General features: G+C 45.7%; 56 protein-coding genes and 4 tRNA genes. 8 read left to right on the top strand and 52 right to left on the bottom strand.

From position 1 onward, the window contains the following. Positions 1–171 precede the first annotated feature (171 nt). Genes GWI56_RS20080 through GWI56_RS20065 form a run of 4 tightly spaced genes read right to left on the bottom strand, consistent with a single transcriptional unit; the run spans position 172 to position 3,777 of the window. Positions 172–759, bottom strand: a complete 588-nt coding sequence (locus GWI56_RS20080) for a TlpA disulfide reductase family protein (RefSeq protein WP_198573870.1) — start codon at positions 757–759, stop codon at positions 172–174. Further along, positions 756–1,235: a heme lyase NrfEFG subunit NrfF gene (nrfF, locus tag GWI56_RS20075; protein WP_198573869.1), complete on the bottom strand. Its 480-nt coding sequence runs from the start codon at positions 1,233–1,235 to the stop codon at positions 756–758. Before nrfF ends, GWI56_RS20080 begins: the two co-directional genes overlap by 4 nt. After that, positions 1,232–1,786, bottom strand: a complete 555-nt coding sequence (locus GWI56_RS20070) for a DsbE family thiol:disulfide interchange protein (protein WP_198573868.1) — start codon at positions 1,784–1,786, stop codon at positions 1,232–1,234. The genes nrfF and GWI56_RS20070 overlap by 4 nt, the downstream gene beginning before the upstream one ends. A gap of 11 nt (positions 1,787–1,797) precedes the next feature. After that, positions 1,798–3,777 (bottom strand): heme lyase CcmF/NrfE family subunit, encoded by a 1,980-nt coding sequence (locus GWI56_RS20065; RefSeq protein ID WP_113941594.1) that lies wholly within the window; start codon positions 3,775–3,777, stop codon positions 1,798–1,800. 400 nt (positions 3,778–4,177) lie between these two features. On the opposite strand from GWI56_RS20065, the gene ccmI reads away from it, so the two are divergent. Next, positions 4,178–5,428 carry a c-type cytochrome biogenesis protein CcmI gene (ccmI, locus tag GWI56_RS20060; protein ID WP_198573871.1) on the top strand — a complete coding sequence of 417 codons (1,251 nt, stop codon included), beginning with the start codon at positions 4,178–4,180 and terminating at the stop codon, positions 5,426–5,428. Between the two features lie 61 nt (positions 5,429–5,489). On the opposite strand, the gene GWI56_RS20055 is transcribed toward ccmI, so the two are convergent. After that, positions 5,490–5,789, bottom strand: a complete 300-nt coding sequence (locus GWI56_RS20055) for a c-type cytochrome (RefSeq protein ID WP_105251041.1) — start codon at positions 5,787–5,789, stop codon at positions 5,490–5,492. 318 nt (positions 5,790–6,107) lie between these two features. On the opposite strand from GWI56_RS20055, the gene ccmA reads away from it, so the two are divergent. From ccmA to GWI56_RS20025, 6 genes are all read left to right on the top strand, one after another. Beyond that, the gene (gene ccmA / locus GWI56_RS20050) at positions 6,108–6,758 is read left to right on the top strand and encodes a cytochrome c biogenesis heme-transporting ATPase CcmA (RefSeq protein ID WP_198573867.1); all 651 of its coding nucleotides are present in this window, start codon (positions 6,108–6,110) and stop codon (positions 6,756–6,758) included. Positions 6,759–6,769: 11 nt separating this feature from the next. Then, entirely contained in the window at positions 6,770–7,456 is a 687-nt protein-coding gene (gene ccmB, locus GWI56_RS20045) for a heme exporter protein CcmB (protein ID WP_006079706.1), read from the top strand. A gap of 1 nt (position 7,457) precedes the next feature. Beyond that, positions 7,458–8,204 carry a heme ABC transporter permease gene (locus GWI56_RS20040; RefSeq protein ID WP_105251039.1) on the top strand — a complete coding sequence of 249 codons (747 nt, stop codon included), beginning with the start codon at positions 7,458–7,460 and terminating at the stop codon, positions 8,202–8,204. Further along, entirely contained in the window at positions 8,204–8,404 is a 201-nt protein-coding gene (ccmD, locus tag GWI56_RS20035) for a heme exporter protein CcmD (protein ID WP_105253042.1), read from the top strand. Before GWI56_RS20040 ends, ccmD begins: the two co-directional genes overlap by 1 nt. Next, entirely contained in the window at positions 8,401–8,889 is a 489-nt protein-coding gene (gene ccmE / locus GWI56_RS20030) for a cytochrome c maturation protein CcmE (RefSeq protein ID WP_105251038.1), read from the top strand. The genes ccmD and ccmE overlap by 4 nt, the downstream gene beginning before the upstream one ends. 196 nt (positions 8,890–9,085) lie before the next feature. Beyond that, positions 9,086–10,036 carry an ABC transporter substrate binding protein gene (locus tag GWI56_RS20025; RefSeq protein WP_242068452.1) on the top strand — a complete coding sequence of 317 codons (951 nt, stop codon included), beginning with the start codon at positions 9,086–9,088 and terminating at the stop codon, positions 10,034–10,036. 57 nt (positions 10,037–10,093) lie between these two features. On the opposite strand, the gene rplQ is transcribed toward GWI56_RS20025, so the two are convergent. The 45 genes from rplQ to GWI56_RS19800 all read right to left on the bottom strand — a co-directional run bounded on the left by rplQ (position 10,094) and on the right by GWI56_RS19800 (position 42,479). After that, entirely contained in the window at positions 10,094–10,489 is a 396-nt protein-coding gene (rplQ, locus tag GWI56_RS20020; protein ID WP_006083573.1) for a 50S ribosomal protein L17, read from the bottom strand. Between the two features lie 40 nt (positions 10,490–10,529). Further along, entirely contained in the window at positions 10,530–11,519 is a 990-nt protein-coding gene (rpoA, locus tag GWI56_RS20015) for a DNA-directed RNA polymerase subunit alpha (protein ID WP_006083574.1), read from the bottom strand. A 24-nt stretch (positions 11,520–11,543) separates the two neighbouring features. Continuing rightward, positions 11,544–12,164: a 30S ribosomal protein S4 gene (rpsD, locus tag GWI56_RS20010; RefSeq protein ID WP_006083575.1), complete on the bottom strand. Its 621-nt coding sequence runs from the start codon at positions 12,162–12,164 to the stop codon at positions 11,544–11,546. A gap of 32 nt (positions 12,165–12,196) precedes the next feature. After that, complete coding sequence (gene rpsK, locus GWI56_RS20005) at positions 12,197–12,589, bottom strand: 30S ribosomal protein S11 (RefSeq protein WP_006083577.1); 393 nt, start codon at positions 12,587–12,589, stop codon at positions 12,197–12,199. A gap of 15 nt (positions 12,590–12,604) precedes the next feature. Then, a complete protein-coding gene (rpsM, locus tag GWI56_RS20000; protein ID WP_011787581.1) occupies positions 12,605–12,961 on the bottom strand; it encodes a 30S ribosomal protein S13 in 357 nt (118 codons plus the stop codon). A 117-nt stretch (positions 12,962–13,078) separates the two neighbouring features. Then, positions 13,079–13,192, bottom strand: coding sequence for a 50S ribosomal protein L36 (rpmJ, locus tag GWI56_RS19995; RefSeq protein WP_006083579.1), 114 nt, complete (start codon positions 13,190–13,192; stop codon positions 13,079–13,081). 21 nt (positions 13,193–13,213) lie between these two features. Beyond that, positions 13,214–14,554 (bottom strand): preprotein translocase subunit SecY, encoded by a 1,341-nt coding sequence (gene secY / locus GWI56_RS19990; RefSeq protein WP_007644459.1) that lies wholly within the window; start codon positions 14,552–14,554, stop codon positions 13,214–13,216. A gap of 7 nt (positions 14,555–14,561) precedes the next feature. After that, complete coding sequence (gene rplO, locus GWI56_RS19985) at positions 14,562–14,996, bottom strand: 50S ribosomal protein L15 (protein WP_006083581.1); 435 nt, start codon at positions 14,994–14,996, stop codon at positions 14,562–14,564. 3 nt (positions 14,997–14,999) lie between these two features. Then, positions 15,000–15,182, bottom strand: coding sequence for a 50S ribosomal protein L30 (gene rpmD, locus GWI56_RS19980; RefSeq protein ID WP_006083582.1), 183 nt, complete (start codon positions 15,180–15,182; stop codon positions 15,000–15,002). Positions 15,183–15,188: 6 nt separating this feature from the next. Then, positions 15,189–15,692 (bottom strand): 30S ribosomal protein S5, encoded by a 504-nt coding sequence (gene rpsE / locus GWI56_RS19975; protein WP_006083583.1) that lies wholly within the window; start codon positions 15,690–15,692, stop codon positions 15,189–15,191. 11 nt (positions 15,693–15,703) lie between these two features. Further along, on the bottom strand, positions 15,704–16,054 hold the full coding sequence (rplR, locus tag GWI56_RS19970) for a 50S ribosomal protein L18 (RefSeq protein WP_006083584.1): 351 nt from the start codon (positions 16,052–16,054) through the stop codon (positions 15,704–15,706). 10 nt (positions 16,055–16,064) lie between these two features. Beyond that, positions 16,065–16,598: a 50S ribosomal protein L6 gene (gene rplF, locus GWI56_RS19965; RefSeq protein ID WP_105251036.1), complete on the bottom strand. Its 534-nt coding sequence runs from the start codon at positions 16,596–16,598 to the stop codon at positions 16,065–16,067. A gap of 10 nt (positions 16,599–16,608) precedes the next feature. Further along, on the bottom strand, positions 16,609–17,001 hold the full coding sequence (gene rpsH / locus GWI56_RS19960) for a 30S ribosomal protein S8 (protein ID WP_006083586.1): 393 nt from the start codon (positions 16,999–17,001) through the stop codon (positions 16,609–16,611). A 24-nt stretch (positions 17,002–17,025) separates the two neighbouring features. Beyond that, the gene (gene rpsN / locus GWI56_RS19955; protein ID WP_006083587.1) at positions 17,026–17,331 is read right to left on the bottom strand and encodes a 30S ribosomal protein S14; all 306 of its coding nucleotides are present in this window, start codon (positions 17,329–17,331) and stop codon (positions 17,026–17,028) included. Between the two features lie 10 nt (positions 17,332–17,341). Then, positions 17,342–17,881: a 50S ribosomal protein L5 gene (rplE, locus tag GWI56_RS19950; protein ID WP_006083588.1), complete on the bottom strand. Its 540-nt coding sequence runs from the start codon at positions 17,879–17,881 to the stop codon at positions 17,342–17,344. Positions 17,882–17,893: 12 nt separating this feature from the next. After that, a complete protein-coding gene (gene rplX / locus GWI56_RS19945; protein WP_006083589.1) occupies positions 17,894–18,208 on the bottom strand; it encodes a 50S ribosomal protein L24 in 315 nt (104 codons plus the stop codon). An 11-nt stretch (positions 18,209–18,219) separates the two neighbouring features. After that, complete coding sequence (rplN, locus tag GWI56_RS19940; RefSeq protein WP_006083590.1) at positions 18,220–18,588, bottom strand: 50S ribosomal protein L14; 369 nt, start codon at positions 18,586–18,588, stop codon at positions 18,220–18,222. A 180-nt stretch (positions 18,589–18,768) separates the two neighbouring features. Continuing rightward, positions 18,769–19,017 (bottom strand): 30S ribosomal protein S17, encoded by a 249-nt coding sequence (rpsQ, locus tag GWI56_RS19935; RefSeq protein ID WP_006083591.1) that lies wholly within the window; start codon positions 19,015–19,017, stop codon positions 18,769–18,771. Further along, positions 19,017–19,208, bottom strand: coding sequence for a 50S ribosomal protein L29 (gene rpmC, locus GWI56_RS19930; RefSeq protein ID WP_006083592.1), 192 nt, complete (start codon positions 19,206–19,208; stop codon positions 19,017–19,019). Before rpmC ends, rpsQ begins: the two co-directional genes overlap by 1 nt. Next, the gene (rplP, locus tag GWI56_RS19925) at positions 19,208–19,618 is read right to left on the bottom strand and encodes a 50S ribosomal protein L16 (protein WP_006083593.1); all 411 of its coding nucleotides are present in this window, start codon (positions 19,616–19,618) and stop codon (positions 19,208–19,210) included. Before rplP ends, rpmC begins: the two co-directional genes overlap by 1 nt. A gap of 11 nt (positions 19,619–19,629) precedes the next feature. Then, positions 19,630–20,322 (bottom strand): 30S ribosomal protein S3, encoded by a 693-nt coding sequence (gene rpsC, locus GWI56_RS19920; RefSeq protein ID WP_006083594.1) that lies wholly within the window; start codon positions 20,320–20,322, stop codon positions 19,630–19,632. 9 nt (positions 20,323–20,331) lie between these two features. Next, on the bottom strand, positions 20,332–20,664 hold the full coding sequence (gene rplV, locus GWI56_RS19915; RefSeq protein WP_006083595.1) for a 50S ribosomal protein L22: 333 nt from the start codon (positions 20,662–20,664) through the stop codon (positions 20,332–20,334). A gap of 15 nt (positions 20,665–20,679) precedes the next feature. Beyond that, a complete protein-coding gene (rpsS, locus tag GWI56_RS19910) occupies positions 20,680–20,958 on the bottom strand; it encodes a 30S ribosomal protein S19 (protein WP_006083596.1) in 279 nt (92 codons plus the stop codon). 14 nt (positions 20,959–20,972) lie between these two features. After that, complete coding sequence (rplB, locus tag GWI56_RS19905) at positions 20,973–21,797, bottom strand: 50S ribosomal protein L2 (protein ID WP_006083597.1); 825 nt, start codon at positions 21,795–21,797, stop codon at positions 20,973–20,975. 16 nt (positions 21,798–21,813) lie between these two features. Next, positions 21,814–22,116 carry a 50S ribosomal protein L23 gene (gene rplW, locus GWI56_RS19900; RefSeq protein WP_025008843.1) on the bottom strand — a complete coding sequence of 101 codons (303 nt, stop codon included), beginning with the start codon at positions 22,114–22,116 and terminating at the stop codon, positions 21,814–21,816. Further along, positions 22,116–22,721: a 50S ribosomal protein L4 gene (rplD, locus tag GWI56_RS19895; RefSeq protein ID WP_113941598.1), complete on the bottom strand. Its 606-nt coding sequence runs from the start codon at positions 22,719–22,721 to the stop codon at positions 22,116–22,118. The genes rplW and rplD overlap by 1 nt, the downstream gene beginning before the upstream one ends. A gap of 17 nt (positions 22,722–22,738) precedes the next feature. Beyond that, a complete protein-coding gene (gene rplC / locus GWI56_RS19890; RefSeq protein ID WP_006083600.1) occupies positions 22,739–23,377 on the bottom strand; it encodes a 50S ribosomal protein L3 in 639 nt (212 codons plus the stop codon). Positions 23,378–23,407: 30 nt separating this feature from the next. Continuing rightward, on the bottom strand, positions 23,408–23,719 hold the full coding sequence (rpsJ, locus tag GWI56_RS19885) for a 30S ribosomal protein S10 (protein WP_006083601.1): 312 nt from the start codon (positions 23,717–23,719) through the stop codon (positions 23,408–23,410). Positions 23,720–24,053: 334 nt separating this feature from the next. After that, positions 24,054–25,238, bottom strand: coding sequence for an elongation factor Tu (gene tuf / locus GWI56_RS19880; RefSeq protein ID WP_105251028.1), 1,185 nt, complete (start codon positions 25,236–25,238; stop codon positions 24,054–24,056). A 72-nt stretch (positions 25,239–25,310) separates the two neighbouring features. After that, positions 25,311–27,407 (bottom strand): elongation factor G, encoded by a 2,097-nt coding sequence (fusA, locus tag GWI56_RS19875; RefSeq protein WP_006083603.1) that lies wholly within the window; start codon positions 27,405–27,407, stop codon positions 25,311–25,313. Positions 27,408–27,485: 78 nt separating this feature from the next. Beyond that, positions 27,486–27,956, bottom strand: a complete 471-nt coding sequence (gene rpsG / locus GWI56_RS19870) for a 30S ribosomal protein S7 (RefSeq protein WP_011787570.1) — start codon at positions 27,954–27,956, stop codon at positions 27,486–27,488. Between the two features lie 81 nt (positions 27,957–28,037). Further along, complete coding sequence (gene rpsL, locus GWI56_RS19865; protein WP_006083605.1) at positions 28,038–28,412, bottom strand: 30S ribosomal protein S12; 375 nt, start codon at positions 28,410–28,412, stop codon at positions 28,038–28,040. Between the two features lie 179 nt (positions 28,413–28,591). After that, entirely contained in the window at positions 28,592–32,809 is a 4,218-nt protein-coding gene (gene rpoC, locus GWI56_RS19860) for a DNA-directed RNA polymerase subunit beta' (RefSeq protein ID WP_105251033.1), read from the bottom strand. Between the two features lie 84 nt (positions 32,810–32,893). Next, positions 32,894–36,925: a DNA-directed RNA polymerase subunit beta gene (gene rpoB, locus GWI56_RS19855; RefSeq protein WP_105251032.1), complete on the bottom strand. Its 4,032-nt coding sequence runs from the start codon at positions 36,923–36,925 to the stop codon at positions 32,894–32,896. 242 nt (positions 36,926–37,167) lie between these two features. After that, positions 37,168–37,533 (bottom strand): 50S ribosomal protein L7/L12, encoded by a 366-nt coding sequence (gene rplL, locus GWI56_RS19850; RefSeq protein ID WP_105251031.1) that lies wholly within the window; start codon positions 37,531–37,533, stop codon positions 37,168–37,170. Positions 37,534–37,587: 54 nt separating this feature from the next. Further along, on the bottom strand, positions 37,588–38,088 hold the full coding sequence (gene rplJ / locus GWI56_RS19845) for a 50S ribosomal protein L10 (protein ID WP_198573866.1): 501 nt from the start codon (positions 38,086–38,088) through the stop codon (positions 37,588–37,590). A 268-nt stretch (positions 38,089–38,356) separates the two neighbouring features. After that, positions 38,357–39,058 carry a 50S ribosomal protein L1 gene (gene rplA / locus GWI56_RS19840; protein ID WP_105251030.1) on the bottom strand — a complete coding sequence of 234 codons (702 nt, stop codon included), beginning with the start codon at positions 39,056–39,058 and terminating at the stop codon, positions 38,357–38,359. 4 nt (positions 39,059–39,062) lie between these two features. Next, complete coding sequence (rplK, locus tag GWI56_RS19835) at positions 39,063–39,491, bottom strand: 50S ribosomal protein L11 (RefSeq protein ID WP_006083611.1); 429 nt, start codon at positions 39,489–39,491, stop codon at positions 39,063–39,065. 127 nt (positions 39,492–39,618) lie between these two features. Then, positions 39,619–40,170, bottom strand: a complete 552-nt coding sequence (nusG, locus tag GWI56_RS19830) for a transcription termination/antitermination protein NusG (RefSeq protein WP_105251029.1) — start codon at positions 40,168–40,170, stop codon at positions 39,619–39,621. 9 nt (positions 40,171–40,179) lie between these two features. Beyond that, positions 40,180–40,551 carry a preprotein translocase subunit SecE gene (gene secE / locus GWI56_RS19825; RefSeq protein ID WP_006083613.1) on the bottom strand — a complete coding sequence of 124 codons (372 nt, stop codon included), beginning with the start codon at positions 40,549–40,551 and terminating at the stop codon, positions 40,180–40,182. Between the two features lie 261 nt (positions 40,552–40,812). Continuing rightward, entirely contained in the window at positions 40,813–41,997 is a 1,185-nt protein-coding gene (gene tuf, locus GWI56_RS19820) for an elongation factor Tu (RefSeq protein ID WP_105251028.1), read from the bottom strand. A 117-nt stretch (positions 41,998–42,114) separates the two neighbouring features. Beyond that, positions 42,115–42,190: transfer RNA gene (locus tag GWI56_RS19815), tRNA-Thr, on the bottom strand. 8 nt (positions 42,191–42,198) lie between these two features. After that, a tRNA-Gly gene (locus GWI56_RS19810) sits at positions 42,199–42,272 on the bottom strand. A 38-nt stretch (positions 42,273–42,310) separates the two neighbouring features. Further along, a tRNA-Tyr gene (locus tag GWI56_RS19805) sits at positions 42,311–42,395 on the bottom strand. Positions 42,396–42,403: 8 nt separating this feature from the next. Next, a tRNA-Thr gene (locus GWI56_RS19800) sits at positions 42,404–42,479 on the bottom strand. 235 nt (positions 42,480–42,714) lie between these two features. On the opposite strand from GWI56_RS19800, the gene coaA reads away from it, so the two are divergent. Then, complete coding sequence (gene coaA / locus GWI56_RS19795; protein WP_105251027.1) at positions 42,715–43,665, top strand: type I pantothenate kinase; 951 nt, start codon at positions 42,715–42,717, stop codon at positions 43,663–43,665. A 27-nt stretch (positions 43,666–43,692) separates the two neighbouring features. Here coaA and birA read toward each other — a convergent pair whose 3' ends face one another. Both birA and murB read right to left on the bottom strand, forming a co-directional pair. Then, positions 43,693–44,652, bottom strand: a complete 960-nt coding sequence (gene birA / locus GWI56_RS19790; RefSeq protein WP_198573865.1) for a bifunctional biotin--[acetyl-CoA-carboxylase] ligase/biotin operon repressor BirA — start codon at positions 44,650–44,652, stop codon at positions 43,693–43,695. Then, complete coding sequence (murB, locus tag GWI56_RS19785; RefSeq protein WP_198573864.1) at positions 44,645–45,670, bottom strand: UDP-N-acetylmuramate dehydrogenase; 1,026 nt, start codon at positions 45,668–45,670, stop codon at positions 44,645–44,647. The genes birA and murB overlap by 8 nt, the downstream gene beginning before the upstream one ends. Positions 45,671–45,875 lie beyond the last annotated feature (205 nt).

Below are 45,875 nucleotides of genomic sequence, written 5' to 3'. Positions count from 1 at the left end.
ATCAGTAAACTCATCGATGAACTGTCACATCAGGCTGCTTAACGCTGTCTGCCGTGTCAGTGGATGCGCATTATAGGCAGTGAAACTTTTTGTGCAAGGGCTTTTTAAATGAAAAAAGATCGCATGGCGATCTTTTAAACGATGGCGATTATTTTACATGCAAAGTGCCCATTAATTGTGCTTTTTGCTGCCTTTATCGATAAAACCTTGGATTAGCGAGACAGCTTTTACGTCATCCCAATCAACATAGGATCGAACAAAGGCAATTAATTGACCCTGTTGATCAAGAATAAAGGTCGCAGGAATCGTGTCGAGCGGAAAAACGTTCCCAAGACTTTGTGGTTGATCGTAGTAAGAGTTGAAATTCGCCATACCCAATGAACTTAAGAACGGCTGAACCTGCTGCTTACCTTCTGCATCAATAGAGATAGGCAGCACGACAAAATCTTCAGTCTTGAACTTAGTTGCTAACCTTTCGATTGCAGGCAACTCTCTGACACATGGCGGACACCAAGTCGCCCACATGTTAACCATAATGATCTTGCCTTTAAATTGGCTGAAGTCGATAGCTTTACCATCGACATCATTAAAGGCAACAGGCTCAATAGGAAAAGTCTTTGGCAGTACATTGATCAAATCAACCGTTGATTCCATCGGTTTAGCCGTTTGCTGCATACCAGGGTACGCATGCGCGACCCCAGCAACAAATACCAAAAGAATGGATGACAACATGAATGCCGTTATGACTTTATGCTTCATTTTGTATTGCGCTTTAGCAAGGTATCTAACTCGCGCTGATCTTCTGCGCTAATTTCGTTCGGCACATTACCGCCAATACGTTGCTTACGAATGAAGATGAATCCAATCACTAGACCCAGAAGTAATAAACCAATAGGACCTAACCAGAGAATGTAGGTCTTGGTTTCCATCTTAGGTTTATAAAGAACAAACTCACCGTAACGACTGGTCATAAACTCGATGATCTCATCATCCCCTTTTCCTTCGTCAACCATCTTGAATACCTCAAGACGCAGATCTCGAGCAACGGGTGAATTGGAGTCGATCAAATTTTGGTTTTGACACTGTGGACAACGTAGTTCATGGGCCAAAGACAAACCACGCTTTTGATTTTCAGGCGACTTGAATTCGTAAGTATCAACTGGTGTTGCCATGACGGCAGTCGTCATGCTGAACATCAGCACTAGACCACCCATGATTTTAATCAGCGTTCTCATGCTGCGCCATCCTTCGCTGCTTCAGCTTGTAATTGTTGGATCATAGGGTAAAGGGTTTCACTCCATACGCGTTGGTCTATTGGACCTGCATAACGGAAACGGATAATACCGTTGTGATCAACAATAAAACTCTCTGGTGCACCATAAACGCCAAGATCTAATCCTAAACGCCCATCTTTATCATAGATATTAACGTTGTAGGGATCGCCCTGACGTTTTAACTCTTCTAACGCAGGAGCACGCTCATCACGATAGTTAATCCCGTAAATTGGCAGAAGATTTTTACGTTTTAGCATCACTAAGAAAGGATGCTCATATTTACAAGATGGACACCACGTCGCCCATACATTAAGTAATGATACCTTACCTTTTAATTGCTCATTCGTTATGATCTCAGCCGGTGTTTCTAGGCGTTCCAGTTGGAAAGCCGGAATAGGCTTCCCTTCCAGTGCTGAATCCAATTGCTGCGGATTCAGAAATAACCCTTTATATAGAAACACCCCCATGGCGAGAAATATGACCAATGGGATAAACAGAACCAACTTCTTCATACATTCCCCAATTATTGAGCCGTTGCCAATTTTGCCTTTTCGGCCAAAGGCGCGACGGCTGCAGTGACTTTCGCACGGTAACGTTTATCCGATGCAGCGAAGAATCCACCTATCATCATGAAAATTGCCCCAAACCATAACCAACGCACGAACGGCTTATAGTTTAAACGAACCGCAAATTCAGTGCTGGTAATAGGGTCACCCATAGTTACGTACAAGTCACGGAATAGACCCCAGTCAATACCGGCTTCTGTCATATCCATAGTTCGCACATTATATTGACGACGATCTGGTTTTAGTAATGTCAGTAGCTCATCGCCCTTGTAGATCTCTATCTGTCCCTGCTGTGCAGTGTAGTTAGGACCCACTACGTTTTTGGTCTCGAGATACTTAAAAGTATAACCGGCAAGTTCTTGGCTTACACCAGGTCCCATACGAACACTTTTCTCAATCGAGTAATTTGACACCATAGTGGCACCAATCACAGAAACGGCAATACCGAGATGCGCAAAGATCATACCAAGCTGACTACGGCCCATGCGGCTGATGCTGATATCACCTTCTTTCGACTTGACCATGTTATAGGCCGCTCTTGCGGTAGCCAGAATAATCCAAGCAGCGGCAGCAATACCAAAGGCAACCCAAATATTGAATGCACCATCGACGATAAAAGGAGTCACAATACCGATAGCAGCAGCAATCATTGCTGGGATCAATAGCTGACGCTTAAGCTCGCCCGCTTTCGATTTTTTCCAACGAATAATTGGACCAATACCCATAAAGCCAAATAGTACTAATACGATAGGCACGAACACCGCATTAAAGTATGGGGGTCCAACAGAGATCTTACCCATGCCAAGCGCGTCGATGAGCAATGGATATAATGTACCCAATAGTACCGTACCTGCGGCAACCGTCAGTAGCACGTTACACACTAGGAGCATAGTTTCTTTAGACTTAAGCTCGAAACGGGCAGGACTACTCATTTCACTGGCACGTAAAGCAAACAGTGTTAATGAACCGCCAACAGCTAAACCAAGTAACAACAGGATGAACATACCGCGGCTTGGATCGGCTGCGAATGAATGCACTGAGGTTAATACACCAGAGCGAACAATAAAGGTACCAAGCAAACTTAAAGAGAAAGCGAAAATAGACAGTAATACAGTCCAGTTACGGAAGGCGCCGCGTTTCTCAGTCACAATCAAAGAGTGAACAAGCGCAGTACCCACTAACCAAGGCATAAAAGAGGCGTTCTCAACAGGATCCCAGAACCACCAACCGCCCCAGCCTAATTCATAATAAGCCCACCAAGATCCTAGTGCGATACCGCCCGTAAGGAAGGTCCAAGCAGCCAATGTCCATGGACGAGTCCAACGAGCCCATGCAGAATCGAGACGGCCGCTCATCAGCGCAGCAATCGCAAATGCAAAGCTTACAGAGAAGCCCACATAACCCAAGTACAACATAGGAGGATGGAAGATTAATCCCACGTCCTGCAGCATTGGATTTAAGTCACGACCTTCGGCAGGGATCGGGAATAAACGTTCAAATGGGCTAGATGTGAGTAGCATAAACAAACTAAAGCCAATCACAATAAGAGCCAATACTGCCAGCACACGAGCAGTAAACACTTCTTCTAAACCTTTGCTAAACAAGGCAACCGCAGCCGCCCAAGTTGATAAAGCAAACACCCAAAATAACAGTGACCCTTCATGACCGCCCCATACGGCCGAGATCTTAAAGAAGATAGGTAACTGAGAATTTGAATGATGTGCCACATAGGCGACCGAGAAATCATCGACGGCAAAACTATAAGCCAGCACGACAACAGATAAGGTAATAAAAAAGAACATTCCGTACGTTAATGGCCAAGCGTACCTAACAAGGTATTGGTCTTTTCTGGCAACACCTATTAGGGGGACGCTGATTAATAAGAAGGCAAAAGCCACCCCTATTATCAACGCAAAGTGTCCAAGTTCTGGGATCATGGGTTTTCCTCAGTCTTCAATAATATGTTGATTTAGAAAGACTCTATCTCAACGCACAACATGCTATTCACGCAAATGCACGAAATTTTGCTCATTTTAGTATTTGCTATTGTTCCTGTCTGCCTCTTTCGTACAAAACTGGGTTACTTGTCTCATTCTCAATTTTAGAGGTCGATGAAAGTCACGGAAGAGGCTCAGTTCTGCATGTGACCGACAAATGACACTTAAGTTTCATACAAAATTTACAAGAAGAATCAATTTGTGAACCAGTGCCCAACTATATGCTTTCAGCACTGGGATTACCTTATATTACTGTTCAATGAACAATCTTTACGTATAATCTTGCTTCCAAGCCTAGCGGTTACTCCGCTTTCTGCAAACTAAAGTGAATATAGAAACAATGACGACATTTTGGATTTTTATTGCGCTTGTTATGTTAGTCGGCCTGATGCTGATTTGGATCCCGCACTTCAGACAGCAAAAATTGCTGAAAACGGAAGAAGCTGGAGTTCGTAAACAAACGAACCTTGAATTGTTCAATGAGCGCTTAGGCGTTCTTGAAAAAGAATTAAGTGAAGAGCTACTCGATCAAGCCGAATTTGATGCGTTGAAGAAAGAACTGGAAATCAGTCTACTCCAAGACATCAAACAAGCGAACGACGATTCACTGGTCAACCAAATAAAGCCAAAGACGATTCTGTGGCCGTCGATCATGTCAGTTTGTTTGATTGTCATCTCAGGCTATCTCTATCAACACTTAGGTGCCTTCGAGAATATTGATAGTGCTCAACAACCTGCAAATCCACATGCAGGAATGGATACGGCTCAAATCATGATGCAACGCGTGCAGATGATGGAAGCTCAAGTTAAAGCCGAGCCAGAAAACAGCCAACTGTGGTTTAGCTTAGGTCATGCTTATGTATCAGCAAACCAATACGATAAAGCTATTGCGGCTTTCGATAAAGTAATCGAATTAGTCGGAAAGCATGCAGAATTGCTCGGTCCAAAAGCAACGGCGATGTATTACAAAGCGGGTCAACAAATGACACCGCAAATCCAAGCTCTTATCGATGAGTCCTTAGCTATGGATGCCCAAGATCCTTCAACGCTACTGCTCGTGGGTATGGATGCTTTCTTTACTGCTGACTACAAGAAAGCCATCAACTCTTGGCAAACGATTTTAGATAGCGGTCGTGCCGACGTTGATCGTGCAGCTCTTATGAATGCAATCGAAACCGCTAACTTACGCATGCAGTCGGAAACCGCTGGCATGCCAAATGATGATGCACATAAGCAAGTCAAAGCGAGTGCTAAATCGGTCAATGTCACTATATCTATCTCTGCAGAACTTGCGGCTAAAGCCAGTCCAGAAGACACCATTTTCATCTTTGCCCGTGCAACTGAAGGACCTAAAGTCCCATTAGCTGCAACCAAAGTCAGTGCTAAGTCTTTCCCGATTACAGTGACATTAGATGACAGCAGCGGTATGGGTGGTGATGTGAAGTTAAGCGATGCAGCCAATGTGGAAGTGATTGCTGTGCTGTCTAAACAAGGTAATATCAAACCGCAAACGGGTGATATTCAAGGCAAGATCAGTAAAGTCGCCGTAGGCGATACAGCGAACCTAGTACTTGATACTCAAGTGCAATAAATCGCAGTTAATTGCAGATATAAAAAAACCGGCTTTCGCCGGTTTTTTTATATCTGAAAAATTACTTAGCTGTAGACATAAATTTGATAGCAGCTTTGTAATCATCATCAGTACAATCAGTACACATACCGCCTGGTGGCATAGCATTCAGACCAGTTTTCACACTCTTCACTAGAGCGTCAACACCCTTAGCTAAGCGTGGTTCCCATTCTGCAGCGTTGTGCACTTTTGGAGCACCAGCAACACCCATGCTGTGGCATACGGTACATGCCTTATTATAAATAGCCTCAGCATCTTGAGCTGAAGCGTTAACTGACATAGTCAAAGCAGCGACAGCAGTCATTGCTAACAGTTTTTTCATGTTCAATGTTCCTAATGCAAATACGTACAAAGCTCGGCGCCGCCCTTACTTAGGCAGACTCATTATAGCCGACTAAGATTACTACAAACTTCAAGAAATCTCATCTTTTTGTGATTAGAATCTCAACACAAAATGAATCAGGCGACAAGGATGACAAATTCGTTAATATATTAGCAAGTCGTAAAAAAGTTCGATAAATATTGCGGTTATTGGAACCACATCATATTGCTGACATCTAGTGCAAACCAAGAGTAAACCCCCAATAACGTTTGTGTTAGAATGACTTGTGTTTCCTTCCGGCTTGAGATAGAGGGTTCAGTGACAAATATAACTAAAGAAACCACATTAGTGTCAGCCAGCAAGCTGACCTGTATCCGCGAAGAACGCATTCTTTTTGATGAGTTAAGTTTTGATATAAATGCCGGTGACATTGTTCAGATTGAAGGCCCTAACGGCGCAGGCAAGACCAGTTTATTACGCATATTGGCGGGCCTTTCTCGCCCCTATGCCGGACAAACTTTTTACATTCATGAAGACATAAACCGTTGCCGCGATGAATACAATGAAGACCTCTTGTATTTAGGCCATTTAGCTGGCGTGAAATGCGAGCTGACTGCCGAAGAAAACCTTAATTTCAATTTAAGAATCAGTGGTTATGATGACTTTGATACGTCAGAGATTTTAGCCAAAGTCAATTTAACGGGCTTTGAAGAAGCTCTCGCGGGGCATTTATCCGCAGGCCAGCATCGCAGAACAGCGCTATCAAGATTGTGGCATAGCAACTGTAAAATTTGGATCCTTGACGAACCTTTTACTGCAATCGATAAAAAAGGCGTCGAAGAACTGGAGCAGTTATTTATTCAGCATGCGGATAATGGTGGCTGTGTGATCCTCACAACTCACCAAGATATGGGCATTATCACAGATGATAGGCTTCGTAAAATTCGTCTCGATTATCGCTTCATATAAGGTCAGGCTCAATGAAAAGAGGCATCAGTTTTACCCAAGCATTTTTCACCTTGCTGCAGCGAGATCTTAAAATTGCTATTCGCCACCGCGGCGACATTTTTAACCCACTGCTATTTTTTATTATGGTCGTTACCTTGTTTCCGCTGGGAATTGGACCAGAGCCACAAATGTTAGCACGTGTGGCACCGGGGATTATTTGGGTAGCCGCATTATTAGCATCGATGTTGTCACTTGAAAGGCTTTTCAAAGCCGACTTTAGTGATGGTAGCTTAGAACAAATGCTATTAAGTCCACAGCCATTAGCCATTCTCGTATTAGCTAAAGTGTTAGCCCACTGGATTTTAACTGGTGTGCCACTGATTATTATCGCACCACTGTTAGCGGTATTACTCAATCTAGACGGCAACAGCTACGGTGCGTTAATTTCGACGCTTGCGCTAGGCACGCCAGTATTGTCGCTGTTAGGTGCTATCGGTGTGGCATTAACCGTCGGTCTAAGAAAAGGCGGCGTGTTACTCAGCTTACTTATTTTGCCCCTATATATCCCAGTACTCATTTTTGCAACGAGTGCTATAGACGCGGCAGGAATGAATTTACCCTATGATGGTCAGCTCGCTATAATAGGCGCTATGCTGGTCGGATCGTTAACCTTAGCACCTTTTGCAATTGGTGCATCTCTGCGAGTGAGTACTAACTAAAATGTGGAAATGGTTACACCCTTACGCGGATCCTGAACGCGCATATAAATTATCAGGAACGTTATTTCCATGGTTTGCGATCTTAGCCGGTCTATTGATTGCTGTTGGCACTACATGGGGACTCGTCTTCGCGCCGACGGATTACCAGCAGGGTGATAGCTACCGTATTATCTTTATCCATGTTCCTGCCGCGTCTATGTCAATGGCGGCTTATATGGGTATGGCAACAGCGGCCTTTATCGGTCTAGTTTGGCAAATAAAACTTGCCGACTGGGCTGCAGCATCTATTGCTCCCATTGGTGCAGTAATCACCTTTATCGCACTCTTTACTGGAGCGGCATGGGGCAAACCTATGTGGGGTGCTTGGTGGGTATGGGATGCACGCTTAACTTCTGAGCTGGTATTACTATTCCTATATCTAGGTGTGATCTCGCTCTATGCCTCATTTGAGGATAAAGTGCTCGCAGCTCGTGCAGCAGGGATCTTAGCGATCGTCGGTGTGATCAATATTCCTATCATCAAATACTCAGTTGAATGGTGGAGCTCATTACATCAACCGTCGACAATACGCATTACCGAGAAATCGACAATGTCGACGGAAATGCTCTATCCACTGTTAATTAACATACTGGGCTTCGGTCTTATGATTGGCGCCATCACTATTGTTCGTTTTAGAGCAGAAATTTTAGCAAGAAATGGCATGCGCCCTTGGGTCCGTGAACTAGCTAAAGCGGAGGAGGTCAAATGATGCAATTCGATTCAATCAGTGATTTTTTTAATATGGGCGGCTATGCATTCTACGTATGGCTATCCTACGGAGTGACCTTCTTCTGCCTCTCTACGCTCATCATTACCAGCGCACGCCAAAAGCGTAAGGTGTTAATTGATATCGCGAAAAAGATGGATAGAGAAGAACGCTTAAAAGAAACCAGGAGTACTAAATCGTGAACCCAAGACGCAAAAAAAGACTGACATTAGCTGTAGCATTAATCGGTGGCGTTGCTGCGATTACTTCGCTTTTGCTCTATGCGCTGAACTCCAACTTGAACTTATTCTATACTCCGTCTGAAATTGTCCACGGCAAGACAGACACTGGTGTAAAACCTGAAATTGGCCAACGTATTCGTGTCGGCGGAATGGTGACGGTAGGTTCTATGGTGCGAGATCCCAAAAGCTTGCATGTCGAATTTGCAGTACATGACTCCCTCGGCGGTGAAGTACTGGTCACTTATGACGACCTATTGCCCGATCTTTTCCGTGAAGGACAAGGCATTGTTGCTCAGGGTGTACTGGGTGCTGATGGCAAACTAGAAGCAACTGAAGTACTGGCCAAGCATGATGAAAACTACATGCCACCAGAAGTCGCTGAAGCCATGGGCCAAAAGCACGAAAAGTTAGATTATAGCCAGCAAAAGGCACCAGATACTAAGTAGGTTATTGATGGATCAGCAATAGCGTACAAACTAAGCCTCCTAGCTTAATAACTAGTGAGGCTTTTTTATTATCTGAATATGCACAATTAAAGGTGGACTATACTCTAGGCAGCGCCAATACCGAAGACTGCATATGATTCAAATAAGACAACTAAACTCTAGTTTGCAACACATTCTAAGCTTCCTAATTATCTGCTTGGTAGGCCTCTCTCAGGAAGCCAATGCTGCTAAAGTTGTTGTTATCGAAAGCTACCATCATAGCTATCAATGGGACCAAGAATACTATCAAGCGATTTATGACACGCTCAGCCCTCACCACGATGTTAGTTATTTCGAGATGGATACCAAACGCTTACCCCAAGAGCAATTTGCTGAACGGGCTGACTTAGCATGGAAATATATTCAACAACAAGCACCTCAATTGGTTATTCTCGCCGATGATAATGCGGTTAATCTCTTACACCAGCGCCTAAATGACAGCCTAATCCCAGTAGTCTATTTAGGGGTGAATATGAATCCTAGAGAATATCATCTCAATGAACACAAACGCTTCACAGGCGTCATTGAGAGACCACTATTACGACGTTCACTACTGCTCATTCAACGTTTACTACCGCAAACTGTGCACAGAAAAATCTTAGTTCTATTCGACCAAGGAGTCACCTCTGACTCAGCGGCAGAATACATCAGTAAACAACACTCAAGCATGTTAGGCGATATCGAAGTTAATTTAGTGCAATTGTCACAGCTAACGGATTGGCAGCGGAATGTATTGACCGCGAAGGAACAAGGTTATAACGCTATAGTCGTGGCGCTATACCACACAGTTAGAGATGCAGATAATCGCTCAGTAGATGCAGATCAGCTCCTAAAATGGATATCTGAACATACTCCGGTACCGAATTTTGGGTTTTGGGGATTTAGTGTCTCTGCTGAAGGTAATATTGGTGGCTATGTTCTCGATGGCTATCATCATGGCAAGATTGCAGCGAATATGGCGACAAAAATACTCGGCGGCGAGAAACCCGAAAATATTTTCCCAGTAACAGATGATCTTGGAAAATACATGTTTAGCCAGAAAGGCTTAGCTAAATGGAATATCGTCCTCCCAAAAGAAATCGAGAAAACCACACTTTGGGTAAAATAGTAAAAAAGGCATAAAAAAGCCGGGCTAATGCCCGGCTTTTTAAAAGTGTAACCTTAATTACTCAGCAGCTTCAACATCAACAGCTTGAGCAGCTTCTGGGCGACCAACTAGCTCGATGTAAGCCATAGGGGCTTTATCACCAGCACGTAAACCGCACTTAAGGATACGGGTATAGCCACCAGGACGTTCCTGGTAACGTGGACCCAACTCAGTAAATAACTTACCAACGACTTCAGCGTCGCGAGTACGTGCAAACGCTAAACGACGGTTTGCAACGCTGTCACTCTTAGCAAGTGTTATCAGAGGCTCAACTACGCGACGCAGTTCTTTCGCTTTAGCCACAGTTGTCTTGATGATCTCATGACGAACTAGTGAACCGGCCATGTTGCGAAACATGGCTTGGCGATGACTGCTGTTACGGTTTAGTTGACGACCACTCTTACGATGGCGCATGACCTAATCCTTATAACCTAAATCTGTACAAACCTGAGACTTATAGGTCGTCTGCTAAACTAGCTGGAGGCCAGTTTTCCAAACGCATACCTAACGACAGTCCGCGAGAAGCTAAAACATCCTTAATTTCAGTAAGAGATTTCTTACCTAAGTTCGGGGTTTTCAGCAACTCAACTTCAGTGCGCTGTACCAGATCTCCGATGTAATGAATCGCTTCGGCTTTCAAGCAGTTAGCCGAACGTACAGTTAGCTCTAAATCGTCGACAGGACGCAGCAGAATCGGATCGAATTCCGGTTTCTCTTCTTTCAGCTCTGGCTCAGTCACGTCACGTAACTCTACAAACGCATCTAGCTGTTCAGCCAGAATAGTTGCAGAACGACGGATAGCTTCCTCAGGATCGATAGTACCGTTTGTGGTCATATCGATAACGAGTTTATCTAAGTCAGTACGCTGTTCTACACGTGCTGCTTCTACATTGTAGGCAATACGTGCAACTGGCGAGAAAGAAGCATCAACCAGCAAGCGGCCGATTGGGCGATCATCGTCTTCGGTCTGTGCACGAGCAGATGCTGGTACATAACCACGACCACGCTCAACGCGAATACGCATGCTGATATCATTGTTACCTGTCAGATGACAGATAATATGATCAGGATTCACGATAGTGACATCACCATCATGCGTGATATCTGCTGCGATGACAGGGCCTGCGCCGGACTTGCTCAACGTAAGCATAGCCTCGTCTTTACCCTCGATGGTCACTGCTAACCCTTTCAGGTTTAACAAGATCTCAAGGATATCTTCTTGAACGCCTTCCTTACTGCTGTATTCGTGCAGTACACCGTCAATCTCGACTTCGGTAACCGCGCAGCCGGGCATAGACGACAATAGGATGCGACGCAACGCGTTACCTAAAGTGTGGCCGAAACCACGCTCAAGTGGTTCCAATGTAACCTTGGCACGTGTTGAGTTAACCTGCTCGATATCAACGAGACGCGGTTTAAGAAATTCTGTAACAGAACCCTGCATTGTGTCCTCTCTTGTTTGTTAGCCTTACTTAGAGTAAAGCTCGACGATCAGCTGTTCGTTAATTTCCGCAGACAAATCGCTACGTTCTGGAACGCGCTTGAAAGCACCTTCCATTTTCGCGTTGTCGACTTCAACCCATGTAGGCTTCTCGCGTTGAGCTGCCACTTCTAAAGCCGCTTTAATACGAGCTTGAGTACGTGACTTCTCGCGGATGCTCACAACATCATTCGCAGACACTTTGAATGATGGAATGTTAACAACACGACCGTTAACCATAATAGATTTATGGCTTACTAGCTGACGTGATTCTGCACGAGTTGCACCGAAGCCCATACGATAAACAACGTTATCAAGACGGGTTTCTAAAAGCTGAAGCAGGTTTTCACCTGTGTTGCCTTTAGTACGTGCAGCATCTTTGTAATAGTTACGGAATTGTTTTTCTAACACACCGTAAATACGACGAACTTTTTGTTTTTCGCGTAACTGAGTACCGTACTCTGACAAACGTGGCTTACGAGCGCCATGTTGTCCAGGTGCAGTTTCCAGTTTACACTTTGAATCGATTGCTCTCACACCGCTTTTTAAGAAAAGGTCTGTACCTTCTCGGCGGCTGAGCTTGAGCTTGGGACCCAAGTATCTTGCCATGATCTTTCTCCAACTATCCTAATGAAACGGCGTTATACACGACGCTTTTTAGGAGGACGACAACCATTATGAGGGATCGGCGTCACATCGGTAATGTTGGTAATTTTATAACCAACAGCGTTCAGCGCACGAATGGCTGACTCACGACCTGGACCTGGACCCTTCACAAACACTTCAAGGTTTTTTAAACCGTAGTCTTGAGCAGCAGCACCTGCACGCTCAGCAGCCACCTGTGCAGCAAATGGAGTAGATTTACGTGAACCACGGAAACCTGAACCACCTGAAGTAGCCCATGACAACGCATTACCTTGACGATCTGTAATGGTGACAATAGTGTTGTTGAAAGAAGCATGGATATGAGCCATGCCATCTGCAACCTGTTTACGTACGCGCTTACGCGGAGAACGTGACGGAACTTTAGCCATTGCTTTACCTTCCCGTTACTTTCTAATAGGTTTACGTGGACCTTTACGCGTACGCGCATTGGTCTTAGTACGTTGCCCACGGAGAGGCAGGCTACGGCGATGGCGGAGACCACGATAACAACCAAGATCCATAAGACGCTTGATGTTCATTGAAATCTCACGACGTAAGTCACCTTCTACTAGGTATTTGGCGACTTCTTCGCGTAGTGTGTCTATTTGAGCTTCGCTCAATTCCTTGATCTTAGCAGTTTCAGCGATTGCTGTAGCCGCGCAGATTGCTCTAGCGCGAGTACGGCCGATGCCGAAAATTGCAGTCAATGCGATGACTGTATGCTTTTGATCAGGAATGTTAATGCCAGCGATACGGGCCACTATGCACTCCTTAAAGTTAAAGGCCAACTGCGAAAAGCCCGAAAGGATACTCGACAGTCGACAGATTTGCAAACAAAATTTTGTTCAGCCCAATTCATGGGCTGAACAAATTACTTTTTAGCCTTGACGCTGTTTGTGTTTTGGTTCAACACAGATAACGCGTACAACGCCACTACGCTTGACGATCTTGCAGTTACGGCAGATCTTCTTCACGGAAGCTCGAACTTTCATTTCATCACTCCGTAAAGCTACTTAGCGACCAAAGCGATCTAAATTCGCCTTGTTAACTAGGTTAGCTTTCTTCATCACAGACTCATACTGATGAGACATCATATGCGTCTGAACCTGAGCCATGAAGTCCATGATTACGACTACCATAATTAGTAGTGAAGTACCGCCGAAATAGAACTGTACTTTCCACGCAATTAACATGAACTCCGGAATTAAGCAGATAAAGGTTATGTATAACGCGCCTGCCAATGTCAAACGGGTCATAACTTTATCAATGTAACGCGAAGTCTGTTCTCCAGGACGGATCCCAGGGATGAATGCACCACTCTTCTTCAAGTTATCTGCTGTTTCACGTGGGTTAAACACCAACGCAGTATAGAAGAAACAGAAAAAGATAATCGCTGTTGCATATAATAATGAGTAAAGCGGTTGTCCAGGTGACACAGCCAGTGAAAAATCACTTAACCATGACATGGACTCATTTTGACCGAACCACTGAGCCAGTGTTCCAGGAAACAAAATGATGCTTGACGCAAAAATTGGCGGAATAACACCTGCCATGTTTATTTTCAGCGGTAGATGGGTACTTTGCGCAGCGAACACCTTACGGCCTTGCTGACGCTTAGCATAGTTAACGACGATACGACGCTGACCACGTTCCACAAACACTACAAAATAAGTCACTGCAAACACAATTACCGCGAGCAACAACAATACTAACACATTCAAGTCACCTTGACGCGCCTGCTCAGCCGTTTGGCCGATAGCGGAAGGTAATCCAGCAACAATACCTGCGAAAATCAAAATCGAGATACCATTACCTATACCACGTTCGGTAATTTGCTCACCTAGCCACATAAGGAACATAGTTCCTGTTACTAAGCTCACAACCGCAACAAAGTAGAATCCAAATCCAATGTTGACCACAAGGCCTGGCACTAAGTTTGGTAACCCGGTTGCAATACCGACCGACTGGAATGTACCCAGCACTAAGGTACCCCATCTGGTATATTGACTGATTTTCTTACGTCCTGATTCGCCTTCCTTTTTCAATTCAGCGAGTGCAGGATGTACGACAGTCAACAGTTGCATGATAATCGATGCCGAAATGTACGGCATAATACCTAATGCAAAGATAGAGGCACGCTCAAGGGCACCACCCGAGAACATGTTAAACATGCCAAGGATGGTTCCACTTTGCTGAGCAAACAGCTCTGCTAATACAGCTGCGTCAATACCAGGAATTGGCACAAACGAACCGGCTCTAAAGACGATAATCGCACCAATCACGAACAGGAGGCGAGCTTTCAATTCTGAAAGTCCACCTTTCGCGCTTTTTAAATCAAGTCCTGGTTTTGCCATCGACGTATTATTCCTCGATCTTACCGCCGGCAGCTTCAATAGCTGCACGTGCACCTTTGGTTACCTTCAGACCTTTAACAGTCACAGGGCGCTCAATGGTACCTGAAAGAACAATTTTCGCAAACTGGATGTTGCGAGTTATTACGTTCGCATCTTTCAGAGCGTTTAAGTCGATAACATCACCGTTAACTTTTGCCAGTTCGAGTACACGAACTTCAGCTGTTACCATAGCGCGACGCGAGGTAAAACCAAATTTAGGTAAACGGATTTTCAGTGGCATTTGACCACCTTCGAATCCTGGGCGTACACCGCCACCAGAGCGAGACTTTTGGCCTTTATGACCACGACCCGCTGTTTTACCTAGACCTGAGCCCATACCACGGCCTACACGCTTTGGTGCATGCTTAGAGCCTGCAGCTGGAGATAGAGTATTTAAACGCATCTATTAATCCTCCACCTTAACCATGTAGTAGACCTTGTTGATCATACCGCGAACAGAAGGAGTATCTTCTAATTCAACAGTGTGACCAATGCGACGCAAACCAAGACCCGTTAGGGTTGCACGGTGCTTCGGTAAACGACCGATACCGCTTTTAGTTTGAGTAACTTTTACAGTTTTAGTTGCCATGGTGCATTACCCCCGAATTTCGTCAACATTCAGGCCACGCTTAGCTGCGATTTGCGAAGGTGACTTCATGTGCACCAATGCATCGACAGTCGCGCGAACGATGTTGATCGGGTTAGTAGAACCGTATGCTTTTGACAGAACGTTATGCACGCCTGCTACTTCCAATACGGCACGCATTGCGCCACCGGCAATAATACCAGTACCTTGTGATGCAGGTTGCATGTACACAAGTGAACCAGTATGACGACCTTTAACTGGGTGATGCAGAGTACCTGCATTCAACTCAACGGTCACAATGTTACGACGAGCTTTTTCCATCGCTTTTTGAATCGCGGCTGGAACTTCACGTGCTTTGCCATAGCCATAGCCAATCTTACCGTTACCGTCACCCACTACTGTCAGTGCTGTGAAGCTAAAGATACGACCGCCCTTAACTACTTTAGAAACACGATTAACTGCAATTAATTTCTCTTGCAGATCGTCTTTTTGCTGAGCTTCTAATTTAGCCATTTTATAACCCCTTAGAACTTCAGGCCAGCTTCACGAGCTGCATCTGCTAAAGCAGCTACACGACCGTGATACTTGAAACCAGAACGATCGAACGCAACTGAAGTTACGCCTTTTTCGATCGCGCGCTCAGCAACAAATTTACCTACTGCTTTCGCTGCGTCTACGTTACCGGTACTCTTCAGTAGCTCTTTAACCGCTTTTTCTACGGTTGAAGCAGCTGCCAACACCTGAGCTTCAGGATTGATCACCTGAGCATAAATGTGACGCGGTGTACGATGTACAACCAGACGGTTCACGCCCAGCTCTTGGATCTTCTTACGAGCGCGAGTAGCGCGACGTAAGCGAGATGTTTTCTTATCCATATCGCGTTACCTACTTCTTCTTAGCCTCTTTACGGCGTACTACTTCGTCGTCATAGCGAACACCTTTGCCTTTGTATGGCTCTGGTGGACGGTATCCGCGAATCTCAGCAGCGACTTGGCCAATTAACTGTTTATCAACGCCACGTAGGACGATGTCAGTTTGGCTAGGGCACTCTGCAGTAACGCCTGCGGGCAGTTTGTGTACTAACGGATGAGAGAAACCTAAAGTAAGGTCAATATCAGCACCGACGAGTTTCGCACGGTAACCAACGCCAACTAACTTTAACTTACGCTCAAAACCTTGAGATACACCAACAACCATGTTGTTTACTAATGCACGAGTTGTACCAGCCTGTGCCCAAGCGTTAACAACGCCTTCAACAGGGAGGAACTTAACTACGCCGGCTTCAATAACAACATTGACCGCATTGTTGATCACTCGAGTCAGACTACCTTTTCCGCCTTTGACGGTAAGGGTCTGTTCGTTCAAGGTCACCTCTACGCCAGCTGGAATAGATACTGGTGCTTTTGCTACACGAGACATTCCTAGCTCCTTAAGCTACGTAGCAGATAACCTCGCCACCCATGCCTGCAAGGCGGGCGGCACGATCAGTCATCAAGCCTTTAGAAGTGGACACAATTGCGACACCCAGACCGCCCATCACCTTTGGAAGTTCGTTTTTACCTTTGTAAATACGAAGACCAGGGCGACTTACACGCTGGATAGTCTCAACGACTGGTTGGCCTTGGAAATACTTTAAAGTAACTTCCAGTTCAGGCTTGGCTTCATCTGCTACGGCGTAATCAGCAATATAACCTTCATCTTTAAGTAGTTTCGCAATTGCGACTTTCAACTTAGCTGAAGGCATCTTCACTGATACGTGGTTAGCAGCTTGGCCGTTACGAATACGGGTTAACATATCCGCAATAGGATCTTGCATGCTCATATTAGCTTACTCCGTGACAAGTGCTTACCAGCTGGCCTTACGCAGGCCAGGAACTTCACCACGCATGGTTGCTTCACGTAATTTGATACGGCTTAAGCCGAATTTACGTAAGAAGCCATGAGGGCGACCAGTTTGATTACAACGATTGCGTTGACGCGCAGCGCTGGAATCACGTGGTAGAGCTTGCAGCTTAAGAACCGCATCCCAACGATCTTCGTCAGAAGAAGCTGGACTTGCAATGATAGTCTTAAGAGCCGCACGCTTTTCAGCGTACTTGGCCACGAGCTGTGCACGTTTAGCTTCACGTGCTTTCATTGATGTTTTTGCCATTACGCTACCCTTATTTCTTGAATGGGAAGTTAAAAGCGTCTAACAAAGCACGACCTTCTTCATCATTCTTCGCAGTAGTAGTGATAACAATATCCATACCACGAATCTTATCGATTTTATCGTAATCGATTTCTGGGAAGATGATCTGCTCACGCACGCCCATTGCGTAGTTACCACGGCCGTCAAACGCTTTAGCGCTTAAGCCACGGAAGTCACGAATACGTGGGATTGCGATATCGACTAAACGCTCTAAGAATTCCCACATACGCTCACCGCGTAGGGTCACTTTACAGCCAATAGGGTAGCCTTCACGGATTTTAAAACCAGCAACTGACTTACGAGCTACAGTCACAACTGGCTTTTGACCAGCGATTGCAGTCATATCACGGACAGCATGGTCCATGATTTTCTTGTCTGCAACAGCTTCGCCAACACCCATGTTCAGGGTGATTTTCTCAATCCGAGGGACTTGCATGACACTGGTATAACCGAACTTTTTAGCAAGTTCAGCGACAACAGTCTCTTGGTATTTATCATGCAGTTTCGCCATCGTTTACTCCAATTACTTAACGAGTTCACTGTTCGATTTGAAGAAACGAACTTTTTTGCCGTCTTCAAAGCGGAAACCAACGCGATCAGCTTTGCCAGTGGCAGAGTTGAAAATCGCTACATTTGATGCTTGTATCGGTGCTTCTTTCTCAACAATACCGCCAGCTACGCCCAATTGTGGGTTTGGCTTTTGGTGTTTTTTGACAAGATTGATGCCTTCAACAATCAATTTACCAGTAGGAAGGACTTGAGAAACTTTTGCACGTTTACCCTTGTCTTTACCTGCTAATACAATCACTTCGTCTTCACGACGTATTTTAGCTGCCATTTTGAAGCTCCTTACAGTACTTCTGGTGCCAGCGAGACAATTTTCATAAATTGCTCATTACGCAATTCACGTGTCACTGGTCCAAAGATACGAGTACCAATCGGCTGCAGGTTGTTGTTCAAAAGAACAGCTGCATTCCGATCGAAGCGAATGACAGAACCGTCTGGACGACGTACGCCTTTCTTAGTACGGACTACCACCGCGTTATACACATCGCCTTTCTTCGCTTTAGCGCGAGGAATCGCTTCTTTAACAGAAACTTTGATGATGTCGCCGATACCGGCATAACGACGATGAGAGCCACCCAAGACCTTAATACACTGAACTCTGCGTGCGCCGCTGTTACAAGCAACGTCAAGAGTCGATTGCATTTGGATCATTTTAAGTGCTCCGCTATCGTTACTACACAATTCCCACTATGGGACAATAAAAACACTCATTTTTGCTATTAATTTAGTCAAAAATGGCGCGCAAATATAACACCATAAAAGTGGAATGTATAGTATTAAAAAACAAACGGCCCCACATTCTGGAGCCGTTTACCTAAATACCTAATTAACTTAGGCCTTTGATACTACTTCAACCAGGGTCCAAGACTTAGTCTTAGACAAAGGACGACATTCGCGAATCGCTACTAAATCGCCTTCATTGCACTGATTCGTTTCGTCATGTGCATGGATCTTTGTCGTACGCTTAATGTATTTCCCATAAATTGGGTGTTTCACTTGGCGTTCGATAGCAACAGTAATGGACTTGTCCATTTTGTTGCTAGTTACACGACCCTGCAAAGTACGGATTTTATCAGACATTATGCACCCGCCTTAGAAGTAATAATGGTCTTAACGCGCGCAATGTTACGGCGCACCAATTTCAGTTGATTAGTCTGAGTCAACTGACCAGTGGCGTGTTGCATACGCAGGTTGAACTGCTCACGCAGCAGACCAAGTAGTTCAGCGTTCAGTTCTTCAACGCTCTTTTCTCTCAGTTCGCTCGCTTTCATTACATCACCGTCTTAGTTACGAAGGTAGTCTTAATTGGAAGCTTGGCAGCAGCCAAAGCAAACGCTTCACGAGCGATCACTTCAGAAACACCATTCATCTCATAAAGAACCTTACCAGGTTGAATCTGACATACCCAGTATTCAACGTTACCTTTACCTTTACCCATACGCACTTCAAGAGGCTTAGAGGTAATCGGCTTGTCCGGGAAAACTCGAATCCAAATTTGTCCCTGACGCTTAATGTGACGTGTCATGGCACGACGTGCAGATTCGATCTGACGTGCAGTTAAACGGCCACGGCCGACTGCTTTCAGACCAAAAGTACCAAAGCTAACTTCGGTACCGTTCGCTAGACCGCGGTTGCGGCCTTTGAACATCTTGCGAAACTTCATACGTTTAGGTTGCAGCATTGCCGGCTCTCCTATTTACCACGAGGCTTGCGCTTAGGTTGCTGCTGCTTCGGCTCTTCAATCTGTGGCAGCATTCCGTCTAGAACTTCACCTTTGAAGATCCAAACTTTAACGCCAATCACACCGTATTGGGTGTGACTTTCAGATGTAGAATAGTCGATATCAGCACGCAAAGTATGTAAAGGTACACGACCTTCACGATACCACTCATCGCGCGCAATCTCAGCTCCGCCTAAACGGCCACTAACTTGTACTTTGATACCTTGAGCACCAATACGCATTGCGTTTTGAACTGCGCGCTTCATAGCACGACGGAACATTACGCGACGCTCTAATTGCTGTGCAATTGAGTCAGCAACTAACTTGGCATCTAGCTCAGGTTTACGGATCTCAGCGATGTTAATTTGAGCAGGAGTGCCAGCAAGTTTTGACACTGCAGCACGCAATACTTCAACGTCTTCACCTTTCTTACCGATCACAACACCTGGACGGGCAGTGTGAATGGTAACGCGGATGCTTTTCGCTGGACGCTCGATAACAATCTTAGATACTGAAGCAGCTTGTAATTTCTCTACAAGAAACTTACGCACTTCCCAGTCGCTGTTCAGGTTACTTGCGTAATCTGATTTATCTGCGTACCAGGTAGAGATCCAAGGCTTGGTGATACCCAGACGGATACCATTAGGATGTACTTTCTGTCCCATTGCTCTCTCCTAGCGATCTGATACAACCACAGTAATGTGGCTGGTACGCTTCATGATACGATCAGCGCGGCCTTTAGCACGTGGCATGATACGCTTCATAGTTGGGCCTTCATCTACGAAGACGGCTCCGACTTTAAGCTCATCAATATCCGCGCCTTCGTTGTGTTCGGCGTTTGCGATAGCTGAGTCAAGTACTTTTTTAACCAGTACGGCGGCTTTCTTGGGGCTGAAAGTCAAAATTTCGAGGGCCTTAGCAACAGGCAATCCACGAATTTGATCAGCAACCAGACGGGCCTTCTGCGCAGACGTACGGGCAAAACGATGTTTAGCTAAAACTTCCATCTTATTCCTCCCGTATTAACGCTTCTTCGCTTTCTTATCTGCAGCATGGCCGCGATAAGTGCGAGTTGGTGAAAATTCACCAAGTTTGTGGCCGATCATTTCGTCAGTTACGAACACAGGAACGTGCTGACGACCATTATGGACAGCGATGGTCAAACCAATCATATTTGGAATGATCATAGAGCGACGTGACCAAGTCTTAATAGGCTTTTTGTCACCGGCTTCCATCGCTTTCTCTACCTTCTTCAGCAAGTGCAGGTCAATGAAGGGACCTTTCTTGAGAGAACGTGGCATGGCGAATCCTCTTACTATTTATTACGACGACGTACGATGTACTTGTCAGTGCGCTTGTTACTACGAGTTTTATAACCCTTAGTTGGCACACCCCATGGAGTCACTGGGTGACGACCACCAGAAGTACGGCCTTCACCACCACCGTGTGGATGGTCTACTGGGTTCATTGCAACACCACGCACTGTAGGACGTATGCCTCTCCAGCGCTTAGCACCTGCTTTACCTAACTGGCGTAGCATGTGTTCGGCATTACCAACTTCACCAAATGTCGCGCGGCAATCAACTGGCACTTTACGCATTTCGCCAGAGCGAAGACGTAGAGTGGCATATGCGCCATCACGAGCAACAACTTGTACATAAGCACCTGCAGAACGAGCGATCTGAGCACCTTTACCAGGCTTCATTTCAACTGCGTGAACTACAGAACCTACTGGGATGTTGCGCAGTGGCATAGCGTTACCGGTTTTGATCTCGGCAGCAACACCAGACTGGATCTTATCGCCAGCTTGCATGCCTTTGGCAGCAAGAATATAACGACGCTCACCATCCGCATACAATACTAACGCGATGTTAGCAGTACGGTTTGGATCGTATTCCAGACGCTCAATCTTTGCAGGGATACCATCTTTATCGCGTTTGAAGTCGATTAGACGATAATGCTGCTTATGACCACCACCTACGTGACGGACAGTGATACGGCCAGTATTGTTACGGCCACCACTTTTAGATTTTTTCGCCAACAAGCCAGCAAAAGGTTTACCCTTGTGCAGGTCAGTGTTCACCACTTTAACTACGTGGCGACGACCTGGAGAGGTTGGCTTACACTTAATAACTGCCATGATAATTCTCCTTTGCTTACTCAGCGCCGCCGACGAAATCGATGTCAGCACCAGCAGCTAGAGTCACATAGGCTTTTTTCCAATCGCTACGACGACCAGTACGGCCACCAGTGCGTTTAGTTTTGCCTTTGCTCACTAAAGTGCGAACTGAATCAACTTCAACTTCAAATAGCTTGGCAACAGCAGCTTTAATTTCAGCTTTAGTTGCATCGATAGCTACGCGGAAAACAACAGTGTTGTGCTTCTCAGCGTTCACAGTGCTCTTTTCAGAGATATGTGGAGCGAGAATAACTTTTAGCAAACGTTCTTCGCGGATCATCATGCTAGCATCTCCTCGATTTGCTTCACTGCGTCAGCAGTCACAAGCACAGTGTTGAAGGCGATCAGACTCACTGGGTCTAGACCCGCTACATCACGAACGTCAACCTTGTACAGGTTACGAGCTGCTAAGAATAAGTTCTCATCAACTTCTGCAGTCACAATCAGAACGTCTTCAAGGTTCATTGCTTTCAATTTAGCTTTCAGCTCTTTAGTTTTAGGAGCTTCAACACCGAAAGATTCAACAATAACCAAACGCTCTTGACGTACCAATTCAGACAGAATGCTTCTCAGCGCGCCGCGGTACATCTTTTTGTTAACTTTTTGGCTGTGATCTTGGGTTTTAGCAGCGAATGTTACGCCACCGCCACGCCAGATTGGGCCTTTAACAGAACCAGCACGAGCACGGCCAGTTCCTTTTTGGCGCCAAGGCTTTTTGCCTGAGCCAGTTACTTCCGCACGAGTCTTTTGAGCACGAGTGCCCTGACGCGCGTTTGCAGCGTATGCTACAACTACCTGATGAACCAGTGCCTCGTTAAAGTCACGGCCGAAGGTAGTTTCGGAAACTTCAAGAGCGCTTTGCGCGTCTTTCAATACCAATTCCATTACTATCTCCTCAGACCTTAAGCTTTAACGGCAGGCTTGATAATCAAGTCGCCATTGGTAGCGCCAGGAACAGCGCCACGGACTAGTAGCAGGTTACGCTCAACATCTACACGAACAACAACTAGATTTTGAGTAGTAACACGCTCGGCACCCATATGGCCTGACATTTTTTTGCCTTTGAATACGCGACCAGGCGTTTGGTTCTGACCGATAGAACCATTCGAGCGGTGCGACAAAGAGTTACCGTGAGTCATATCTTGAGTACGGAAGTTCCAACGCTTAACGCCGCCTTGGAAGCCTTTACCTTTTGATTGACCAGTAACATCAACTTTCGCTACGTCTGCGAAAATATCAACATTTAGCTCAGCACCAACTTCAATGCCCTCGCCTTCACCGTCTACCAAACGCATTTCCCACAAACCACGACCGGCTTCAACGCCGCTCTTGGCAAAGTGACCTGCTTCTGGTTTAGTGATGCGATTGGCTTTTTTGGTGCCAGTTGTAACTTGAAGTGCACGGTAGCCGTCAGTTTCTAAAGTTTTCACTTGAGTAACACGGTTGCCTGCAACTTCAATTACAGTAACTGGTATTGAAACACCATCTTCAGTGAAGATGCGAGTCATACCAACTTTACGACCAATAAGACCGATAGCCATCTCTCAAACCTCTTCTTACTAGGATCTCAATTAACCCAAGCTAATCTGTACGTCGACACCAGCCGCAAGATCTAAACGCATTAACGCGTCAACAGTCTTTTCAGTTGGCTCTACGATGTCAACCAGGCGCTTGTGTGTACGTAATTCGTACTGGTCACGAGCATCTTTATTAACGTGCGGAGAGATCAAAATGGTATAACGCTCTTTGCGAGTAGGTAGTGGAATTGGACCACGAACCTGCGCGCCTGTACGCTTAGCAGTTTCAACGATTTCCGCTGTAGACTGATCAATTAAGCGATGATCAAATCCCTTTAAGCGGATACGGATTCTTTGGTTCTGCATTGACCAGAGCTCCTAAAATGGACATATAAAAAATCACCCTCTAGCTTCTTCTAAATAGAAAAGCAGAGCGAGATGATTTAACCGTTCGACTCCCAATCGGAGCCGCTATGATAATGATTAACTTAAGCGACTAATCATTTAATTCGTTAACCTAGGTCGACGAGGGGGCCATTATACCTATCTAAATTCGGATATCAAGCCCGCTGTGTAAATAGTCATCAAATAACTATTTAACTTCAGAGTGGCGAGCATTTTACACAAATTTGTAAATAAAACCAGCCCTCAAATAAAAAAGGAAGCCGAAGCTTCCTTTTCAAACTAATCTCTATCGCAATTAAGCGATGATTTTAGCTACTACACCAGCACCAACTGTACGACCACCTTCACGGATTGCGAAGCGTAAACCTTCGTCCATCGCGATTGGGCAAATCAGAGTCACTACCATTTTGATGTTGTCGCCAGGCATTACCATCTCTACGCCTTCTGGCAGTTCGATAGTACCGGTTACGTCAGTTGTACGGAAGTAGAACTGTGGACGGTAGCCTTTGAAGAATGGAGTGTGACGTCCGCCTTCTTCTTTTGACAGAACATAAACTTCTGATTCAAAAGTCGTGTGTGGGTTGATTGAACCTGGTTTAGCCAATACTTGACCACGTTCTACGTCATCACGCTTAGTACCACGTAATAACACACCACAGTTCTCACCTGCACGACCTTCGTCAAGCAGTTTACGGAACATTTCTACACCAGTACACGTTGTTTTAGTCGTTGTGCGAACACCAACGATTTCAACTTCGTCACCCACTTTAACAATACCACGCTCAACACGACCAGTAACTACTGTACCACGGCCTGAAATTGAGAATACGTCTTCGATTGGCAGTAGGAACGGCTTATCGATATCACGTTGTGGTTCTGGAATGTAAGAATCCAGTGCTGCGGCTAATTCAAGGATCTTAGCTTCCCACTCTGGTTGACCTTCTAGGGCCTTCAGAGCTGAACCTTGGATTACTGGTAAATCATCACCTGGGAAATCGTATTCTGACAGAAGTTCACGCACTTCCATTTCAACCAATTCCAGTAACTCTTCGTCATCTACCATGTCACATTTGTTCATGAACACGATGATGAAAGGTACGCCAACCTGACGAGAAAGCAGGATGTGCTCACGAGTCTGTGGCATTGGACCGTCTGTAGAGGCAACTACTAGAATCGCGCCGTCCATCTGTGCAGCACCAGTGATCATGTTTTTAACATAGTCAGCGTGGCCTGGGCAGTCTACGTGTGCGTAGTGACGTGAAGGCGTGTCATATTCGATGTGAGAGGTATTGATCGTAATACCGCGCTCACGCTCTTCTGGAGCGTTATCGATTTGAGAGAAGTCTTTAGCTTCGCCACCGTAGGTCTTAGCCAGTACGTGAGAGATAGCTGCAGTCAGTGTGGTTTTACCATGGTCAACGTGACCAATGGTGCCCACGTTTACGTGAGGCTTAATACGTTCAAATTTAGCTTTTGCCACGATATATTCCTTTCTTTTCAGAATAGTCCAGTCAGTGCTGGACCATAATAACATTTATGTCGTAACTGGATATTAGCTACGAGATTCAATAATCGCTTTTGCAATGTTTTGCGGTGCATCAGAGTACTTCAAGAACTCCATAGAGTATGAAGCGCGACCCTGTGTAGCAGAGCGCAAATCAGTTGCATAACCAAACATTTCAGAAAGAGGCACTACAGCATGGACTATTTTGATGCCACCGAAGCCATCATCCATCCCTTCAATTAAGCCACGACGACGGTTTAAATCACCAACGACGTCACCCATATAATTTTCAGGGGTAGTTACTTCTACTTTCATGCAAGGTTCGAGCAACGCCGGATTCGCTTCAAGCGCACCCTTTTTGAAGCCCATAGAACCTGCAATTTTGAACGCCATCTCGTTCGAGTCCACATCATGATATGAACCATCGAACAGAGTGACCTTCACGTCCAACACAGGGAAGCCAGCGAGAACGCCATTCTTCATCTGTTCTTGGATACCTTTATCAACCGCAGGAATGAATTCACGAGGAATCACACCTCCCACAACAGCATTGACAAATTCGTAACCAGCGCCTTCTTCATTAGGCTCTAGTTTTAACCAAACGTGACCGAATTGTCCACGACCACCTGATTGGCGTACAAATTTACCTTCAGCTTCTACTGAAGCTCGGATAGTTTCGCGGTAGGCCACTTGTGGCTTACCTACGTTACATTCAACACCAAATTCGCGACGCATACGGTCTACGATGATGTCTAAGTGTAACTCACCCATACCCGAAATCAGAGTTTGTGATGATTCTTCGTCAGTTTCAACTCGGAATGATGGATCTTCCGCTGCAAGTTTTTGCAACGCGATACCCATTTTGTCCTGATCGGCTTTTGACTTAGGCTCAACGGCAATGGTAATTACTGGCTCTGGGAACTCCATACGTTCCAAGATCACTCTATGATCGTTATCACAAAGCGTATCACCCGTAGTCACTTCTTTTAGACCAATCGCCGCTGCGATATCACCAGCACGGACTTCTTTCAGTTCAGTGCGATCGTTTGCGTGCATTTGCACCATGCGACCTACGCGTTCACGCTTCTGTTTGACAGAGTTGTAAACGCCCGAACCTGATTCGAGTACGCCTGAGTACACGCGAATAAAGGTCAAAGTTCCTACGAATGGATCTGTAGCAATCTTAAATGCCAATGCAGCAAAAGGCGCATTGTCATCTGATGGGCGCTCTACTTCTTGGTCGTTTTCATCGATGCCCTTAATTGGAGGCACATCAATTGGCGCTGGCAAGAATTCAATAACCGCATCAAGTACCGCTTGAACGCCTTTGTTCTTAAATGCAGAACCACAAGTCGCTAAAACGATTTCATTATTTATAGTACGCTGACGTAGCGCCTTTTTAATTTCGTCTTCTGATAGCGTGCCTTCTTCAAGGTACTTATCCATCAGTTCATCCGAAGATTCGGCTGCCACTTCAACCAGATACTCATGCATTTCAGCCGCTTTAGCCGCTAACTCTGCAGGGATCTCCTCATAAGTGAAAGTCATACCCTGGTCTGATTCATTCCAGTTAATTGCTTTCATCTTGATTAAGTCGATCACGCCTTTGAAGTTTTCTTCTGCACCAATATTCAATTGAATAGGCACACAAGTGGCTCCAAGACGAGTTCTAATTTGCTTCACTACACGTTCAAAGTCTGCACCTGCACGGTCCATCTTGTTGATAAATACCAAACGTGGAACGCGGTATTTATCAGCTTGACGCCACACTGTTTCTGACTGAGGTTCAACACCAGATGAACCACAGAAAACGACAACAGCACCGTCGAGGACGCGCAGAGACCGTTCAACTTCAATAGTAAAGTCAACGTGACCAGGGGTATCGATGATATTGATGCGGTGTTCAGTGAATTGAGCATCCATACCACGCCAGAATGTGGTTACCGCAGCCGAGGTGATAGTGATACCACGCTCTTGCTCTTGAACCATCCAGTCTGTGGTAGCGGCGCCGTCATGCACCTCACCGATTTTATGAGACAAACCGGTATAGAACAGAACACGTTCTGTTGTGGTGGTTTTACCTGCGTCAACATGAGCACAAATACCGATATTACGATAACGCTCAATTGGGGTTGTACGAGCCACGATTATACCCTCTCCACCAAGACCTAAGTCTTGGCAATATCAACAACTATGGTGTGGGCCTAAGCCCACACCATCATATTACCAACGGTAATGAGCAAAGGCTTTGTTAGCTTCAGCCATGCGATGCACGTCTTCACGCTTCTTAACAGCAGTACCTTTGTTTTCAGACGCATCCAGCATTTCACCTGCCAGACGTAAAGCCATAGATTTTTCACCACGCTTACGAGCAGCTTCAACTAACCAGCGCATCGCCAGTGCGTTACGACGCACAGGACGAACTTCACATGGTACCTGGTACGTAGAACCACCAACGCGACGAGATTTAACTTCGACTGATGGGCGAACGTTGTCCAGGGCTGCTTCAAGGATAACTAAATGGTTTTCGCTTTTCTTTTCAGCGACAACATCTAGTGCCTTGTAAATAATTTTTTCTGCAGTCGACTTTTTGCCGTCTTGCATAATGACGTTGATGAACTTAGCCAGCAACTCACTGTGAAACTTTGGATCTGGTAGGATTTTACGTTGTCCTACAACGCGACGTCTTGGCATAACAATTCTCCGTATGCTTCAGGGATTTCCAAAACTGGAATTCTCAAAATAAAACTAGCTTGGCCTTACTTAACGGATAAGTTAAGACTTAGGACGCTTAGCACCGTATTTAGAACGGCTTTGGCGACGTGAAGTCACGCCTGCACAGTCTAATGCGCCACGAATAGTGTGATAACGCACACCTGGTAAGTCTTTAACACGACCACCACGGATTAAGATCACACTATGTTCCTGCAGGTTGTGGCCTTCACCGCCGATGTACGAAGTAACTTCGAAACCGTTAGTTAGACGCACACGAGCTACTTTACGTAGTGCAGAGTTAGGTTTTTTAGGGGTAGTAGTGTACACACGTGTACAAACACCACGTTTTTGCGGGCACGCATTCAACGCAGGCACGTTAGTCTTGTCGACTTTTGGCGCGCGTGGCTTACGTACCAACTGGTTTACAGTTGCCATGTATAGCTCCGAGTCAGTTGAATCAAACTCAACGATAAGGTGTGAAAAATCTATATCCCACAATGGTGGGACGCGGAATTTTAGAAAGGTAATGCCTGACTGTCAAGAAATAGCCAACTTTTGCGGCATATTACAAGAAAAAAGGCGCCATAGGCGCCTTTTTATAACAAACTTATTACTTAATCTTGGCTACCAGCCAAGTTTAAGAGATCGGCCAAGTTCTGTTCGGCTTCACTTGCAGTGATCTTGTTCACTACTACAGGTTCGTTTTTCTTCGCACGCGCTTCATTACGAGTCTTGTGATAAGCGTAACCAGTACCGGCTGGGATCAGTCGGCCAACGATAACGTTTTCTTTCAGACCACGTAATTGATCGCTCTTACCACCAACGGCGGCTTCGGTCAGTACGCGCGTGGTTTCTTGGAACGATGCTGCTGAGATAAAGGATTCTGTTGCCAGAGATGCTTTAGTAATACCCAGTAGTTCACGTTCAAAGGTCGCAGGCACTTTACCTTGGGCGATCAGTTCGCGGTTAGCGATCTTCACGCGTGACACTTCAGCTTGTTCCCCTTCGAGGAAGTCAGTGTCACCGGCAGAAGTGATAAGACACTTACGCAGCATCTGACGGATGATCACTTCGATATGCTTATCGTTGATCTTCACGCCTTGCAGACGATAAACGTCCTGTACTTCGTTCACAATGTAGTTTGCTACGTTGTGGATACCACGAAGACGCAGAATGTCGTGTGCCGCTTCTGGACCGTCAGCGATAACTTCACCACGTTCGACTTTTTCACCTTCGAACACGTTTAAGTTACGCCACTTAGGGATCATCTCTTCATAATGATCGCCGCCATCAGCAGGTGTAATCACCAAACGACGCTTACCTTTGGTCTCTTTACCAAACGAGATGGTACCAGAGATTTCCGCCAGAATAGCAGGCTCTTTTGGCTTACGCGCTTCGAACAAGTCAGCAACGCGTGGCAGACCACCGGTGATGTCGCGTGTTTTAGACGATTCCTGAGGAATACGAGCTAATGCGTCACCCACGTTGATTTGCGCGTTATCTTCTAAGTTAACGATCGCACTACCTGGTAAGAAGTATTGTGCTGGTACTTCAGTACCTGGGATCATCAAGTCAGCACCATTAGCGCCAAGCAGACGGATCATTGGGCGCATTTCTTTACCCGCAGTACCACGCTGACCAACGTCAAGGATCACGATTGATGACAGACCCGTTAGTTCGTCTGTTTGACGTGTCATAGTGACACCGTCAATCATGTCTACGAACTTGATACTACCCGCCACTTCAGAAATGATTGGGTGAGTATGTGGATCCCAGTTAGCGATAACATCGCCCGCTTCAACAGCCGCTTCTTCTAGTTTCTCGAGCACAGTACCGTATGGCACTTTATAACGCTCTTTCTCACGACCCAGCTCGTCAATAACGGCCAGTTCAGAAGAACGAGAAACGATAACCAGTTTGCCGTCACTGTTAGTAACATGCTTAGCATTATGCAGTTTCAATGAACCCGAGTTTTTCACTTGGACATTGTTTTCTGCAGACGCTCGAGATGCCGCACCACCGATGTGGAACGTACGCATCGTTAACTGTGTACCTGGTTCACCGATAGATTGTGCTGCCACAACACCGATGGCTTCACCGTGGTTAATAATATGACCACGAGCCAAGTCACGACCGTAACAGGCTGCACACACACCGAAATCGGTATCACAAGAAATAACAGAACGTACAATCACTTCGTCGATTGAATGCTCTTCTAACTTGTCACACCATGCTTCGTCGAGTAGCGTGTTACGTGGTGCTAATACGTCTTCAGTGCCTGGATAGAACACATCAATCGCAACCACACGACCCAGTACGCGTTCACGTAACGGCTCAACCACATCACCACCTTCAATCAGCGGTTTCATGGTTAGACCTTCGTGAGTACCACAATCGTCTTCGATAACCACTAAATCTTGTGCAACGTCTACAAGACGACGAGTCAGGTAACCCGAGTTCGCTGTCTTCAATGCAGTATCGGCTAGACCTTTACGCGCACCGTGAGTAGAAATAAAGTACTGGAGTACGTTTAGACCTTCACGGAAGTTAGCGGTAATTGGCGTTTCAATGATTGAGCCGTCTGGCTTAGCCATCAGACCACGCATACCCGCCAACTGACGGATCTGTGCGGCACTACCACGAGCGCCTGAGTCAGCCATCATATAGATGCTGTTAAACGAGGCTTGTTTCTCTTCAACGCCATCACGGTTAATCACTGTCTCAGTTGACAGGTTTTCCATCATAGCTTTAGAAACTTTTTCGTTGGCACTTGCCCAGATATCGATAACTTTGTTGTAACGCTCACCGGCTGTGACTAGACCAGATTGGAACTGCTCTTGAATTTCAAGAACTTCCGCTTCTGCATCAGCCACTAAGGTGTATTTCTCGTCTGGAATAACCATGTCATCGATACCTACAGAGGCACCAGAGATGGTTGCAAAACGGAAACCGGTATACATCAATTGGTCAGCGAAGATAACAGTATCTTTCAGACCCAGTTGACGATAACAAGTGTTCAACAGTTTAGAGATCTGCTTTTTGCCCATGTTCTGGTTAACCAGATCAAATGACAAACCTGCTGGCAGAATAAGTGACAGCAGTGCACGACCCACAGTCGTATCAACGATACGGCGTTGTTCAGTGCGCTCACCATCGTCACCAATAATGGTTTCAGTGATACGAACTTTAACGCGGGCATGCAGTTCAGCAGCGCCAGTTGCGTAAGCTTTTTCAACTTCAGCAACAGACATAAATGCCATACCTTCACCACGGCCGTTAATACGCTCACGGCTGGTGTAGTACAGACCCAATACCACGTCTTGAGACGGGGTGATAACAGGCTCGCCGTTGGCTGGTGACAGGATGTTGTTGGTAGACATCATCAGGGCACGGGCTTCAAGCTGCGCTTCCAGTGTTAACGGTACGTGTACCGCCATTTGGTCACCGTCGAAGTCGGCGTTGTATGCCGCACAAACGAGTGGGTGTAACTGGATCGCTTTACCTTCAATCAGTACAGGTTCGAACGCTTGGATACCCAGTCTGTGCAGTGTTGGTGCACGGTTGAGCATCACTGGATGTTCGCGGATCACTTCATCCAGAACGTCCCATACTTCTGCCACTTCACGCTCAACCATCTTCTTAGCCGCTTTGATGGTAGTCGCTAAGCCACGACCTTCTAGCTTGCCATAGATGAATGGCTTGAACAGTTCCAGTGCCATCTTCTTAGGAAGACCACATTGGTGCAGACGTAGAGTAGGACCTACGGTAATTACCGAACGACCAGAATAGTCGACGCGCTTACCCAACAAGTTCTGACGGAAACGACCTTGCTTACCTTTGATCATATCAGCCAAAGATTTCAGAGGACGCTTGTTAGAACCGGTAATAGCACGACCACGACGACCGTTATCTAATAGCGCATCAACAGACTCTTGTAACATACGCTTTTCGTTGCGTACGATAATGTCTGGCGCAGCTAAATCTAACAGACGCTTCAAACGGTTGTTACGGTTAATCACGCGGCGATACAGGTCGTTAAGATCTGAAGTCGCGAAGCGGCCGCCATCGAGCGGAACCAACGGACGTAAGTCAGGTGGTAACACAGGCAGTACTTTTAAGATCATCCACTCAGGCTTATTGCCTGAAGTGTAGAATGCTTCCATCAACTTAAGACGTTTAGTCACTTTCTTGCGACGAGTCTCAGAATTGATTGAAGGCAATTCTTCACGCATTTGTTCGATTTCTTTCGCTAAATCGATAGCACGTAACAGTTCAAGTACTGCTTCGGCACCCATTTTAGCTTCGAACTCATCACCGTATTCTTCTAATGCATCCAGATAAGTTTCTTCTGTCAGCATTTGGCCACGTTCAAGGCTGGTCATGCCAGGCTCGATCACGACAAATGATTCAAAATACAGTACGCGTTCGATATCACGCAGCGTCATATCCAGCATTAAGCCAATACGTGACGGCAGTGATTTTAAGAACCAAATGTGCGCAACTGGGCTAGCCAGTTCGATGTGACCCATACGCTCACGACGTACTTTAGTTTGGGTTACTTCAACGCCACACTTTTCACAAATAACACCACGGTGCTTCAAACGTTTGTACTTACCGCACAAACATTCGTAATCTTTGACTGGGCCAAAGATACGCGCACAGAACAGACCTTCACGCTCAGGCTTGAAGGTACGGTAGTTGATGGTTTCTGGCTTCTTAACTTCACCAAAAGACCAAGAACGGATCAGATCAGGCGATGCCAGACCAATTTTGATGCCGTTAAATTCTTCAGTCTTGCTTTGCTGTTTCAGAAACTTTAATAAGTCTTTCACGTTTCTCTCCTGAAGGAGTTAAACCGGGTGCTCCGCTTGCACGGAGCACCATTCTGTTTGCCAAACGCGGCTAAAGGCCTGCGCTTATGCCTGATCCAACTCGATATTAATACCGAGTGAACGGATCTCCTTCAGTAACACGTTGAAGGACTCTGGCATGCCAGGTTGCATCTGATGGTTACCGTCGACGATGTTCTTATACATCTGAGTACGACCGTTCACGTCATCCGATTTAACAGTGAGCATTTCTTGAAGCGTATAAGCGGCACCGTATGCTTCTAGTGCCCACACTTCCATCTCACCGAAACGCTGACCACCGAACTGAGCTTTACCGCCCAGTGGTTGTTGAGTCACTAAGCTGTACGAACCGGTTGAACGGGCGTGCATCTTGTCATCAACTAAGTGGTTCAGTTTGAGCATGTACATGTAACCTACCGTTACTTGACGCTCAAATTCGTTACCGGTACGACCATCAAACAACTTCAACTGACCAGAGGTTGGCAAACCTGCAAGTTCAAGCATCTGCTTGATCTCTTTCTCTTTAGCACCGTCGAATGCAGGAGTTGCAATCGGGATACCGCCTTTCAGGTTAGTCGCAAGACGTAATACTTCATCATCAGTGAATGAATCGATATCGACGCGCTGCTGCACTTCGTCACCTAATTCATACACTTGCTTGATGTAACCACGAACTTCAGCCAGCTCACGCTGTTCTTCAAGCATCGCAGTGATCTTGTTACCAATGCCTTTGGCAGCGGCGCCCATATGGACTTCAAGTACCTGACCAATGTTCATACGTGATGGAACACCTAGCGGGTTCAATACGATGTCTACTGGGTTACCTTGTTCGTCATATGGCATGTCTTCGATTGGGCAAATCTTAGAGATAACACCCTTGTTACCATGACGACCCGCCATCTTGTCACCAGGTTGGATAGTACGCTTAACCGCTAAGTAAACCTTAACGATCTTGAGTACGCCTGGCGCCAAGTCATCACCTTGGGTGATCTTGCGACGTTTGATTTCAAACTTCTTATCGAAGTCAGCTTTCAGCTCTTCATGCTGTTCAGCTAATTGCTCAAGTTCAGTTTGTTTTGCTTCATCGTCAATGACTTGAACCAATACATCTTTACGTGGCAACGCAGCAATTTGCGCTTCAGTGAAACCAGCACCGATTAACAGGTTACGCGCACGGCTCAATACACCTTCTTCAAGGATCTTGAACTCTTCGCCTAAGTCTTTACGAGCTTGGGCAATGTGCATCTCTTCGATTTCAACTGCACGCTTGTCTTTTTCAACGCCGTCACGGGTAAATACCTGAACGTCGATGATAGTGCCCTTAACAGAGTTAGGAACACGCAGTGAACTGTCTTTAACGTCAGACGCTTTCTCACCGAAGATAGCACGGAGTAACTTCTCTTCTGGCGTTAGCTGTGTTTCGCCTTTTGGCGTCACTTTACCAACCAGAATATCGCCGCCCTTCACTTCTGCACCAATGTAAACGATACCTGACTCATCGAGTTTCGACAGAGCAGATTCACCTACGTTTGGAATATCAGCCGTGATTTCTTCGCTACCCAGTTTGGTATCACGAGCAATACAAGACAGCTCCTGAATGTGGATAGTGGTGAAACGGTCTTCTTGCGCTACACGCTCAGAAATTAAGATCGAGTCTTCGAAGTTGTAACCGTTCCAAGGCATGAATGCGATACGCATGTTCTGGCCAAGGGCTAAGTCACCTAAGTCAGTAGACGGACCGTCTGCTAACACGTCACCACGAACGACTGGCTCACCAACAGCACAACAAGGGCGTTGGTTGATACAAGTGTTTTGGTTAGAACGGGTGTATTTAGTCAGGTTATAAATGTCGATACCGGCTTCGCCTGGGCGCAGCTCATCTTCATTTACTTTAACAACGATACGGCTCGCATCAACGTAGTCTACAAAACCACCACGTTTAGCAACAACCACAACACCAGAGTCAACAGCCAAAGTACGTTCAATACCAGTACCTACTAGCGGCTTTTCAGAGCGCAGTGTGGGTACGGCTTGACGTTGCATGTTCGCACCCATCAAGGCACGGTTAGCATCGTCGTGTTCTAAGAACGGGATCAGCGATGCAGCAACAGAAATAATCTGTTGTGGCGAAACGTCCATATACTGGATGTCAGCAGCGCGCATAAAGGTAGATTCACCTTTATGACGACAAGCAATTTGCTCTTCTGCCATACGACCGCTAGCGTCAACTTCGATGTTCGCCTGTGCAATCACATAACGACCTTCTTCGATTGCTGACAAGTATTCCACTTCGTCAGTAATCACGCCGTCGATAACCTTGCGGTATGGCGTTTCTAGGAAGCCGTAAGAGTTAGTACGGGCAAAACTTGCTAATGAGTTGATTAGACCAATGTTTGGACCTTCAGGGGTCTCAATTGGACATAAACGACCATAATGCGTTGGATGTACGTCGCGGACTTCGAAGCCTGCACGTTCACGAGTCAAACCACCAGGGCCAAGTGCAGAAATACGACGCTTATGCGTTACTTCTGACAGCGGGTTGTTTTGGTCCATGAATTGTGACAGCTGAGAAGAACCGAAGAACTCTTTCACTGCAGCAGAAATTGGCTTAGCGTTGATCAAGTCTTGTGGCATCAGCTCGTTCAGATCGCCTAAAGACAGACGTTCACGCACGGCGCGCTCAACACGGACTAAACCAACACGGAATTGGTTTTCAGCCATTTCACCGACGCTACGAATACGACGGTTACCTAAGTGATCGATGTCATCGACTTCGTCGAAACCGTTACGGATATGAATGATGTTCTTCATTACCGCGACGATGTCTTCTTTAGACAATACACCGCTACCTTCGTCATCAGGAATGCTGAGACGACGGTTGAACTTCATACGACCTACTTTAGACAGGTCATAACGCTCTTCACTGAAGAACAAGTTCTGGAATAGTGCTTCGGCAGCATCTTTGGTTGGTGGCTCGCCAGGACGCATCATACGATAGATCTCAACCAGCGCTTCTAAGCGGTTAGTGGTTGAATCGATACGCAGCGTATCTGAAATATAAGCACCATGATCTAACTCGTTGATATACAACGTGCTGATATCTTTAATACCGGCCAATGATAGTTTAGCCAGATCTTCTAAGCTAATTTCACTGTTGGCAGAGACTAAAACTTCACCCGTGTCCGGATCGATATAATCTTGAGCAGCATATTTGCCCACGATATATTCAACTGGCACTTCAAGCTCAGTGGTATTAGTCTTTTCTAACTGACGAATGTGACGCGCAGTAATACGACGTCCCGCTTCAACCAGTACAGAACCTTCAGCATCCTTGATGTCATAGCTGGCAGTTTCGCCACGCAGACGTTCAGGCACCAAAGACATGACCAGAGTATCTTTCTTGATCTTGAACTCAACGCGTTCGAAGAACAGATCGAGGATCTCTTGAGTAGAATATTCTAATGCACGTAACATGATGGTCGCAGGCAGTTTGCGGCGACGATCAATACGCACAAATAGTGCATCTTTAGGATCGAATTCAAAGTCAAGCCATGAACCACGGTAAGGAATAATACGTGCGTTATACAGCACCTTACCTGATGAGTGGGTTTTACCACGGTCATGATCAAAGAACACGCCTGGAGAACGGTGTAATTGAGATACGATTACACGCTCAGTACCGTTGATAACAAAAGTACCGTTATCCGTCATCAATGGGATATCACCCATGTAGACTTCTTGTTCTTTAATATCTTTTACTGTGCCCGCCGCTGCTTCACGGTCATACAACACCATGCGTAATTTAACGCGTAGTGGAGCTGAATACGTAACACCACGGATCTGACACTCTTTCACATCAAAAACAGGCTCGCCAAGCTTATAGCTGACGTATTGCAGTTCTGAGTTACCAGAAAAGCTCTTGATGGGAAAAACGCTACGGAAGGCGGCTTCTAAACCGCGCTCACCGGTAGGATCTTGATCGGTGAACTTCTTAAAAGAGTCTAGCTGGATAGACAATAAATAAGGGATATCCAAAACTTTTGGACGCTTACCAAAGTCTTTGCGAATACGCTTCTTTTCAGAATAGGAGTAAACCATGGGTTTCCTCTGCTTACGAGATGTGACCAAGACTGAATAAATAACTTAAGTTATTAAAATTCAGCACGTTTGCCCATCACCGTTGATGGCAAGAACCTAACCAGTAATCTCTGCTAGGGACTGCAAAATTTGGCGACAAACGGTGAAAAAAATCGCCAGCGCATATAGCGCAAAAAAGGCCGACGGTTAAAAAACCGCCAGCCTCCACCCAAGTGGCTTGGGTGAGCAAGCTAAATAATAGCTTACTTAATTTCTACAGAAGCACCAGCTTCAGTAAGTTCTTTCTTCAGAGCTTCAGCTTCTTCTTTAGAAACGCCTTCTTTAACTGCTACTGGAGCAGCTTCAGACATAGCTTTAGCTTCTTTCAGGCCTAAACCAGTTGCGCCACGGATGGCTTTAATAACTGCAACTTTGTTGTCGCCGTGAGCAGTCAGAACTACGTTGAATTCTGTTTGTTCTTCAACAACAACTGCTTCTGCACCGCCAGAAACAACAGCAGCAGCGGCAGAAACGCCGAACTTCTCTTCCATAGCTTCGATCAGTTCAACAACTTCCATTACAGACATAGCTGCAAAGGCTTCTAAGATTTGGTCTTTAGTGATAGACATAACAAATGTTTCCTATTGTTCTGAATTCAATTTTATTAAGCAGCCAGCTTGAAATTAAGCGGCTTCTTGTTTTTGATCGCGCAGGGCGGCCAGTGTACGAACGAACTTGCCAGCAGATGCTTCTTTCATAGTCATCATTAACTGAGCTAGTGCTTCTTCGTATGTTGGCAGTTTCGCCAAACGATCAATTTCAGCTGCAGGGATGAAACTCCCTTCAAAGGCTGCGCCTTTAACTTCGAAGTTAGCTTGTTCTTTAGCAAAGTCTTTTAACAGACGTGCTGCAGCACCTGGGTGCTCTAAAGAAAAAGCAATCAAAGTTGGGCCAGTGAACGTTTCTGCTAGGCACTCAAAAGCAGTACCTTCAACAGCACGACGAGCTAGCGTGTTACGTACTACACGTACATATACACCAGCTTCGCGAGCTTTTTTACGCAGACCGGTCATAGCACCTACAGTCACACCGCGAGAATCAGCGGCAACTGCAGATAGCGCACCTTTGGCAGCTTCGTTGACTTCAGCAACAATCGCTTTTTTGTCTTCGAGTCTTAATGCCATTGGCTTTACTCCTGGATTCTACCTAGGGTATTCCCTAGTATTTACCATACTAAATACTTATGTATTTAGTGACTTACGGTGCAGATTATCCAGTAAAAAATTTTAGCTGGGGCCTGACACCGTCTACGCAGGAAATTAAGTTATTTTTACAAAAAACACCTGCGGTCTTGGACGGAAACCTGAGTTAAACTGCGCCTAAACGAGAGATAAAACAGGCTTCAACCCACAAAGTGCGCGCATTATAGACTAATGCACCCGCTTTGTAAAATTATAGAGTTGTTTCAAGCGTAGCTTGATCAACTGCAACACCTGCACCCATAGTGGTAGAGATGCTGATCTTTTTCACGAAAATGCCTTTAGCAACTGCAGGCTTAGCCTTTTTCAGTGCTGACACTAACGCTTCCAAGTTTTCTTTCAATTGAACTGGTGTGAAATCCACTTTACCGATAGTAGTGTGGATAATACCGTTCTTGTCGTTACGGTAACGAACTTGACCCGCTTTGGCGTTCTTAACAGCTTCAGCAACGTTTGGCGTTACTGTACCAGTTTTAGGGTTAGGCATTAAACCACGTGGGCCTAAGATTTGACCTAACATACCAACAACGCGCATTGCATCTGGAGATGCGATAACTACGTCAAAGTTCATTTCACCGGCTTTGATTTTCTCAGCCAGATCATCCATACCAACTAGCTCAGCGCCAGCAGCTTTAGCAGCTTCAGCATTTGCACCTTGTGTAAATACTGCAACGCGAACGTCACGACCAGTACCATGTGGCAACACTGTTGCACCACGAACGTTTTGGTCAGATTTACGTGGGTCAATACCCAGGTTAACTGCTACGTCTACACTTTCAACGAATTTTGCAGTTGCTAATTCTTTTAACAGAGCAACAGCTTCGTTGATATCGTAGCTTTTAGTACCGTCAACTTTCTCGCGAATTACGCGCATGCGTTTAGTTAGCTTTGCCATTATATTAATCCTCTACAACCAAACCCATTGAACGCGCAGTACCTTCGATTGAGCGAGTCATCGCTTCAATGTCAGCACCAGTCATATCGGCAGCTTTAAGTTCAGCAATTTCTTGAACTTTAGCGCGAGCGATAGTACCCACTTTCTGAGTGTTTGGACGTGGAGAACCTGATTTCAGGCCTGCAGCAGTCTTCAGTAAGTAAGACGCTGGAGAAGTCTTGGTTTCAAAAGTGAATGAACGGTCACTGTATACAGTGATCACGACTGGAATAGGCATGCCTTTTTCCATTTTTTCTGTACGGGCGTTAAACGCTTTACAGAATTCCATGATGTTCACACCTTTTTGACCCAAAGCTGGACCAACTGGTGGTGACGGGTTCGCAGAACCTGATTTTACTTGTAGCTTAATATAAGCATCAATCTTCTTTGCCATCTGACATTTCCTCAGTTTGGGTTCAAACGCGCATCAGCGACATGCTGACATGCTCCCCCGAAAACAACGGGTGCGAATTATATAGAAATTCGCCCCCGTTGCCAAACGGATTTTGTAGTTTATTTAATCAGCCTTTTTCAACTTGACTAAAATCAAGTTCAACAGGCGTAGAACGACCAAAGATCATCACTGATACTTTCACGCGGCTCTTGTCATAATCCACTTCTTCAACGGTGCCGTTAAAGTCAGCAAATGGACCATCACACACACGTACCACTTCACCAGGCTCAAATATGGTTCTATGAGTCGGTGACGCTGTCGTTTCTTGTAAGCGACGCAGAATTGCATCAGCTTCTTTATCTGAAATTGGGGCAGGACGATCAGACGTTCCGCCAATAAAGCCTAAAACACGCGGGATGCTTTTGACTAAATGCCAGCTGTCATCGTTCATTTCCATCTGGACTAACACATAGCCAGGGAAAAACTTACGTTCGCTCTTGCGACGCTGACCTGCACGCATTTCGATGACTTCTTCAGTCGGAACCAATACTTCACCGAAGTATGCTTCCATGCCATGCATTTTAATATATTCAATCAGTGACTTACAAACTCGGCCTTCATAGCCTGAGAATGCCTGCACTACATACCATCTTTTTTTAGCTTCTTTAGCTTCAGTCATTCGAGGTGCCTATACGCCAGTGATAAAATTGACAATTCGCATTAACACAGCATCCATACCCCAAAGGATAAGAGCTAAGATACCTGTTGCTGCAAGGACAATAAAAGTGGTGTTTAGCGCTTCTTGACGCGTCGGCCATACAACCTTGCGCACTTCGATATGCGCTTCACGGGCAAAAGCTAACGCTTTTTTACCTTTTACAGTCTGAAGCGCAATAAAACCAGCAATAGCGAATGCAACGATAACACTAAGCGCACGTATGACGGCACTGGCTTCGCTATACATTTGATTGCCAATAACAGCAGCGGCTAGCAATACAATCACTAAACCCCACTTCACGATATCCAGAGAATTGTTCTGGTTTTCAGTATTTGTTGTCATCGGTTTTTCCGTTACTCAATACGGCCTGAGCTTAGAGCACATTAATTGACGGGCATAATCCCACATCACTCTGCATTTCCGAACACCCTTAGAAACGCAAAATAGCATAAGCTCAGGGTCAAAAATCGGCCATAGATTGTATTCTTATTCGACTTTGTAAGCAAGGATGCGAATCCCATGCAAACCACAAAACCTATGAAATAATCCACTTAAACAAAAAAGGAAGCCGAAGCTTCCTTTTCAAATTAATTTCTATCGCAATTAAGCGATGATTTTAGCTACTACACCAGCACCAACTGTACGACCACCTTCACGGATTGCGAAGCGTAAACCTTCGTCCATCGCGATTGGGCAAATCAGAGTCACTACCATTTTGATGTTGTCGCCAGGCATTACCATCTCTACGCCTTCTGGCAGTTCGATAGTACCGGTTACGTCAGTTGTACGGAAGTAGAACTGTGGACGGTAGCCTTTGAAGAATGGAGTGTGACGTCCGCCTTCTTCTTTTGACAGAACATAAACTTCTGATTCAAAAGTCGTGTGTGGGTTGATTGAACCTGGTTTAGCCAATACTTGACCACGTTCTACGTCATCACGCTTAGTACCACGTAATAACACACCACAGTTCTCGCCTGCACGACCTTCGTCAAGCAGTTTACGGAACATTTCTACACCAGTACACGTTGTTTTAGTCGTTGTGCGAACACCAACGATTTCAACTTCGTCACCCACTTTAACAATACCACGCTCAACACGACCAGTGACTACTGTACCACGGCCTGAAATTGAGAATACGTCTTCGATTGGCAGTAGGAACGGCTTATCGATATCACGTTGTGGTTCTGGAATGTAAGAATCCAGTGCTGCGGCTAATTCAAGGATCTTAGCTTCCCACTCTGGTTGACCTTCTAGGGCCTTCAGAGCTGAACCTTGGATTACTGGTAAATCATCACCTGGGAAATCGTATTCTGACAGAAGTTCACGCACTTCCATTTCAACCAATTCCAGTAACTCTTCGTCATCTACCATGTCACATTTGTTCATGAATACGATGATGAAAGGTACGCCAACTTGACGAGAAAGCAGGATGTGCTCACGAGTCTGTGGCATTGGACCGTCTGTAGAGGCAACTACTAGAATCGCGCCGTCCATCTGTGCAGCACCAGTGATCATGTTTTTAACATAGTCAGCGTGGCCTGGGCAGTCTACGTGTGCGTAGTGACGTGAAGGCGTGTCATATTCGATGTGAGAGGTATTGATCGTAATACCGCGCTCACGCTCTTCTGGAGCGTTATCGATTTGAGAGAAGTCTTTAGCTTCGCCACCGTAGGTCTTAGCCAGTACGTGAGAGATAGCTGCAGTCAGTGTGGTTTTACCATGGTCAACGTGACCAATGGTGCCCACGTTTACATGGGGCTTAATACGTTCAAATTTAGCTTTAGCCATGGTAATGCCTCAGTCCAAGATTCTTGGTGATGAAAACTAACATATAGAAAAAATCCGATGCATTAAAATGACATCGAACCGATTATGTTTAGGCGTAGGAGCTAAATTTAGAGAGGCTGGTGCTGATAGGCAGATTCGAACTGCCGACCTCACCCTTACCAAGGGTGTGCTCTACCAACTGAGCCATATCAGCAACTAATTTGGAGCGGACAGCGGGAATCGAACCCGCGTTATCAGCTTGGAAGGCTGGAGTAATACCATTATACGATGTCCGCGCAACCTAACTAAGGCTACCTAACTACCTAGAAAAAAGTGGTGGAGGGAGAAGGATTCGAACCTTCGAAGGCTGAGCCGTCAGATTTACAGTCTGATCCCTTTGGCCACTCGGGAACCCCTCCACAGAAAATGGTGCCGGCACCAAGAGTCGAACTCGGGACCTACTGATTACAAGTCAGTTGCTCTACCAACTGAGCTATGCCGGCATTATCATTTCGGAACGGGATATTAGGTAAATGCGCTCCCAAGTGCAAGTAAAAAACGCCTATTTACGTAAAAAAAGCGCTTGAACGGTGTTTTTTTACACGTTATCCAACTTTGACGGCCAATTAAACAGCGAATACATCAAACGGTAACGGAAACACGACTGCAATCACCCATTTAGTATTGTTCCAAATAATCTCATAGTGTACTGTGCCTTTCCTAAGCTGAGGAAAGCCAATGACTTCTAAAAATTCAATTCAAAAAGCACTCTATCTCGCCTTCGAGCGCCTGCAATGGTCTGAGTTACGAGATTCAGTGCCGTTGACACTGAGTGAGCAAGACTTGGAGAACCTTAGAGGCATAAATGAAAAGATTTCCTTATCGGAAGTGACCGATATTTATCTTCCCCTTAGCCGGCTACTGAATTTGATCGTTAAAGCTAAGCAACAACGAGGCTTAGTGGTTGATGAATTCCTCGGTCAAAAACCATCAAAAAGTCCTTACATCATTAGTATTGCTGGTAGTGTCGCCGTCGGGAAAAGCACCACAGCACGTATTTTGCAAGCTTTACTACGACACTGGCCTGAACACCCAAAAGTTGATTTGGTGACAACAGATGGTTTTTTGTATCCTCTGGCGGACTTAAAACGTAAAGGACTATTACAGCGTAAGGGATTTCCAGAAAGTTACGATATGAAAATGCTGGTTGAGTTTATCTCCGCCGTGAAATCCGGTCAGCCACATGTCAAAGCCCCTATCTATTCACACGTCACCTATGACCGCGTTAAGAATCAGCACCAAACGGTTTCTCAACCAGACATCTTAATTTTAGAAGGCTTAAATGTACTACAAACAGGACTCGACTCCCCCGTTGATACTCGTCGTCCTTTCGTCTCCGATTTTGTCGACTTTTCTATTTATGTCGATGCGGAAGAACCTTTGCTAAAACAATGGTATAAAGAACGATTCCTACAGTTTCGTTCTGGCGCATTCAGTGACAAAAAATCTTATTTTCATCACTATTCGACGCTAACGGATGATGAGGCCAATACGATTGCCGCCAATATTTGGGACACAATCAATGGCCCAAACCTACAACTTAACATTCAACCGACCCGTGAGAGGGCCCATTTGATCCTGCAGAAAGGTCAGGATCATTTGATGTCCCACGTGCTGATGCGCAAATAGTATTATGTAAAATTGACTCTTGGGTACTTAGCGTGCCCTTAAGCTAATTTCACCGCCGATAAATGCTTGAACACCGTCGGCGGTTTCGAGCAATACCGCACCTTGCCCATCAACGCCTCGACAAATTCCTTCGACAGACTTTTCCCCCATAAGCAAACGTATTTCACGGCCATAAAATAAGTCTGCGGCTTGCCAACGAGTCTTGAATGCAGCTAATCCTTCACGCTCAAATAGCTGAATATCACGCTTAAGCTGCTTCTGTAATGCAATAACAAGCGCCGTCTTGTCAGGCATATCGACCAACTCTGACAAATCACTCCAAGGCTGATCGATACCTTTACCTTGCTCCTCGGACATAGCCATATTCACACCAACACCTATGATAAGCTGGCACTGGCTATCAGCCTGACCCGACATCTCAATCAAGATCCCGGCAAGCTTCTTGTTATCCAAATAGATGTCATTGGGCCACTTAACACCAATATTCTCGACGCCAAAAGATTTAAGCACTTCAACCAATGTACAGGCCACCACTAAACTTAATCCCATTGCCTGCGCCATTCCCTGCGGGAAAGTCCAAAACAGCGAGAAATATAAGTGATGCCCATAGGGCGACATCCAAGTTCGGCCTCGACGACCACGACCTGCGGATTGATACTCTGCCACACACACATCACCATTCTTCAATTCAGTAGTATGGTCCAGCATAAAACCATTGGTGCTTGCTATCTCATCAAAGTAAAAGCAACGGTTATCAATTGATTGCACTAAAAGTGAAGCATCAATCAAAGAAATAGGATTCGCTAACTTATAACCGCGACCTTTGACGCTATAAATTGCCACACCATAGGTTTCTAGCGCATCGATATGCTTATTCACTGCGGCGCGCGAAATCCCAAGTTCAGTGGCTAACTGCTCGCCAGAAACAAATTGTCCGCTAGATAATAAAGCTAATATCTGGCGTTTTCTTCCCCAATGATCAGACATGCAAATCTCCTTCGCCATTGGCACCAATGATTCTAGGCTCGGCTTCTAGAACGACACCAAATTTATCCCGAACTTGCGCAATAACATGCAGTGCTAGGCGGCAAATATCATGCCCCGTTGCTCCGCCTCGATTCACTAACACTAAGGCTTGCTTGTCATGCACTGCCACATTGCCGAGCACAAAACCTTTCAGTCCCGCTTGTTCAATCAACCAGCCTGCAGCCAATTTCACTGTTGCATCCGCTTGTGCGTAGCCCACTATCGTCGGAAAACGCTGTGCTAAATCTAGATAACAGGCCGCGCTTACAATGGGGTTTTTAAAGAAACTGCCTGCATTGCCGAGCACAGCGGGATCAGGAAGCTTTTCACTTCGAACTTGGCTTACACGCTCAAAAATCTCATGCGCTGTAACGGTTGCAGGATCAAACGATTGCAATGGACCATAGACCAAACGCGGTTGCCAACGTTTAGCTAAGCGCAGTCCAACAGCTGTGACTACAGCGAGATTGCGCAATTTGTCTTTGAAAATAGACTCACGGTAAGCAAATTGACACTCAGTTGTACTGATGCGCACAAACTCACCTGAGGGTAAATCAAGATACTCAACCCAATCACACACATCACATAGTTCAACACCATAAGCGCCAATATTCTGAATAGGTGCTGCACCAACCGTCCCAGGAATTAACGCCATATTCTCCAGCCCAAACATGCCATGCTCAAGCGTAAACTGAATTAACTCGTGCCAATTCTCACCCGCCTCAACTTCGAGATAAAACGCTTCTGTGTCTTCAGATACTTTTATCCCTTTCGATAAAATCCTGACAACTGTGCCGTTAAAGTCCTCCGTAAAGACCAGATTGCTACCACCACCAAGCACCAACATAGGCAATTGTTGTTGCCATAGTGACAGACATATCGCCTTAACAGCTTCTTTTGAGTGCGCCTCAACAAGATCCGCGCAAGACTGGGCCAAACCAAAGGAATTAAATGATTGAAGGCTATGAGATAGAGACATTTGTTTGTTCAATGACGACAAAAACGTATTGTAACTGCTAAAAGCGAGGATTGCAGCTCATGCTAGAGAAGATGGCTGGATGAAGAACAGAGAGAAAAGCAGGAAAATCACTCCAATTAACAAATTATAGACGCAAAAAAGCCAGCTTATTCAGCTGGCTTGGTTACATCTCAATGAGATAATTAGGCGCTTGGCGATGACCTAC

Source organism: Shewanella sp. DW31 (genome assembly GCF_015767295.1).
Lineage (GTDB): Bacteria > Pseudomonadota > Gammaproteobacteria > Enterobacterales > Shewanellaceae > Shewanella > Shewanella oncorhynchi.
This window is presented reverse-complemented; position numbering and strand designations above follow the sequence as displayed.

Bases quoted from the DNA above. Each gene is read 5' to 3' on its own strand.
- GWI56_RS20080 (WP_198573870.1), bottom strand. From the start codon at position 759: ATGAAGCATAAAGTCATAACGGCATTCATGTTGTCATCCATTCTTTTG.
- nrfF (WP_198573869.1), bottom strand. From the start codon at position 1,235: ATGAGAACGCTGATTAAAATCATGGGTGGTCTAGTGCTGATGTTCAGC.
- GWI56_RS20070 (WP_198573868.1), bottom strand. From the start codon at position 1,786: ATGAAGAAGTTGGTTCTGTTTATCCCATTGGTCATATTTCTCGCCATG.
- GWI56_RS20065 (WP_113941594.1), bottom strand. From the start codon at position 3,777: ATGATCCCAGAACTTGGACACTTTGCGTTGATAATAGGGGTGGCTTTT.
- ccmI (WP_198573871.1), top strand. From the start codon at position 4,178: ATGACGACATTTTGGATTTTTATTGCGCTTGTTATGTTAGTCGGCCTG.
- GWI56_RS20055 (WP_105251041.1), bottom strand. From the start codon at position 5,789: ATGAAAAAACTGTTAGCAATGACTGCTGTCGCTGCTTTGACTATGTCA.
- ccmB (WP_006079706.1), top strand. From the start codon at position 6,770: ATGAAAAGAGGCATCAGTTTTACCCAAGCATTTTTCACCTTGCTGCAG.
- GWI56_RS20040 (WP_105251039.1), top strand. From the start codon at position 7,458: ATGTGGAAATGGTTACACCCTTACGCGGATCCTGAACGCGCATATAAA.
- ccmD (WP_105253042.1), top strand. From the start codon at position 8,204: ATGCAATTCGATTCAATCAGTGATTTTTTTAATATGGGCGGCTATGCA.
- rplQ (WP_006083573.1), bottom strand. From the start codon at position 10,489: ATGCGCCATCGTAAGAGTGGTCGTCAACTAAACCGTAACAGCAGTCAT.
- rpoA (WP_006083574.1), bottom strand. From the start codon at position 11,519: ATGCAGGGTTCTGTTACAGAATTTCTTAAACCGCGTCTCGTTGATATC.
- rpsD (WP_006083575.1), bottom strand. From the start codon at position 12,164: ATGGCAAGATACTTGGGTCCCAAGCTCAAGCTCAGCCGCCGAGAAGGT.
- rpsK (WP_006083577.1), bottom strand. From the start codon at position 12,589: ATGGCTAAAGTTCCGTCACGTTCTCCGCGTAAGCGCGTACGTAAACAG.
- rpmJ (WP_006083579.1), bottom strand. From the start codon at position 13,192: ATGAAAGTTCGAGCTTCCGTGAAGAAGATCTGCCGTAACTGCAAGATC.
- secY (WP_007644459.1), bottom strand. From the start codon at position 14,554: ATGGCAAAACCAGGACTTGATTTAAAAAGCGCGAAAGGTGGACTTTCA.
- rplO (WP_006083581.1), bottom strand. From the start codon at position 14,996: ATGCGTTTAAATACTCTATCTCCAGCTGCAGGCTCTAAGCATGCACCA.
- rpmD (WP_006083582.1), bottom strand. From the start codon at position 15,182: ATGGCAACTAAAACTGTAAAAGTTACTCAAACTAAAAGCGGTATCGGT.
- rpsE (WP_006083583.1), bottom strand. From the start codon at position 15,692: ATGGCTAAATTAGAAGCTCAGCAAAAAGACGATCTGCAAGAGAAATTA.
- rplR (WP_006083584.1), bottom strand. From the start codon at position 16,054: ATGGATAAGAAAACATCTCGCTTACGTCGCGCTACTCGCGCTCGTAAG.
- rplF (WP_105251036.1), bottom strand. From the start codon at position 16,598: ATGTCTCGTGTAGCAAAAGCACCAGTATCTATTCCAGCTGGCGTAGAG.
- rpsH (WP_006083586.1), bottom strand. From the start codon at position 17,001: ATGAGCATGCAAGATCCTATTGCGGATATGTTAACCCGTATTCGTAAC.
- rpsN (WP_006083587.1), bottom strand. From the start codon at position 17,331: ATGGCAAAAACATCAATGAAAGCACGTGAAGCTAAACGTGCACAGCTC.
- rplE (WP_006083588.1), bottom strand. From the start codon at position 17,881: ATGGCGAAACTGCATGATAAATACCAAGAGACTGTTGTCGCTGAACTT.
- rplX (WP_006083589.1), bottom strand. From the start codon at position 18,208: ATGGCAGCTAAAATACGTCGTGAAGACGAAGTGATTGTATTAGCAGGT.
- rplN (WP_006083590.1), bottom strand. From the start codon at position 18,588: ATGATCCAAATGCAATCGACTCTTGACGTTGCTTGTAACAGCGGCGCA.
- rpsQ (WP_006083591.1), bottom strand. From the start codon at position 19,017: ATGTCTGATAAAATCCGTACTTTGCAGGGTCGTGTAACTAGCAACAAA.
- rpmC (WP_006083592.1), bottom strand. From the start codon at position 19,208: ATGAAAGCGAGCGAACTGAGAGAAAAGAGCGTTGAAGAACTGAACGCT.
- rplP (WP_006083593.1), bottom strand. From the start codon at position 19,618: ATGCTGCAACCTAAACGTATGAAGTTTCGCAAGATGTTCAAAGGCCGC.
- rpsC (WP_006083594.1), bottom strand. From the start codon at position 20,322: ATGGGACAGAAAGTACATCCTAATGGTATCCGTCTGGGTATCACCAAG.
- rplV (WP_006083595.1), bottom strand. From the start codon at position 20,664: ATGGAAGTTTTAGCTAAACATCGTTTTGCCCGTACGTCTGCGCAGAAG.
- rpsS (WP_006083596.1), bottom strand. From the start codon at position 20,958: ATGCCACGTTCTCTCAAGAAAGGTCCCTTCATTGACCTGCACTTGCTG.
- rplB (WP_006083597.1), bottom strand. From the start codon at position 21,797: ATGGCAGTTATTAAGTGTAAGCCAACCTCTCCAGGTCGTCGCCACGTA.
- rplW (WP_025008843.1), bottom strand. From the start codon at position 22,116: ATGATCCGCGAAGAACGTTTGCTAAAAGTTATTCTCGCTCCACATATC.
- rplD (WP_113941598.1), bottom strand. From the start codon at position 22,721: ATGGAATTGGTATTGAAAGACGCGCAAAGCGCTCTTGAAGTTTCCGAA.
- rplC (WP_006083600.1), bottom strand. From the start codon at position 23,377: ATGGCTATCGGTCTTATTGGTCGTAAAGTTGGTATGACTCGCATCTTC.
- rpsJ (WP_006083601.1), bottom strand. From the start codon at position 23,719: ATGCAGAACCAAAGAATCCGTATCCGCTTAAAGGGATTTGATCATCGC.
- rpsG (WP_011787570.1), bottom strand. From the start codon at position 27,956: ATGCCAAGACGTCGCGTTGTAGGACAACGTAAAATCCTACCAGATCCA.
- rpsL (WP_006083605.1), bottom strand. From the start codon at position 28,412: ATGGCAACTGTAAACCAGTTGGTACGTAAGCCACGCGCGCCAAAAGTC.
- rpoB (WP_105251032.1), bottom strand. From the start codon at position 36,925: ATGGTTTACTCCTATTCTGAAAAGAAGCGTATTCGCAAAGACTTTGGT.
- rplL (WP_105251031.1), bottom strand. From the start codon at position 37,533: ATGTCTATCACTAAAGACCAAATCTTAGAAGCCTTTGCAGCTATGTCT.
- rplJ (WP_198573866.1), bottom strand. From the start codon at position 38,088: ATGGCATTAAGACTCGAAGACAAAAAAGCGATTGTTGCTGAAGTCAAC.
- rplA (WP_105251030.1), bottom strand. From the start codon at position 39,058: ATGGCAAAGCTAACTAAACGCATGCGCGTAATTCGCGAGAAAGTTGAC.
- rplK (WP_006083611.1), bottom strand. From the start codon at position 39,491: ATGGCAAAGAAGATTGATGCTTATATTAAGCTACAAGTAAAATCAGGT.
- nusG (WP_105251029.1), bottom strand. From the start codon at position 40,170: ATGACTGAAGCTAAAGAAGCTAAAAAAAGATGGTATGTAGTGCAGGCA.
- secE (WP_006083613.1), bottom strand. From the start codon at position 40,551: ATGACAACAAATACTGAAAACCAGAACAATTCTCTGGATATCGTGAAG.
- tuf (WP_105251028.1), bottom strand. From the start codon at position 41,997: ATGGCTAAAGCTAAATTTGAACGTATTAAGCCCCATGTAAACGTGGGC.
- coaA (WP_105251027.1), top strand. From the start codon at position 42,715: ATGACTTCTAAAAATTCAATTCAAAAAGCACTCTATCTCGCCTTCGAG.
- birA (WP_198573865.1), bottom strand. From the start codon at position 44,652: ATGTCTGATCATTGGGGAAGAAAACGCCAGATATTAGCTTTATTATCT.
- murB (WP_198573864.1), bottom strand. From the start codon at position 45,670: ATGTCTCTATCTCATAGCCTTCAATCATTTAATTCCTTTGGTTTGGCC.